Annotated in this window: 47 protein-coding genes (2 of these 47 running past the window's edge); 18 read left to right on the top strand and 29 right to left on the bottom strand. The window is 62.3% G+C overall.

Annotation, left to right across the window (positions count from 1 at the left end):
• Both O3300_RS26480 and O3300_RS26475 read right to left on the bottom strand, forming a co-directional pair.
• On the bottom strand, positions 1-333 hold the beginning of the coding sequence (locus tag O3300_RS26480; RefSeq protein WP_289900425.1) for a porin. Its footprint begins 717 nt before the window's first position; only the first 333 of its 1,050 coding nucleotides appear in the window; the start codon lies at positions 331-333; its stop codon lies off the left edge, out of view.
• Between the two features lie 488 nt (positions 334-821).
• A complete protein-coding gene (locus O3300_RS26475) occupies positions 822-4,637 on the bottom strand; it encodes an ankyrin repeat domain-containing protein (RefSeq protein WP_305054566.1) in 3,816 nt (1,271 codons plus the stop codon).
• A gap of 170 nt (positions 4,638-4,807) precedes the next feature.
• Between O3300_RS26475 and O3300_RS26470 the strand changes: the two genes are divergently transcribed.
• From O3300_RS26470 to O3300_RS26455, 4 genes are all read left to right on the top strand, one after another.
• Positions 4,808-7,615: a valine--tRNA ligase gene (locus tag O3300_RS26470; RefSeq protein ID WP_251351007.1), complete on the top strand. Its 2,808-nt coding sequence runs from the start codon at positions 4,808-4,810 to the stop codon at positions 7,613-7,615.
• Positions 7,616-7,729: 114 nt separating this feature from the next.
• Positions 7,730-8,197, top strand: a complete 468-nt coding sequence (locus O3300_RS26465; protein WP_099665508.1) for a DUF2147 domain-containing protein — start codon at positions 7,730-7,732, stop codon at positions 8,195-8,197.
• Positions 8,198-8,474: 277 nt separating this feature from the next.
• Positions 8,475-9,992 carry an ice-binding family protein gene (locus tag O3300_RS26460; protein WP_305054565.1) on the top strand — a complete coding sequence of 506 codons (1,518 nt, stop codon included), beginning with the start codon at positions 8,475-8,477 and terminating at the stop codon, positions 9,990-9,992.
• A 13-nt stretch (positions 9,993-10,005) separates the two neighbouring features.
• Entirely contained in the window at positions 10,006-11,145 is a 1,140-nt protein-coding gene (locus O3300_RS26455) for an OmpA family protein (protein WP_305054564.1), read from the top strand.
• Positions 11,146-11,200: 55 nt separating this feature from the next.
• Here O3300_RS26455 and O3300_RS26450 read toward each other — a convergent pair whose 3' ends face one another.
• The 11 genes from O3300_RS26450 to tyrS form a co-directional block, all read right to left on the bottom strand.
• Entirely contained in the window at positions 11,201-11,659 is a 459-nt protein-coding gene (locus O3300_RS26450; RefSeq protein WP_099668247.1) for a YaiI/YqxD family protein, read from the bottom strand.
• A 32-nt stretch (positions 11,660-11,691) separates the two neighbouring features.
• Positions 11,692-12,747 carry a Holliday junction branch migration DNA helicase RuvB gene (ruvB, locus tag O3300_RS26445; protein ID WP_034749202.1) on the bottom strand — a complete coding sequence of 352 codons (1,056 nt, stop codon included), beginning with the start codon at positions 12,745-12,747 and terminating at the stop codon, positions 11,692-11,694.
• 6 nt (positions 12,748-12,753) lie between these two features.
• A complete protein-coding gene (gene ruvA / locus O3300_RS26440) occupies positions 12,754-13,332 on the bottom strand; it encodes a Holliday junction branch migration protein RuvA (RefSeq protein WP_034784779.1) in 579 nt (192 codons plus the stop codon).
• 42 nt (positions 13,333-13,374) lie between these two features.
• Positions 13,375-13,914 (bottom strand): crossover junction endodeoxyribonuclease RuvC, encoded by a 540-nt coding sequence (ruvC, locus tag O3300_RS26435; protein WP_070253819.1) that lies wholly within the window; start codon positions 13,912-13,914, stop codon positions 13,375-13,377.
• Positions 13,915-14,013: 99 nt separating this feature from the next.
• Positions 14,014-15,600, bottom strand: a complete 1,587-nt coding sequence (purH, locus tag O3300_RS26430) for a bifunctional phosphoribosylaminoimidazolecarboxamide formyltransferase/IMP cyclohydrolase (RefSeq protein ID WP_289913591.1) — start codon at positions 15,598-15,600, stop codon at positions 14,014-14,016.
• A 102-nt stretch (positions 15,601-15,702) separates the two neighbouring features.
• Positions 15,703-15,936 carry a helix-turn-helix domain-containing protein gene (locus O3300_RS26425; RefSeq protein WP_008445162.1) on the bottom strand — a complete coding sequence of 78 codons (234 nt, stop codon included), beginning with the start codon at positions 15,934-15,936 and terminating at the stop codon, positions 15,703-15,705.
• 170 nt (positions 15,937-16,106) lie between these two features.
• Complete coding sequence (dusB, locus tag O3300_RS26420) at positions 16,107-17,159, bottom strand: tRNA dihydrouridine synthase DusB (protein ID WP_251351002.1); 1,053 nt, start codon at positions 17,157-17,159, stop codon at positions 16,107-16,109.
• Positions 17,160-17,264: 105 nt separating this feature from the next.
• Positions 17,265-17,909 carry a histidine phosphatase family protein gene (locus O3300_RS26415; RefSeq protein ID WP_099665513.1) on the bottom strand — a complete coding sequence of 215 codons (645 nt, stop codon included), beginning with the start codon at positions 17,907-17,909 and terminating at the stop codon, positions 17,265-17,267.
• A gap of 3 nt (positions 17,910-17,912) precedes the next feature.
• The gene (locus tag O3300_RS26410) at positions 17,913-18,551 is read right to left on the bottom strand and encodes a YbhB/YbcL family Raf kinase inhibitor-like protein (RefSeq protein ID WP_305054563.1); all 639 of its coding nucleotides are present in this window, start codon (positions 18,549-18,551) and stop codon (positions 17,913-17,915) included.
• An 18-nt stretch (positions 18,552-18,569) separates the two neighbouring features.
• Complete coding sequence (dtd, locus tag O3300_RS26405) at positions 18,570-19,019, bottom strand: D-aminoacyl-tRNA deacylase (RefSeq protein WP_099665515.1); 450 nt, start codon at positions 19,017-19,019, stop codon at positions 18,570-18,572.
• The gene (gene tyrS / locus O3300_RS26400) at positions 19,016-20,281 is read right to left on the bottom strand and encodes a tyrosine--tRNA ligase (protein WP_305054562.1); all 1,266 of its coding nucleotides are present in this window, start codon (positions 20,279-20,281) and stop codon (positions 19,016-19,018) included. Before tyrS ends, dtd begins: the two co-directional genes overlap by 4 nt.
• A gap of 154 nt (positions 20,282-20,435) precedes the next feature.
• Between tyrS and O3300_RS26395 the strand changes: the two genes are divergently transcribed.
• Both O3300_RS26395 and O3300_RS26390 read left to right on the top strand, forming a co-directional pair.
• Positions 20,436-21,803 (top strand): M23 family metallopeptidase, encoded by a 1,368-nt coding sequence (locus tag O3300_RS26395; RefSeq protein WP_099403330.1) that lies wholly within the window; start codon positions 20,436-20,438, stop codon positions 21,801-21,803.
• A gap of 120 nt (positions 21,804-21,923) precedes the next feature.
• Complete coding sequence (locus O3300_RS26390; RefSeq protein WP_305054561.1) at positions 21,924-23,051, top strand: anhydro-N-acetylmuramic acid kinase; 1,128 nt, start codon at positions 21,924-21,926, stop codon at positions 23,049-23,051.
• Between the two features lie 184 nt (positions 23,052-23,235).
• Here O3300_RS26390 and erpA read toward each other — a convergent pair whose 3' ends face one another.
• The 5 genes from erpA to rplM all read right to left on the bottom strand — a co-directional run bounded on the left by erpA (position 23,236) and on the right by rplM (position 26,210).
• Positions 23,236-23,598, bottom strand: coding sequence for an iron-sulfur cluster insertion protein ErpA (gene erpA / locus O3300_RS26385; RefSeq protein ID WP_029496047.1), 363 nt, complete (start codon positions 23,596-23,598; stop codon positions 23,236-23,238).
• Positions 23,599-23,692: 94 nt separating this feature from the next.
• On the bottom strand, positions 23,693-24,082 hold the full coding sequence (locus tag O3300_RS26380) for a polymer-forming cytoskeletal protein (protein ID WP_077408960.1): 390 nt from the start codon (positions 24,080-24,082) through the stop codon (positions 23,693-23,695).
• Positions 24,083-24,172: 90 nt separating this feature from the next.
• Positions 24,173-25,210 (bottom strand): N-acetyl-gamma-glutamyl-phosphate reductase, encoded by a 1,038-nt coding sequence (argC, locus tag O3300_RS26375; protein ID WP_099665518.1) that lies wholly within the window; start codon positions 25,208-25,210, stop codon positions 24,173-24,175.
• A 169-nt stretch (positions 25,211-25,379) separates the two neighbouring features.
• Positions 25,380-25,772, bottom strand: a complete 393-nt coding sequence (gene rpsI / locus O3300_RS26370) for a 30S ribosomal protein S9 (RefSeq protein WP_010393285.1) — start codon at positions 25,770-25,772, stop codon at positions 25,380-25,382.
• Between the two features lie 9 nt (positions 25,773-25,781).
• Positions 25,782-26,210 (bottom strand): 50S ribosomal protein L13, encoded by a 429-nt coding sequence (gene rplM, locus O3300_RS26365; RefSeq protein WP_010393282.1) that lies wholly within the window; start codon positions 26,208-26,210, stop codon positions 25,782-25,784.
• 225 nt (positions 26,211-26,435) lie between these two features.
• On the opposite strand from rplM, the gene O3300_RS26360 reads away from it, so the two are divergent.
• Positions 26,436-26,864 (top strand): OsmC family protein, encoded by a 429-nt coding sequence (locus tag O3300_RS26360; RefSeq protein WP_070278278.1) that lies wholly within the window; start codon positions 26,436-26,438, stop codon positions 26,862-26,864.
• A 160-nt stretch (positions 26,865-27,024) separates the two neighbouring features.
• Here the strand turns inward: O3300_RS26360 and coq7 are convergent, their stop codons facing one another.
• Together coq7 and O3300_RS26350 are read right to left on the bottom strand one after the other, a co-directional pair.
• Positions 27,025-27,669, bottom strand: a complete 645-nt coding sequence (coq7, locus tag O3300_RS26355; protein ID WP_035824568.1) for a 2-polyprenyl-3-methyl-6-methoxy-1,4-benzoquinone monooxygenase — start codon at positions 27,667-27,669, stop codon at positions 27,025-27,027.
• Between the two features lie 85 nt (positions 27,670-27,754).
• On the bottom strand, positions 27,755-28,186 hold the full coding sequence (locus O3300_RS26350; RefSeq protein WP_077399521.1) for a hypothetical protein: 432 nt from the start codon (positions 28,184-28,186) through the stop codon (positions 27,755-27,757).
• A gap of 148 nt (positions 28,187-28,334) precedes the next feature.
• Between O3300_RS26350 and O3300_RS26345 the strand changes: the two genes are divergently transcribed.
• The 4 genes from O3300_RS26345 to O3300_RS26330 all read left to right on the top strand — a co-directional run bounded on the left by O3300_RS26345 (position 28,335) and on the right by O3300_RS26330 (position 35,000).
• Positions 28,335-29,114, top strand: a complete 780-nt coding sequence (locus O3300_RS26345; RefSeq protein ID WP_251350994.1) for an ATP-binding cassette domain-containing protein — start codon at positions 28,335-28,337, stop codon at positions 29,112-29,114.
• Between the two features lie 3 nt (positions 29,115-29,117).
• The gene (locus O3300_RS26340) at positions 29,118-30,314 is read left to right on the top strand and encodes an ABC transporter permease (protein WP_077399518.1); all 1,197 of its coding nucleotides are present in this window, start codon (positions 29,118-29,120) and stop codon (positions 30,312-30,314) included.
• Between the two features lie 203 nt (positions 30,315-30,517).
• Positions 30,518-31,411, top strand: a complete 894-nt coding sequence (locus tag O3300_RS26335) for an ABC transporter ATP-binding protein (protein ID WP_035824559.1) — start codon at positions 30,518-30,520, stop codon at positions 31,409-31,411.
• A gap of 10 nt (positions 31,412-31,421) precedes the next feature.
• The gene (locus O3300_RS26330; protein WP_251350993.1) at positions 31,422-35,000 is read left to right on the top strand and encodes a M1 family aminopeptidase; all 3,579 of its coding nucleotides are present in this window, start codon (positions 31,422-31,424) and stop codon (positions 34,998-35,000) included.
• Between the two features lie 53 nt (positions 35,001-35,053).
• On the opposite strand, the gene O3300_RS26325 is transcribed toward O3300_RS26330, so the two are convergent.
• The 4 genes from O3300_RS26325 to O3300_RS26310 all read right to left on the bottom strand — a co-directional run bounded on the left by O3300_RS26325 (position 35,054) and on the right by O3300_RS26310 (position 38,711).
• Positions 35,054-35,437 carry a hypothetical protein gene (locus O3300_RS26325; RefSeq protein ID WP_251350992.1) on the bottom strand — a complete coding sequence of 128 codons (384 nt, stop codon included), beginning with the start codon at positions 35,435-35,437 and terminating at the stop codon, positions 35,054-35,056.
• Positions 35,438-35,607: 170 nt separating this feature from the next.
• A complete protein-coding gene (locus O3300_RS26320; RefSeq protein ID WP_305054560.1) occupies positions 35,608-37,071 on the bottom strand; it encodes a catalase in 1,464 nt (487 codons plus the stop codon).
• Positions 37,072-37,164: 93 nt separating this feature from the next.
• The gene (locus tag O3300_RS26315) at positions 37,165-37,821 is read right to left on the bottom strand and encodes a DsbA family protein (RefSeq protein ID WP_305054559.1); all 657 of its coding nucleotides are present in this window, start codon (positions 37,819-37,821) and stop codon (positions 37,165-37,167) included.
• Between the two features lie 20 nt (positions 37,822-37,841).
• Positions 37,842-38,711, bottom strand: coding sequence for an MBL fold metallo-hydrolase (locus O3300_RS26310; RefSeq protein WP_305054558.1), 870 nt, complete (start codon positions 38,709-38,711; stop codon positions 37,842-37,844).
• 269 nt (positions 38,712-38,980) lie between these two features.
• Between O3300_RS26310 and O3300_RS26305 the strand changes: the two genes are divergently transcribed.
• The 3 genes from O3300_RS26305 to O3300_RS26295 all read left to right on the top strand — a co-directional run bounded on the left by O3300_RS26305 (position 38,981) and on the right by O3300_RS26295 (position 42,698).
• Positions 38,981-40,432: an alkaline phosphatase gene (locus O3300_RS26305; protein WP_369812323.1), complete on the top strand. Its 1,452-nt coding sequence runs from the start codon at positions 38,981-38,983 to the stop codon at positions 40,430-40,432.
• 80 nt (positions 40,433-40,512) lie between these two features.
• Positions 40,513-41,886 (top strand): alkaline phosphatase, encoded by a 1,374-nt coding sequence (locus O3300_RS26300; RefSeq protein WP_305054644.1) that lies wholly within the window; start codon positions 40,513-40,515, stop codon positions 41,884-41,886.
• 74 nt (positions 41,887-41,960) lie between these two features.
• A complete protein-coding gene (locus O3300_RS26295; protein ID WP_305054557.1) occupies positions 41,961-42,698 on the top strand; it encodes a hypothetical protein in 738 nt (245 codons plus the stop codon).
• A gap of 231 nt (positions 42,699-42,929) precedes the next feature.
• Here the strand turns inward: O3300_RS26295 and O3300_RS26290 are convergent, their stop codons facing one another.
• The 3 genes from O3300_RS26290 to dprA all read right to left on the bottom strand — a co-directional run bounded on the left by O3300_RS26290 (position 42,930) and on the right by dprA (position 47,341).
• The gene (locus O3300_RS26290; protein WP_077399489.1) at positions 42,930-45,596 is read right to left on the bottom strand and encodes a DNA topoisomerase III; all 2,667 of its coding nucleotides are present in this window, start codon (positions 45,594-45,596) and stop codon (positions 42,930-42,932) included.
• 292 nt (positions 45,597-45,888) lie between these two features.
• Positions 45,889-46,353 carry a DUF494 family protein gene (locus O3300_RS26285; RefSeq protein WP_099665525.1) on the bottom strand — a complete coding sequence of 155 codons (465 nt, stop codon included), beginning with the start codon at positions 46,351-46,353 and terminating at the stop codon, positions 45,889-45,891.
• Positions 46,354-46,447: 94 nt separating this feature from the next.
• A complete protein-coding gene (gene dprA, locus O3300_RS26280) occupies positions 46,448-47,341 on the bottom strand; it encodes a DNA-processing protein DprA (RefSeq protein WP_369812326.1) in 894 nt (297 codons plus the stop codon).
• 515 nt (positions 47,342-47,856) lie between these two features.
• Here dprA and def point away from each other — a divergent pair.
• Together def and fmt are read left to right on the top strand one after the other, a co-directional pair.
• On the top strand, positions 47,857-48,399 hold the full coding sequence (gene def, locus O3300_RS26275; RefSeq protein WP_305054555.1) for a peptide deformylase: 543 nt from the start codon (positions 47,857-47,859) through the stop codon (positions 48,397-48,399).
• A gap of 107 nt (positions 48,400-48,506) precedes the next feature.
• Positions 48,507-49,463 (top strand): methionyl-tRNA formyltransferase, encoded by a 957-nt coding sequence (gene fmt / locus O3300_RS26270; RefSeq protein WP_305054554.1) that lies wholly within the window; start codon positions 48,507-48,509, stop codon positions 49,461-49,463.
• An 87-nt stretch (positions 49,464-49,550) separates the two neighbouring features.
• On the opposite strand, the gene O3300_RS26265 is transcribed toward fmt, so the two are convergent.
• Entirely contained in the window at positions 49,551-52,028 is a 2,478-nt protein-coding gene (locus O3300_RS26265) for an IPT/TIG domain-containing protein (RefSeq protein WP_305054553.1), read from the bottom strand.
• Positions 52,029-52,669: 641 nt separating this feature from the next.
• Here O3300_RS26265 and metH point away from each other — a divergent pair.
• A complete protein-coding gene (metH, locus tag O3300_RS26260) occupies positions 52,670-56,464 on the top strand; it encodes a methionine synthase (protein ID WP_305054552.1) in 3,795 nt (1,264 codons plus the stop codon).
• Positions 56,465-56,584: 120 nt separating this feature from the next.
• Positions 56,585-56,956, top strand: coding sequence for an SPW repeat protein (locus O3300_RS26255; protein ID WP_305054551.1), 372 nt, complete (start codon positions 56,585-56,587; stop codon positions 56,954-56,956).
• A gap of 72 nt (positions 56,957-57,028) precedes the next feature.
• Here O3300_RS26255 and O3300_RS26250 read toward each other — a convergent pair whose 3' ends face one another.
• A protein-coding gene (locus O3300_RS26250) for an EAL and HDOD domain-containing protein (RefSeq protein WP_077399474.1) crosses the window boundary here: on the bottom strand, positions 57,029-57,671 show its 3' portion. The gene runs 638 nt beyond the window's last position; 643 of the gene's 1,281 nt are visible here — the last part of the coding sequence; its start codon lies beyond the right edge, outside the window — the gene reads right to left on this strand; it ends in the stop codon at positions 57,029-57,031.

The following is a 57,671-nucleotide window of genomic DNA, read 5'->3' as shown; positions in this document are numbered from 1 at the left end:
CACGGTCAGCATGCCCAGCGGGCTGTCGATGCCGACAAACGCCTGGCGGCCGAACAATTGCCCCGCCTGGTCGGAGCGGCCCGAGTCGCTCAGGACGCCCGCTTCCAGCGTGAACACGGCGTGCAAGCCATTGCCCAGGGATTCCGTGCCGCGCACGCCCAGGCGCGAGCCGGCCGATACGCCGCTGGTGAGCTTGCTGACGCCGCCTTCCTGCACCAGGCCCGCATCCATCAAGCCATATAGGGTGACTGACGACTGGGCGTGGGCGGCAGGCAAGGCGCCCAGGGTGGCGATGGTCGAAACGAGGCCGACACTGATCGAGAGTTTTTTCATGCTGGTTTCCTTGTAAAGGCAAAACCGGGAAAGCGCGCGGCCATGGCGCGGCCACAGGCGTCAAGGCGCGCCGTAGTTACATGCCGTATCGAAAGACGACGGGCCAGATAACAACATTCCTGGCTAAGCTGTGGCGGCGCGGCCGATAAAGACGATGGCGCGCGGTATTCCGCCGTGAATGGTGCACCGCTGGCGGTGCGCGTGGCTCAGGCGCCCGGCCCGAAGGGGACGCGCTGAAGGTGGCTGGCATCGCGGATGCGCTGGCCTTGAGACGCGGGCGCGTGTTGGATATGAAACGTTGATACAACCGCGTCTGCAGGCGCCGTCCGCAAGGATGAGGCAGGAGGCGCCGAGGCCGGCATTATAGCATCGGCAGCGCCTTGATCCCCGTTCTGTTGCAGTAAAACGACTCGCCAGGCCGCCAAAATACGGGCTTACGACCCCCTCCCGATGCCGGGACGGTCGCCCTGCCCAGGCGACGGCCGCGCTTACTTCACCTTGTCGTACGACAGCATTTGCCCATCGCGATTCCAGGCCAGCTGGCCCTCCTCGATGCCGATGACGGCGTGGAAATCGCGCATGCCCGAGCGCGGCGGATACAGCGCAAAACGCAACAGACCTTGCCGGGCCGGCAGCGCCACCGTGGCGATGCCCGCTTCCGGATGGGACAGCACCAGATGCCGTAGCTGCCCGGCAAACGGCACCTGCCACGGCTGCTTGCCGCTGACGCCTTTGGCAAACGCGGGCGCGTCGCCCAGCGCCGCCAGGCCGATATCGGCTACGGCCTCGTCGCGATACTCGACGATGATGCGGGCCGGGCCGGTGGTGGCGTCGCCCGGGCGCGGCGGCAACAACGCAAATGGCGCATCGGGCGATGCCCCATCGCCCTGCAGCAGCAACTCGCCGTCCAGCACCGACCAGCGTCCCTGCGCCGCTTGCTCATCGACGCCATACACCATCCCGTAGCTGAAACGCCCGTCGGCGCGCAGGACGATCTGCGACGCGACCTCGGTCTTGCGCCCCAGCGCATAGCGCCCCGGCAAACGCCGTTGCAGCGCCAGGTCGGCAGCCTTGTCCTTGTGTACGGGCGCGGCCGCAACCGCGGCCGGCGGTACCCGCCAGCCACCGGCCGCCAGGATGGCCAGCATGTCGTTGCGCCCCGCGGTGCGCAGCGCGCTCCAGTCCTGCGGCGCGAGTTGCCGCAGGCCGCCAGCCAGGCGCGGCAGGCGCGCGGCAAAGCGCTGGCCCAGCCAGCCGGCAAGTATGCCCCCCGGTTCGTCGGCAAAGGCGGTGATCAGGCGCGGCGCCATGGCGTGCTCGCACTGCTGCGGCGCGGCGGCAAAACCCTGCTGGAGCAGCAAGTTCCAGTACGCGTCGGATGCGTTCATGACGATATTGACCAGGTTCGACGTGTCCGGCAGGCACACCTTGTCCAGCGGCAGCGTCGAGCCGCGCGTGACGAGGGCCAGCATATCGGCGTCGAGGCTGGCGGCAGCCAGGTCCAGCGCGCCGCCCCATGCGTGCCCCGTGCTGTCATCGATCCGCGCGCCGCGCGCGATGAACAGGCGCACGGCCTCGGTCTTGCCGCTGACGATGGCTTGCTCCAGCGCACTCTTCTGATTGGCGCCGCGCCAGTTCGGGTCCAGTCCCAGGTCCAGCAGACGCGGCAGCAGATCGCCGCGCCGCGCCCGCAGCGCCTGGCGCAGCACCGCCGCATCGCCCGGCGCGCGCCGCACGCCGTCGGCGCGCCGCAACATGCCGTGCTCCAGCAACAGTGGCGCCAGTGCGCGCTGCGGCGAGGCCACGGCGAGCATGGCGGCGTTATTGCTCAACTGGCTGGCCGGCAAGCCTGCCGCCAGCATCAGGCGTACCCGTTCGACGCCGGCCGCATCGCGCACGGAACGCAGCGCCTCGTCCAGCGGCGACCACTTGAGGTCTGCTGGCGGCTGGCGCGCCGCGACAGCGGCCAGCAGCAAGGTCAGCACCGAATTGCTTTCCGGCGTCGGCTTCAGTTTCAGCGCCGTCCTCAAGACGGGGAATTCCCCGCCCAGCGGATCGGCGCCCAAGTCCAGCAGCAGCTTGACCATTGCCGCATCGCCATTTTCGACGGCCGCGAGCAAGGGGGGACGATAGCCGTCGCTGACGACGGGCGCGCCCATCGCGGCCAGGCGGGCGACCCAGTCGGGCCGCCGGCTGCGCACGGCATGCCACAGCAGCGTCTCCGTTTCCAGGTGCAGCGTATCGAGCGTCGTCAGTTTTCTCATGTGCAACCCTTCGGCTGCGGGGCCGACTTGCGCCCACGGCATGCCGGGCATCACCAACTGGCGCAGCACGTCCTCGGACGCCGGCTGGTGCTGGTACATGGCGCGCATCGCGGCATCGAGCCAGCGGTCATTGCCTTTTGCATCATGCCGGGGCACGCGCTGCTTGAGCCAGTCCAGCGCGCCGGCGTTGCCCGCTTCGGCGGCGTAGGCGTACAGCGACTTGCCCTTGTCGTCGATCTCGGGCGTGGTGCCGGTGGCCAGCATTTTATCGAGCACTTCGGTGCCGCGCGTCAGGCCCAGCAAGCGGCTCCACAGCACGTCATCGGCCTGCGGCCGTTCGGCCGGCCGCGCCGCGCCGTCTTTCGTCTTCTGTGCCTGGCGCAGCTCTGCCATGCGCTGGTCGCCCACCAGATACGGCAGGCCGGAACCCGCGTCCAGCAAGGCGACCATGTTCGCCGTACGCTCATCCGCGTCGAGCAATTCCGGCAGAGTGTCCGCAGCTTCCTGCTGCAGCGCGTATTCCAGCGGCGCCAAGGTGTCGTTTCCGGCGCCATAGTGCCGGACGTCGGCGCCATGGGCCAGCAACAGCCGCACCATCGCGGCGTTGCCATACATGGCCGCCAGGTGCAGGGGCGCGACGCTCCTGCCCCCGGTGCCTTCATCGACCGGCACGCCGCGCTGCAACAGCAGCGTCATCATGCGCAGCCTGGCCGGCAGCAGCGCGGCGTGCCGCTCGCGTTGCGCCTCGCGGTGCGCCCGCCGCTGCATCTGTTGCAGCAACTCATCGTCCAGACGCGGTTGCGCCTTCTGCCACGCCTGTTCCGCTTCGACCAGGCTGTACGCGGGCAAGATCAAGACGTGCAGCAAGGTATTCTCGCCGCTCCGGTAGGCGCCCGGCGAGGCGACGCCGGCCAGCAGCTTGCCGAAAGCGGCTTCATCGCCCTCGCTGGCGGCGTCGAACAGCGCTCGCACCTCGGGCGTCGGCGGCAGCTTGTCGCGCGCCTCGCGCACATAATGGATCACCCGTTCCATGCCGTGCACGGTAAGCTGCGGCAGCGGCATGCCCACCTTCCACGCCCGCGCCAGCCGGTCCGCCTCGGCGTTTTGCGCCGCGTTCATCGCCTTTCCCCAGCCGGCCACGGCGGCGGCGGCCCCCGCTTCCCCGCCCGCCGCCGCCAGCTGGCTCAGCATGGAAGCGAGCACATAGTCCTGCGGCACGCCCCGATCCAGGCCGTACACCGTGGCCAGCTGCAGTTGGGCCTTGGCGTTGCCGCTTTCGGCCGCCTTGCGCAGCCAGCGGGCGGCCTCCTTTTCATCCAGGCCATCTGCCCCGTTGCAGCACAGCATGCCCAGCTGGTAGGCGGCGTCCATGTCGCCGCCCTCGGCGGCGCGGCGGTACCAGTCCTGCGGCGAGCGCCGTCCCGTCTGCGACGTCGCCGGCAGGGACGCGCCGCGCTTCCAGCGGCCGGCCAGGCGCACGGCCTCGTCGACCTGGTCCGGCGACATCGCGCGGCGGCGCGCCGGCAGATACGTCTCCAGCTCGGCCGCGCCCTTCCATTTCTTGTCTTGCAGCGCCAGCAGTCTGAGCGCATACGACACCACCTTGTCGGCCGGCACGCCTTCGCCCCGTTCATACATTTGCGCCAGTTGCGCCATCGGTTCGCCGGCGCCCTGCGATGCCAGACTGCGCAGCCAGGGCAGCGCGCGCGCCGGATTGCGCAGGCTGCCCGACCAGCTCGTATACAGGGAAACCAGTGCCTCCTGCGCAACGCGATCGCCGCCCTTCGCAGCCAGCAGATACCAGCGCCCGGCTTCGGCATCGCTGCGCGCCACGTCCGCACATCGCTCCTCGCCCAGGTAGATATCGCCGAGAACCTTTTGCGCCTTGATATTGCCGCCCAGTGCCGGTCCCCGCAATTGCGCCACGGCATCGATGCAACGCCCGCGCTGGAAAGCCGCCATTCCCTCAGGTACGCCGGCGCATGCTTCCCCGGCAGCCAACCCGGCGCCGAGCACGGCCAATTGCCACAATTTCTTCATGATCTTCTGGACTTTCAAATAATGTTGCAAAGATGATAGCTTAGAAAAAATACAATGAAGCAATATTGCTCAATCGTGCGCGGCTTTTCGGGTCATCCAAGGCCGCTATTTGCTGCGCATGCTTTATGCACCCCTTATAATGGTTCCTTTTGCCAATCACACGCCAAATCATGGAATTAGCCAAGTCTTTCGAGCCCGCCGACATTGAACAATTCTGGCGCACCGAGTGGGAACAGCGCGGTTACTTCACCGCCACCCTCGATGCCGGAAAACCTTCCTTCAGCATCCAGTTGCCGCCGCCGAACGTCACCGGCACCCTGCACATGGGCCATGCGTTCAACCAGACCATCATGGATGGCCTGACCCGCTACCACCGCATGCTGGGCCACAACACGGCCTGGATTCCCGGCACCGACCACGCGGGCATCGCCACGCAAATCGTCGTGCAACGCCAGCTGGACGCGCAAAAGATTTCGCGCCATGACCTGGGCCGCGAGAAATTTGTGGAAAAAGTGTGGGAATGGAAAGAAAAATCCGGTTCCATCATCACCGGCCAGATGCGCCGCCTGGGCGCCTCGGCCGACTGGCAGCGCGAATACTTCACGATGGATGAACCGCGCTCGAAAGTCGTCACCGACGTCTTCGTGCGCCTGTTCGAGCAAGGCTTGATCTACCGCGGCAAGCGCCTCGTCAACTGGGACCCCGTGCTGGGCACGGCTGTCTCGGATCTGGAAGTGGTGTCCGAGGAAGAAGACGGTTCCATGTGGTACATCAAATACCCGCTGGCCGACGGCAGCGGCTTCCTGACGGTGGCCACGACCCGTCCTGAAACCATGCTGGGCGACGTGGCCGTGGCCGTCGATCCGACAGACGAGCGCTACACGGCGCTGGTGGGCAAGATGCTGAAACTGCCGCTGACGGACCGCGAAATCCCCATCATCGCCGACGAATACGTCGACAAGGAATTCGGCACGGGCTGCGTGAAGATTACGCCTGCACACGACATGAACGATTACGCCGTGGGCCAACGCCACAAGCTGGCGCAGATCGTCATCCTGACCCTGGACGCGAAGATCACGGACGATGCGCCCGAGGCCTACCGCGGCATGGACCGCTTCGCCGCGCGCAAGCAGATCGTCGCCGACCTCGATGCGCAAGGCTTGCTGGAGCAAGTCAAGCCCCATAAACTGATGGTGCCGCGCGGCGACCGCACGGGCGTCGTCATCGAGCCGATGCTGACGGACCAGTGGTTTGTCGCCATGAGCAAGCCGGCCCCGGAAGGTACTTTCTTCCCAGGCAAGTCGATCGCGGAAACGGCGCTGGACAAGGTCGCCAACGGCGAAATCAAGTTCGTGCCGGAAAACTGGAGCACCACCTACAACCAGTGGCTCAACAACATCCAGGACTGGTGCATCTCGCGCCAACTGTGGTGGGGCCATCAAATCCCGGCGTGGTACGACGACGCCGGCAATATCTTTGTTGCGAAAACGCAAGCCGAAGCGGAAGCCAAGGCACTGGCCGCCGGCAGCACGGGTCCCTTGAAGCGCGACGACGACGTGCTCGACACGTGGTTCTCGTCGGCCCTGGTGCCGTTCTCGACCATGGGTTGGCCTGAAGAAACCCCGGACATGAAGGCCTTCCTGCCGTCGTCCGTGCTGGTGACGGGTTTCGACATCATCTTCTTCTGGGTCGCGCGCATGGTCATGATGACGGCACACTTCACGGGCAAGGTGCCGTTTGAAACCGTCTACGTGCACGGCCTCGTGCGCGATTCGACAGGGCAAAAGATGTCCAAGTCGAAGGGCAACACGCTGGACCCGATCGACTTGATCGACGGCATCGACCTGGAAGGCTTGATCGTCAAGCGCACCACGGGCCTGATGAACCCGCGCGACGCGGAAAAGATCACCAAGGCCACGCGCAAGGAATTCCCGGAAGGCATTTCGGCCTACGGCACGGACGCCGTGCGCTTCACCATGGCCAGCTATGCATCGCTGGGCCGCAACATCAATTTCGACCTGGGCCGCTGCGAAGGCTACCGCAACTTCTGCAACAAGATGTGGAACGCCACCCGTTTCGTCATGATGAACACGGAAGGCAAGGATTGCACGGCAAATGACGTTGATCTGTCGCAAGCCGACAAGTGGATTATTTCCCTGCTGCAAAAAGCGGAACTGGACGTGGCCAAGGGCTTCGAAGACTTCCGTTTCGACAATATCGCCGCATCGATCTACAAATTCGTGTGGGACGAGTATTGCGACTGGTACCTGGAAGTCGCCAAGGTGCAAGTACAGCAAGGCACGGAAGGCCAGCAGCGCGCCACCCGCCACACCCTGCTGCGCGTGCTGGAAGTGGTGCTGCGCCTGGCCCATCCGATCATCCCCTTCGTCACGGAAGCGTTGTGGCAAACGGTGGCGCCGCTGGCCGGCAAGACGCTCAAGCCAGAGGGCGATTCGATCATGATGCAGCCGTATCCGATCGCCAACACCGACAAGATCGATGAATCGGCCGAAGCGTGGATGCAGCAGCTGAAAGCCTTGACGGACGCGACGCGCAACCTGCGCGGCGAAATGCAGATCTCGCCATCCGTGCGCGTGCCGCTGATCGTCGAGGCAGGCAATGCCAGCGAGAAAGAAGCGCTGGCGTCGTACGCACCGTACATCCAGTCGCTGGGCAAGCTGGCCGAAGTGCAGATCGTCGATGCGTTGCCGGACTCGCCAGCGGCCGTCGCCATCGTCGGCACCACCAAGCTGATGCTGAAAGTGGAAATCGACGTGGCCGCCGAACGCGAGCGCCTGGGCAAGGAAATCGCCCGCATCGAAGCGGAAATTGCCAAGGTCAACAGCAAATTGGGCAATGAAAGTTTCGTCGCGCGCGCCCCTGCCGCCATCGTTGCGCAAGAAAACGAGCGTTTGCTCAGTTTTTCGGCGACAATTGAAAAACTGCGCGAACAGTTTGCTAAACTAGCCAGCGCATAAGGCAAGTTTGGAAAGATTGCGCGGCGTCATCCGTGACGCCGCGCAGGATGGCTGGTCTTGCCTTGGTATATACACTGTTCGTGACCCGATCAAAAAAACCATTGGAGACTAGCAATGCATAAAATTTTCAAAGCAAGCGTCACAGCAAGCATCATGATGGCCGCCCTGGCCATCGCCGGCAGCGCCGCCGCGCGCGACGGCAACTACACCCCTGTCGGCACGTGGAAAACCATCGACGATGCCAGCGGCAAGCCGAAATCCCTCGTCGTCATCACGGAAAGCAATGGCGTCTTGCAAGGCAAGATCGAAAAGCTGTTCCGTGGCCCGAATGAAGAGCAAAATCCCAAGTGCGACAAGTGCACGGGCGCCAACAAGGACCAGCCCATCATCGGCCTGGTGATCCTGTCCGGCCTGAAATATGACGGCAAGGAATGGACGGGCGGCGAAATCACGGACCCGGCCAGCGGCAAGGTCTACAAGAGCAAGGCCGAGCTGATCGAAGGCGGCACCAAGCTGCAAGTGCGCGGCTATGTCGGCGTGCCGATGTTTGGCCGCTCGCAAACGTGGGTGCGCGAAGAGTAATCAACGCCCGCCCTGCCCTGATGAAGCCGGCCCTGCGCCGGCTTTTTTGTGCCCTCCCCCTGCGGCAAACCTGTTGTTTTCCAGTCCGAATTCCTCGCATTCCCGCGTATTTCCACGTGCGGGCAAGCTATGCGCGCCACCGAACATACTTGAAGTTTCCTAAATGAAATAGTGCATGCCTGTGACGCCATCGCCCTGTAGCGAAAGGCGGCATGGCTCTGCCGGATGACCCCATCCGCGGATGCCCGGCAATGACTGCCATGCACAAAGGAACTATATGAATCTCTTCAAGCGATATCTGACCCCGCTGCTCGTCTCGGCAGGTTTGTTGGCCATGACCGCCCTCGCCGGTTGCGGCGGCGGTGACCAGGGACGCGATCCCATCCTCGGCTTGCCGGGCGCCACCCTGTCCAGCCTGGCAGTCACGCCCGCCACGGCCACCATCGCCATCGGCGCGGGCCAGCAATTCACGGCCATCGCCACGTACAGCGACGGCTCGGCGCAAGACGTCAGCGCCAAGGCGGCCTGGACGTCGGCCACGCCGGCCAATGCCACCGTCAATGGCGCCACGGGCTTGAGCACCGGCATTGCTGCCGGCACTTCGGCCATCGCTGCCGCATTTGGCGGCAAGAGCGCCAGCAGCATGCTGACCGTTACGCCAGCGACCTTGCTGGCTATTGCCGTCACGCCGCAAAACCCCATCATCCCCGTCGCCGCGACGCGCCAGCTGGCCGTCCTCGCCACGTATTCGGATGGCAGCACCGCCGACGTCACGGCCGGCAGCAGCTTCGTTGCCGTCACACCCGCTTTCGCCAGCGTCGCCAGCAATGGCCTCGTCACCGGCGTTGTCTTTGGTAGCAGCGTCATGAATGCCAGCTTCAACGGCAAGACGGCCAGCACCACCGTCACCGTCCCTGCCCTCACCCTGGCCAGCATCGCCGTCACGCCGGCCACCGCCAGCATCGCTGTCGGCGCCACGCAGCAATTCGTTGCCACGGCAACGTATTCGGACAGCTCGAACGCCATCATCACCAATAGCGCCGTCTGGACGTCGGCTACGGTCGCCAATGCCACGGTATTGAACACGGGCGTCGCCACGGGCATCGCCGCCGGCACCAGCAACATCACGGCCACGGCCGGCGGCCAATCGGGCAGCGCGCTGCTGACCGTCACCGCCGTCGCCATCCCGCCCGTCCTGAACCCGATCATCCTGGGCCGCGCGGCGCCATTCGGCGTGCTGGCCGGTACTTCGATCACGAACAATTCGGGCGGCACCACCCTGATCACGGGCGACGTCGGTGCGCCTTCGCAAACGGTCGACCCAACCCAGGCGGCAGGTTTTACCAACTACAAGTCGGGCGCCATCCTGGCCGGCGCCATGACGGATTTGCAAGCGGCGATCACGGACGGCAACAGCCGCACTTGCGACGTCAGCTTTGCCGGCGGCATCGACCTGGGCGGCCAGACCTTCGGCCCCGGCGTGTATTGCTATGCGGGCGCCATCAGCATTACGGGTACCTTGACCCTGAACGGTCCCGGCGTGTACATCTTCCGCACGACGCTGACCTTGAATTCGACCGTCAACTCGGTGGTTGCCCTGAACAATGGCGCCACGGCCGACAACGTCAGCTGGCTGCCCGTCGGCCCCACCACCCTGGCCGCGAACAGCGTCTTCAAGGGCAATATCCTGGGCCAGTCGGCCGCCATCACGGTGGGCGACAACACGACCCTGCTCAATGGCCGCGTGCTGACGGCTGCCGCCGTTACCCTGCGCAACAACCAGATCACCAAATAACCGGGACATGACCATGACTATCGCACACACACTGGGCGCCCTGAGCGTGATGGCCGGCGCCTTGCTGGCGGCGCAATCGGCGCAGGCGCAGGACAACACTTTCATCAACCCGGACTGGGCCAACAGCGCCTGGTACCTCGGCGCGGGCGTGGGCCAGTCGCGCGCCACCATCGACGAACCGCGTCTGCGCGCCAGCCTGGCCGCCAACAGCGAAACCGTCACCGGTTTTGCCAAGGACCAGCGCGACACGGGCTATAAATTGTTTGTCGGCCGGCAACTGAACCAGTATGTCGCCGTGGAAGCGGGCTACTTTGACCTGGGCAAGTTCGATTTCCAGTCGACCACCAGCGGCAACGGCGTGCTGAATGGACAAGTGGGCTTTCGCGGCGTGAACCTGGACTTGCTGGGCCAGCTGCCGCTGTCGCAGCGCGTATCGTTACTGGGCCGGGTCGGCATGCACTACACCAAGACGAATACGGAGTTCAGCGGCAACCGCCTGCTGGGTTCGACCAATACGCATGCCAGCGAGCGCAAGCTCAATGCCAAGCTGGGACTGGGCCTGGAATACAAGTTCAGCGAAGCGCTGGCCCTGCGCGGCGAAGTCGAGCGCTATCGCTTGAACGACGCCGTGGGCAACCGCGGCGATGCGGACCTGTATTCCGTCAGCCTCGTGTATAAACTGGGCCGCCCGGCCAGCGCCACGCCCGCCTACCAGCCGGCGCCCGACGTCGCCCCTGTCGTCGCCATGCCGGCGCCTGTCATCGTGGCCGCGCCGGCGCCAACACCAGTAGCGGAAAAAGTGTCGTTTGCTTCGGAGGCATTGTTTGATTTCGATCAATCGACGCTCAAGCCGCAAGGCAAGGCGGCGCTGGACCAGTTGCTGGGCCAGTTGAATGGCATGGACCTGGAAGTCATCGTCACGGTGGGCCATACGGATGCCGTCGGTCCGGATGCCTACAACCAGAAACTGTCGCAGCGCCGCGCCGAAGCCGTCAAGGCTTACCTGGTGGCGCAAGGCGTGGAAACGAACCGCGTCTACACGGAAGGCAAGGGAGAAACGCAGCCCGTGGCCGACAACACGAGCGCCGCCGGGCGCGCCAAGAACCGCCGCGTGACGGTGGAAGTGGTGGGTACGAGAAAAGTTGTGCGCTAGATCAAATTGGCTTTAAAAAAACCGGCTTGCGCCGGTTTTTTTAAAGCCTGCCGCTTTACGCCGGCTTGCGGTGATGCTTGCTCAGATGCCGGTCCAGGCTATTGGCGAACTGTTGCCGGTCCGACTGGCTGAAGGCGGCCGGGCCGCCCGTGTCGACGCCGCCGCTGCGCAATTCTTCCATGAAGGCGCGCATCGTCAGTTGCTGGGCGATATTGTCCTTCGTGTAAAACTCGCCACGGGGGTTCAGCGCAAAACCGCCCTTGGTCAGCACGTCGGCGGCCAGCGGGATGTCGCCCGTGATGACGAGGTCGCCCGGATTGAGCAGGCGCACGATTTCCTGGTCGGCCACGTCGGCGCCGGACGGCACTTGCACGGTACGGATGAAACGCGAAGGTGGCACGCGCAAGCCCTGGTTGGCCACCAGGGTGAGCGGCAGCTCCAGGCGGTCGGCCACGCGGTACAGGATTTCCTTGATGACGACGGGACAGGCGTCGGCGTCGATCCAGATCTGCATGCCCGGCGCAGTCTGTTGGCTGCCTTCCGCCATCACAGTTCCCACGCTTCGCCGCCGGGACCCATGCGCGGCGCGCTGACGCCGAAGTGCAGGTACGCGGCCGGCGTGGCGACACGGCCACGGGGCGTGCGCTGCAGGAAACCTTGCTGTATCAGGTACGGTTCCAGCACGTCTTCGATGGTATCGGCCGCTTCGCCGATGGCCGCCGCCAGGTTGCCGATGCCGACGGGGCCGCCGCCGAACTTGAACAGCACGGCTTCGAGCAGCTTGCGGTCCATCACATCAAAGCCGGCGGAATCGACGTCGAGCATGGCCAGCGCGCGGTCGGCCACCACCTTGGTGATCTCGCCATTGCTTTTGACTTCCGCGAAATCGCGCACGCGGCGCAGCAGGCGGTTGGCGATGCGGGGCGTGCCGCGCGCGCGCTGGGCGATTTCATGCGCGCCTTCCGGATCGATGGGCGCCTTCAGCAAGGCGGCGCTGCGCGTGACGATCTTCGTCAATTCGCCCGTGTTATAGAACTCCAGCCGCGCCACGATGCCGAAGCGGTCGCGCAGCGGATTGGTCAGCATGCCGGCGCGCGTGGTGGCGCCCACTAATGTAAACGGTTGCAGATCGAGTTTTACGGAACGGGCGGCCGGGCCTTCGCCGATCATGATATCGATTTGATAATCCTCAAGCGCTGGATACAAAATCTCTTCCACGACGGGCGACAGCCGATGGATTTCATCGATGAACAGGACATCGTTCGCTTCCAGGTTCGTCAGGATCGCCGCCAGGTCGCCCGGACGCTCCAGCACGGGGCCGGAGGTCTGGCGCAGGTTGACGCCCATTTCGCGCGCGATGATGTGCGCCAGGGTCGTCTTGCCCAAGCCAGGCGGGCCGAACAATAAAGTGTGGTCGAGCGCTTCCTTGCGCTGGCGCGCGGCCGTGATGAAAATTTCCAGCTGGTCGCGGATCTTTTCCTGCCCCACATACTCGTCGAGCTGCTTCGGGCGCAAGGCCCGTTCGATGGCCTCTTCGTTGTGCGAAATGGGCGCCGCGTCGATGATGCGCTGTTCCGTGAAGCTGTCGGTCTGGATGCTCATGCCCTATCAGCCTTTCGACAGCGCTTTCAGCGCCAGTTTGATGCCATCCGACACACCGCTGCCAGCCGGCACGTTTTTCACGGCCGCCAGCGCTTCCTTGTCCGAATAGCCGAGCGCCACCAGTGCGTTCAAAATGTCCGATTGGGCGTCCGGCGCCGCATGCGCGCCCAGCGGGCCAAGATCGGCACCGATCTTGCCCTTTAATTCCAGCAGCAGGCGCTCGGCCGTCTTCTTGCCGATGCCCGGCACTTTCACGAGGCGGCCGGAATCCTGCAGGGTAATCGCCTGCGCCAGGTCGGCAATCGTCATGCCGGACAAAATCGACAGGGCCATGCGCGCGCCCACGCCCGTGATCTTGATCAACTGGCGGAATACGGCACGCTCGGCCGCATTGCCAAAGCCAAACAGCAAATGCGCATCTTCGCGGATGGCCTGGTGCGTGAACAGCACGACTTTTTCGCCCACGTGGGGCAAGTTGTAAAAAGTGCTCATCGGCACGTCGACTTCATAGCCGACGCCCTGGCAATCGACCAGCAATTGTGGCGGATTCTTTTCAAGCAAAATACCGGAGAGACGGCCTATCATCGCGTGTTCCTAATGTTGTGTATATATATGAGGGCCATGCAGCTATCCCACTAAACGGCCGCGCTTCATGCGCAGCCCCTGCAGCTGGGGCGCCAGCGCGCCGATCATGGCCAGCGCATCGATGCTGTTGGCATGGCAAATGGCCACGCCCAGGGCATCGGCCGCATCCGTGCCGGGCAAGCCGGGCAAGGACAGCAGGCGCGACACCATTTCCTGCACCTGTTCCTTGGCCGCCTTGCCGTGGCCCGTGACGGCCTGTTTCACTTGCAGCGCCGTGTATTCGGCCACCGACAGGTCGGCGTTGACCAGCGCGCAGATGGCCGCGCCACGCGCCTGGCCCAGCAGCAGGGTCGATTGGGGATTGACGTTGACAAACACTTTTTCGATGGCCGCGCAATCGGGCTGGTAGGTGCCGACGATTTCGCTCACGCCTTGCAGGATGACCTTCAGGCGCGGCGGCAATTCCCCTTCGGAACCCGTCTTGACAGTACCCGAAGCGATATAGCGCAGCTTGTTGCCGTGTTTTTCAATGACCCCAAAGCCGGTCGTGCGCAGGCCAGGATCGATGCCAAGAATAATCATCGCCAGATTCTATAATGAATACGGCAGGCACCGGTGAATAACCGGTGCCTGCCGCTGAGTTACTGCCAGCCGGGGTATTGAATCCCGGCCTGTTCCAGATCAATGACGGAAGTGACGGGTTCCGGTATACAACATGACAACGCCGCGCTCGTCCGCCGCGTCGATCACTTCCTGGTCGCGCATGGAGCCGCCCGGGTGGATGACGCAGGTCGCGCCCGCGTCGACGACGACGTCGAGGCCGTCGCGGAACGGGAAGAAGGCGTCCGACGCCACCACGGAGCCGGTCAGGCTCAGGCCGGCGTTTTGCGCCTTGATGGACGCGATGCGGGCCGAGTCGATACGGCTCATCTGGCCTGCGCCCACGCCCAGGGTCATGTTATTGCCGCAGAAGACGATGGCGTTCGACTTGACGAATTTCGCCACTTTCCAGGCGAACATCAGGTCGGCCAATTGCTGCGGCGTTGGCTGCAGCTTGCTGACCACGCGCAAGTCGGCGATACCGACGTTTTTCGCATCCGGCGATTGCACCAGCAAGCCGCCACCGACGCGCTTGAAGTCCATGGCGTGCACGCCGCCACCCAGCGGAATTTCCAGCATGCGCACGTTTTGCTTGCTCGACAGAATCTGTTTCGCTTCGGCGGAGAACGATGGAGCGATCAGCACTTCGACGAACAGCTTGGCGATTTCGCCGGCGGTGGCGCCGTCCAGTTCCGTGTTGAAGGCGATGATGCCGCCGAATGCCGAGGTCGGGTCCGTCTGCAGGGCGCGCGCATACGCTTCCGCCGCATTCTTGCCCAGCGCTACGCCGCATGGGTTCGCATGCTTGACGATGACGCAAGCGGCGCTTTGCTCGAAGCCGCCCATGCTCTTCACGCATTCCCAGGCCGCATCCGCATCGGCGATGTTGTTGTACGACAATTCCTTGCCTTGCAGCTGGCGGTAGTTGGCCAGCGCGCCATCGGTGGCGACCAGGTCGCGGTAGAAGGCGGCGCTCTGGTGCGGGTTTTCACCGTAGCGCATGTCTTGCACTTTCTCAAATGCAACGTTGAGGATTTGCGGGTAGGCGCCGCGCTCGGCGTGCACTTTCGTCGGGCCCAGGCTGGTCAGGTAATTGGTGATGGCGCCATCGTATTGCGCCGTGTGCGCAAAGACTTTTTTCGCCAGCATGAATTTGGTGTCGTAGCTGACGTCGCCGGCCTTGCCGTCGGCCGAGCGCATTTCCGCCAGCACGGCGTCGTAGTCGCTCGGGTCGCAGATGACGACCACGTCCTTGTGGTTCTTGGCCGCCGAACGCAGCATGGTCGGGCCGCCGATATCGATATTTTCGATCGCGTCTTCCAGGGTGCAATCGGCCTTGGCGACCGTGCCCTGGAACGGGTACAGGTTGACCACCACCATGTCGATGGTCGGCATGTCGTGCTCGACCAGTTTCGACATGTGCTCAGGGAAATCGCGGCGCGCCAGGATACCGCCGTGCACTTTCGGGTGCAGGGTCTTCACACGGCCATCGAGCATCTCCGGGAAACCCGTGTAATCGGCAACTTCCGTGACGGGAACACCGTTGTCTGCCAGCAATTTTGCGGTCCCGCCTGTGGACAGGAGGTTGACGCCAAGGGCGGACAGGGCGCGGGCGAATTCGAGAACGCCGGTCTTGTCGGAAACGGAGAGGAGAGCTTGTTTGATCATGGCTGTGGCTAGGTGGTTAAGTGTTCTTGGCGAATGGCGCCGCTCAGTCGTCTGGCTGAGGCGGCGGCGGATTCAAATCTTGGCGTCACTTGCATGCCGGCATTACAGCAAACCGTGCTCCTGCAATTTCTTGCGCAGGGTATTGCGGTTGATGCCCAGCATCTGCGCGGCGTGCGACTGGTTGCCATCGGCGCGTGTCATCACGACTTCCAGGATGGGCTTTTCCACGGTCAGCACGACCATGTCATAGATATTCGATGCTTGCTGTTCGCCCAGGTCATTGAAGTAATCTTCTAGACTTTTCTGTACGACTTCCTGAATGCTTTCTTTGCTCATTTGTATGCTTCAACCGGCTGAACACCTGGCTATCCGGTGCCGCGTCGCTCATGCGGTCCGCGTGCTGCCCTCTTGCCTCGGTGTTGTAATTAATATTGCATGACGCTCTGTATATAGGCGCTCGCCCTTGTACTGCTGGTCACTGATTTATGCTGCTTGTTGCTATCTGCTCATGCTGCCGTGGCTGCAGGTTCGATCACATCGATCAGGCCACTTTCACTGGATTCGGAGAGGCGGTATTGTAACCGTTCGCCAAATTTCCATTGCGACTCAAAAAATTGATCGACGGCCAGCAACTGCGCTTCCGTCGACTCCAGCAAGTTCATTTGCTGTCGGAACGCTTCGCCGCCTTCCAGATCCTTGACATACCAGCCGATGTGCTTGCGCGCCGTGCGCACGCCGAGAAATTCCCCATAAAACGCGTAATGGGCGCGCAAATGCTCATCCATCAGGGTGCGGACTTCATCCACGTAAGGCGCCGGCAACAAGGTGCCGGTGCGCAAAAAGTGGTCGATCTCGCGGCAAATCCACGGCCGGCCCTGCGCCGCGCGGCCGATCATGACGGCATCGGCGCCCGTTTGATCCAGCACAAAGCGGGCCTTCTCAGGACTGGTAATGTCGCCGTTGGCCACCACGGGAATGCCCACCGATGCTTTCACGGCGGCAATAGTTTCATATTCGGCATCGCCCTTGTAGCCATCGGCGCGCGTGCGGCCGTGCAGGGTCAGCATCTGGATGCCGGCTTGCTCGGCGATGCGGGCGATTTTCAGGGCATTCTTGTTTTCGCGGTTCCAGCCCGTGCGAAATTTCAAGGTGACTGGCACGTCGACGGCGTTGACGACGGCGTGCAATATCTTTTCGACCAGGCTTTCGTTTTGCAACAAGGCCGAACCGCACCAGCTGTTGCACACCTTTTTGACGGGGCAACCCATGTTGATGTCGATGATCTGCGCGCCCCGGTCCACGTTGAACTTGGCGCAGTCGGCCAGGTCTTGCGGATCGGCGCCGGCGATCTGCACGGCCTTCGGCTCCATTTCGCCTGCATGGTCCGTGCGGCGCGAGCTTTTTTCCGTCGCCCACAGGCGCGGATTCGACGCCGCCATCTCCGACACGGCGTAACCGGCGCCCAACTGCTTGCACAACTGGCGGAAAGGCCGATCCGTCACGCCCGCCATGGGAGCGACGAAAACGTTGTTGCGCAGAATGTGAGGGCCGATTTGCACTGAAGAACCTGGAATGGACGGAGGAACCTGCTATTTTAACCGATTCCCTGCCTAATTAATAAGCACTATTTTTTTGCTCAGTGCGTCAGAGTGAGGAGGGGCCGCTTAGCCCAGCTCGTCCATCGCGGGCGCGCTCAAGTGTTCGATATTTCCCCAGTGCACCAAATGCAGCTTGCCGTCGGCGTAAGAAAAACGGTTGACGCTGGCATTTTTGACCTGGAAGTCGCGCGGACTGTCGAGCGTCATGCCGACCGCCTCGCGGTAAGCGCACTCGAGCACGCCGCCGTGGGCCACGATGGCGATCGTCTGCCCGTCATATTGCCGGGCCCAGCGGGCGATGGCGCCATTTGCGCGCGCATAGAACTGGCGGAAGCTTTCGGCCTGGCGCTCGCCCGACGGCATCACGGCGTCGATCTGGCGCGATTGCCACTGCGCATACTCGTGCGGATAGCGCGCGGCAATATCGGCATACAGCAAGCCTTCGAAGGCGCCATAGCAGCGCTCGCGCAGCAAGGAATCCGTTTGCACGGGTAAATCTTTCACGTCGGCCACGGCTTGCGCCGTCTGCTGCGCGCGTTGCAAATCGCTGGCGATGATGGCGGCCAGCGGTTCGTCCGCCAGCGCCTGCCCCAGCGCCCCCGCTTGCGCGAGGCCCGCCTCGTTCAGGGCGATGTCGATATGGCCCTGCAGGCGGCGGCCCGCATTCCAGGCCGTTTCGCCATGGCGTATCAGTAAAATCGTGGTGCTCATGCGTTATTTCTTCAGGGTAAGTGCCAATTCGGGGTTGAGCGAATAGGCAACGACGAGCTGGGCTTCGTCGAGGATGTGGCCGTACAGGGCGGCGTAGGCTTGCTGCCCAGTAAAACGCTCGGGCAAGGTCAGCTGCGGCACGTCGAGGGCATACAGGCGGAAAATGTAGTGGTGGATGCGCTCGTCATTCCACGGCGGGCACGGGCCATCGTAGCCGTAATAGTCGCCGGCCATGTCCGGGTCGGCGGCAAACCAGCCCGTGTAGTCGTTCAAGCCCTGGCGCAACCCAGTAGCAGTCCCGGCAGCCTTGCCGCGCGGCGTGATGCCGCTGGAAAATTCTCCGGCGGCAATAACCCGCATGGCAGGCGGCAAGTCGAGCAAGCTCCAGTGATAAAAGTCGCCGCGCGGCGCCGTCAGCGGCAGGGCCTGGCCTTCAACATTGACCAGGCTGGCGTCTTGCGGCGCATCGGGGTCGATGCAGAACAGGGCCAGCGACTCGGTGCCGTTCGGCACCTCGTCCCAGGCCAGATGGGGATTGCGGTTGCCGGCGAGGCGCACGCGGCTGGCCGGATCGATCTCGGCAAAGGCATGATCGGCCGGCATCAGGCCGCCATCACGAAACGTCTCGCTCCACAATTTCATCGCTTGCTCCTCTTGTAGTTATTGTTTGGCGTTCACTTGCAGCCAGAAGGTCACCGGGCCGTCATTCGTCAGCGACACCTGCATGTCGGCGCCAAACTGCCCCGTCTGCACGGTCGCATGGCGGCTGCGCGCCTGGTCCACGAAATGCGTGAACAGGCGCAAGCCGTCCTGCGGCGCGGCCGCCGGCGTAAACGACGGGCGCGTGCCGGACTTGGTGTCGGCCGCCAGGGTGAACTGCGGCACCAGCAGCAAGCCGCCGGCCACGTCCGTCACGCTGCGGTTCATCTTGCCCGCGTCGTCGGCAAACACGCGATAGCCGAGCAACTTGGCCAGCAGGGCGTCCGCTTCCTTCTCCGTATCGCCCCGCTCCGCGCACACGAGCACCATCAGGCCGGCGTCGATGGCGCCGATGGTGGCGCCGGCCACGTCGACCTTCGCCTGCGTGACGCGCTGCAGCAGCGCGATCATGCCGTCAAGGTGACGCGCGCAAAGCTGCGCTTGCCAACTTGCAACACGAACTGACCGGCTGCCACTTGCAAGCCCTTGTCGCTGATGACGGTGCCGTCGATGCGCACGCCGCCCTGGTCGATCTTGCGCATGGCTTCCGACGCCGATGGGCACAGGCCCGCCTGTTTCAGCAGTTGCGAAATGCCCAGCGGCGCGCCGGCCAAGGTCACTTCCGGGATATCGTCGGGGATGCCGCCCTTCGAGCGGTTGACGAAGTCGGCCAGCGCATCTTCCGCCGCCTGCTGCGAGTGGAAGCGGGCGACGATCTCTTGCGCCAGCGCAACCTTGGCATCGCGCGGATTGCGGCCTTCCTCGACTTCGCGCTTCAGCTGCGCCAGTTCGGCGATCGAGCGCCACGACAGCAGCTCGTAGTAGCGCCACATCATGACGTCGGAAATGCTCATCAGCTTGGCGAACATGGTATTGCCCGGTTCCGTGATGCCGATATAGTTATTCTTCGACTTGGACATTTTTTCCACGCCGTCCAAACCTTCCAGCAGAGGCATGGTCAAAATACACTGCTGCTCCTGTCCGTACTGCTTTTGCAGTTCGCGGCCCACCAGCAGGTTGAATTTCTGGTCCGTGCCGCCCAGTTCCAGGTCCGATTTCAGGGCCACCGAGTCGTAGCCCTGCATCAGCGGGTACAGGAATTCATGTACGGAAATAGGAATGCCGTCCTGGAAGCGCTTGGTGAAGTCGTCGCGCTCGATCATGCGCGCCACCGTGTAGTGGGAAGCGAGCTGGATGATGCCGCGCGCCCCCAGCGGATCGCACCACTCGGAGTTATAGCGGATTTCGGTCTTGCTGGCGTCCAACACTAAAGATGCTTGCGCGAAATACGTCATCGCGTTAATCTCGATCTGTTCCTTGGTCAGGGGCGGACGTGTGACGTTGCGGCCCGACGGGTCGCCGATCATGGACGTGAAGTCGCCAATGAGGAAAATGACTTGATGGCCGAGGTTTTGCAGCTGGCGCATCTTGTTCAGCACGACGGTATGGCCCAGATGCAAGTCGGGTGCGGTCGGGTCCAGGCCCAGTTTGATGCGCAGTGGAACACCGGTTTTCTCGGAGCGTGCTAATTTTTGCGCAAATTCGCTTTCGATCAAGAGTTCGTCGACGCCACGCTTGGTAATCGCGAGGGCTTCTTGTACTCTGTCCGACAGCGGAAGCGCGGTCTGAGCGGCGTTAGCCTTTGTAGGCGATGCGGTGGTGTTGATTTCCATAAAATTTGACTGTAGATCTCAAAATGGTAGTAGGTTTGCGGAGTTTGCTATAATGCTCGATCCCATCAATCTTGCCGTATGAAAACGAACCAAAATAACAATAACAAAGAGCACTAGTTCACGAATCGTTCAAGGGCAAATTTTAACTGATTGCATGAACCCTATACATAAAATCACAGGCTCACGCTTGTACACACAGCTGACGACGACACGCAAGGCACGCATTATCGGTGCCTCCGCAGTGCTGCTCGCCGTGGCCGCCTTCGGCGCGGTCGCTGTGTCGCCCATGGCGCCCGACGCATCCGATTTGCCGGTGACGTCCATCGCCCAAAACCTGGAAATGCCTGATCTCGCCTCGCAAATTTCCGCGATGGAACAGGTAGACCAGAATTTCACCCACGAAGAAAAAGTCCGCGCCGGCGATACCCTCGCCACCCTGCTGACCCGTCTCGGCGTGGATGATCCGGTGGCCGCCAATTTCATCAAAACCGACAAGATCGCGCGCGGCGTGATGTTGCTGAAATCGGGCAAGCGCGTACAAGCGCAAACGTCCGAAAACGGTGACCTCAACTGGATGCGCGCCACCCTCGTCGACGGCACGGACAAATCGGTCAAGAATATCCTGATCACCCGCAAGGGCGACAAGTTCGTGGCCACGGAAGTGGCAGCCCAGCTGGAACGCCGCGTTGAAATGCACGCGCGCAAGATTACCTCCACCCTGTTCGCCGCCACCGACTCCAGCCTGGACGGCACCCGCCTGCCAGACTCGATTTCCGCGCAAATCGTGGAAATGTTCTCCACCAATATCGACTTCCGCTCCGACCTGAAACGCGGCGACTCGTTCAATGTTGTCTACGAAACATTCTGGCAAGATGGCGAATTTGTCCGAGCGGGCCGCATCCTGGCCGGTGAATTCACCAACCGCGGCACGACTTACCAGTCCGTTTGGTTCGAAGACCCAGCCAGCAAGCAAGGCGGCGGTTACTACAGTTTCGACGGCAAGTCCCTCAAAAAAGCCTTCCTGAAATCCCCCCTCGAATTCTCCCGCATCTCGTCCGGCTTCTCCATGCGCGTGCACCCGATTTCCGGCAACTGGAAAGCGCACAAGGGCATCGATTTCGCTGCAGCAACGGGCACGCCTATCCGCGCTTCGGGCGACGGCGTGGTCGATTCCGTCGGCAGCCAAAACGGCTACGGCAATGTTGTTGTCCTGAAACATTGGGCCAACTACACGACCGCCTATGCGCACATGAGCCGTTTCGCTTCGGGCCTGAAAAAAGGTCAAAAAGTGAGCCAGGGCGATGTGATCGGCTACGTCGGCACCACCGGCTGGTCCACGGGCGCCCATTTGCACTATGAATTCCGCGTTGGCGGCGTGGCGCAAGACCCAAGCAAGCTGAATGTGCAAGCCCAGGCGCCATTGACGGCCGCCGAGCTGAGCCGCTTCCGCATGGTGTCGGCCGACATGATGCACCGCTTCACCCTGCTGCGTCCGAACGACACGGCCCTGGCGTCGCGTTAAGCAACACTGCCTTCGGGCAACAATAAAGGCACCGCCCATGCAAATGGCCGGTGCCTTTGTTTTTTCCCGCGCGCTTTTGTTTTTCCTGCGCGCTTTTGCGTGCGGCACAAATGCGGCACAATGCACCTCACCACTTACGTATTCAAGGAAAACCCCATGCTGTATATCGGTTTAATGTCGGGCACCAGCCTCGATGGCGTCGACGGCGCGCTGGTCGACTTTTCCGACGAGGGCACGCGCAGCCTGGGCGATGCGTACATTCCCTTCCCCGCCAGCCTGCGCGCCGACCTGATGGCCTTGCAAAGTGCCGGCCAGAATGAAATCGAACGCGAAGCGCTGGCGGCCAATCAACTCGTGCGCCATTACGCCGATTGCGTCGCCATGCTTTTAAGCAACGCGGGCATCGTCGCGGACGCCATCGCCGCCATCGGCGCGCATGGCCAGACCATCCGCCACCGCCCGGAACTGGGCTTTACGCGCCAGCTGAACAACCCGGCCCTGCTGGCCGAATTGACGGGCATCGACGTCATCGCGGACTTGCGCAGCCGCGACGTGGCGGCCGGCGGCCAGGGTGCGCCGCTGGTGCCGGCCTTTCACCAGGCCATCTTCAATTTGCCGGGCCACGCGCGCGTACTGGCCAATATCGGCGGCATCAGCAATATCAGCGTGCTGCATGCGGATGGCACGGTGACGGGCTACGACACGGGTCCCGGCAATGCGCTGATGGATGGCTGGGTCTTGCGGCACCTGGGCCAGCCCTACGACGCCAACGGCGCCTGGGCCGCCACGGGCCAGGTCATCCCCGCCCTGCTGGCGGATTTGCTCGACGAGCCCTATTTTGACTTGCCGGCGCCGAAAAGCACGGGCCGCGACCTGTTCCATGCCGACTGGCTCAGCGCCAAGCTGGCCGATTACCCCACCGCCCTGCCCGCCGACGTGCAGGCAACGCTGACCCAGCTGACGGCTGCCAGCCTGGCGCGCGCCATCCTGCGCGACGGGGCGCAGGCGGAAACCGTGTATGTGTGCGGCGGCGGGGCGCAGAACGCCAGCCTGATGGCGGCGCTGGCCGTCGAATTGCCGGGCATGACGGTGGAGTCCACGCAAGCATTGGGCGTGGCGCCCAGCCAGGTCGAGGCGCTGGCCTTTGCGTGGCTGGCCTGGCGCTTTACGCAGCGCAAGCCGGGCAACTTGCCTGCGGTAACGGGCGCGCAGGGCTTGCGGGTACTGGGCGCGCTATACCCGCGTTGATACCGCGTTGATCAAGAACAAGTGTTCCAGAAACACAAATAGCGGATCATCGATCCGCTATTTTACGCTGCGCCTGTAAACCGGCGCGCCTGAAAAACGTTCAGGGCAAGGCGCATTACCGAAGACAGTACGAATAGTACGGCGAGGCAAGGCAACGCCGCCATGGGCGTTTTCTCGGGTGTGCTTATACCGAGAAAGACGAACCGCAACCGCAGGTGGACGTCGCGGTAGGGTTTTTAATCACGAACTGCGCGCCTTCCAGGTCATCCTTGTAGTCGATTTCCGCGCCGACCAGGTACTGGTAGCTCATGGAGTCGATCAACAGCTGGACGCCGTTCTTGACCATGGTGGTGTCATCTTCGTTGACGATTTCGTCGAAGGTGAAGCCGTACTGGAAGCCGGAACAGCCGCCACCCTGCACGAACACGCGCAATTTCAGGTCGGGATTGCCTTCTTCCTCGATCAGCTGCGCGACTTTTTCGGCGGCGCTATCGGTAAAGATGATAGGCGAAGGGATCACATCTTGCATTTCAGCGACTGCATTCATTTCAGACTCCTCAGAAAACATAGCCTCATTATAGACTGTTGGCGCAAGTCACGCTGCGGCCGCCGCTGGCGCGGCTGGCGGGTGTTGTTCCTGCTCACATTTCCGACACGGCCAGGTGCAGCACGGGGTCGGCGCTGTCGTGGCGGCTGAGCTTGCCCTGGACTTGCGCGCCGCTGTGCATTTCCAGCACCTTGTAATAGACCTCTCCTACAATGCGGGCTTTTGGCTGGATTTCAAGCATTTCGGACACATACACGGGGCCGTTGATCTCGCCGCTGACGACCAGGCTCGAGCAGCGCACCTCGCCATCGATGCGGCCCGCCTCGCCCAGCACCACATAGGTGGGGTCGCCCGGCTCGCCCGTGACGTTGCCGCGCACATGGCCGTCGATGCGCAAACCGCCGCAAAACAGCAAGTCGCCCTCGATCCGCGTGGAAGCGCCGATCAGGGTATCGATGGGGTTTTTCGCGTTGCGCTCGAACATGAACGTCATCCTGTCGGGGTACGTGGCAGTCCAATTTATCACAGGTCCGGCAAAAAGGCGCCGGACCTGCGCAAACGCCTGTGCCTATATTTAAGGCATCACGGCGATGTGTTGCAAACCGGCCGTTTCTTTCAGGCCAAACATCAAGTTCATGCATTGCACGGCCTGGCCCGCTGCACCCTTGACCAGGTTGTCCTGCACCACCAGCACGACGACGGTATTGCCGCCTTCGGGACGGTGCAAGGCCAGGCGCAACATGTTCGAGCCGCGCGTGGAGCGGGTTTCCGGGTGCGAGCCGAACGGCATCACGTCGACGAAAGGCTCATCCTTGTATTGCTCTTCGAACAAGGATTGCAATTCTTCATTGCTGACTTCCTTGTTCAGCTGCGCGTACAGGGTCGAATGCATGCCGCGGATCATCGGCACCAGGTGCGGCGTGAAGGTCAGCGCCACTTTCTCGTCCGTGAAACGCTGCAATTGCGCCGTCGTTTCCGGCAAGTGGCGGTGGCCGGCCACGCCGTAGGCCTTGAAGCTGTCGCTTGCCTCCGAGAACAGGATGCCGATTTCCGCCTTGCGGCCGGCGCCGGACACGCCCGACTTGCAGTCGGCGATCAAGCCGCCCGCGTTGACCAGGCCTGCCTTGAGCAGCGGGTAAAAGCCCAGCTGCATGGTGGTCGGGTAGCAACCGGGGTTGGCGATCAGCTTCGCTTGCTTGATGTCTTCGCGGTTCAGTTCCGGCAAGCCGTACACGGCCTGGGCTATCAGTTCAGGCGCCGTGTGGGGAATCTTGTACCACTGCTCGAACTTGGCCTGGTCTTTCAGGCGGAAGTCGGCGGCCAGGTCGATGACTTTCACGCCGGCGGCCAGCAACGCTGGAGCTTGCGCCATCGCAACACCGTGCGGGGTGGCAAAGAAGACCACGTCGCACTGCTCCAGATTGGCTTTGTCGGGCGAGGAAAACGCCAGTTTCACGTGGCCACGCAGGGAAGGATACATGTCAGCAACGGGCAAGCCATCTTCCTTGCGCGAAGTAATCGCCGTCAACTCGACATCTGGATGGGTAGCGAGCAAGCGCAGCAATTCCACGCCCGTGTATCCAGTGCCGCCGACGATGCCAACTTTGATCATGTTCTTTCCTTGTGTATATATTGCATAGAGATGGAGGGGAGACAGTCCCCGCGGGATTTCCGCGTATTTTACAGCGCAACGCCGAGTCACGCTGAAATGCAAAAAAGCCGCGAGACCGAAGTCCAGCGGCTTTTCGACCAGCACCCCGGAAGGTGCTGTAGCGTAGAAATTAACGCTTCGAGAATTGCTTTGCGCGACGTGCTTTGCGCAGACCAACTTTTTTACGCTCGACTTCACGTGCATCGCGGGTCACGAAGCCGGCTTTCGCCAGTTCCGGTTTCAACGCTGCATCGTAGTCGATCAGAGCGCGGGTGATGCCGTGACGAACTGCACCAGCCTGGCCCGACTCACCGCCGCCATGGACGTTGACTTTGATGTCGAAACGCTCGACATTGCCGGTCAGTTCCAGTGGTTGACGGATGACCATCAGACCCGTTTCGCGCGAAAAGTATTCGTTTGCTGGTTTGCCGTTAACAACGATCAAGCCTGTGCCAACTTTGATAAAAACCCGAGCCACTGCACTTTTGCGACGGCCGGTTCCATAATTGTAATTACCGATCATGTCAGTTCCTTAGAGAACAAGTGCTTTAGGTTGCTGAGCAGCGTGCGGATGGGAACCTTCCGCGTACACTTTCAGCTTCTTGATCATTGCGTAGCCGAGTGGGCCTTTAGGCAGCATGCCTTTGACCGCTTTCTCAAGCGCGCGACCTGGAAAACGCTGTTGCATTTTCTGGAAGTTGGTTTCGTAGATGCCGCCTGGATAGCCAGAGTGACGGTAGTAAATTTTCTCAGTAGCTTTGGTACCGGTCACACGCAGTTTGCCTGCGTTGATGACGACGATGAAGTCGCCGGTATCGACGTGAGGAGTAAATTCTGGTTTGTGTTTGCCGCGCAGTCGGAGTGCCACTTCGCTGGCAACACGTCCGAGGACTTTGTCCGTCGCGTCAACCACGAACCAATCGCGCTGGACTTCATGTCCTTTAGCGGAAAATGTTTTCATGTTGACTTCCTAATAGATTACACGCTCAAATGGTGGTTCCGCCGATGCTGCTATGCGGACTCTGCCTTATTTACTTTTCCTGAGCGAACGGAAAGCCGACAAGTATAAGCGGCTTTGCCTTGCCGCGTCAAGCTGCAATCGAGGCCGGCTGCGGCCCGGCGGGCGGCACATGGATGAGCATTCCTCTATTACAATACAAAACGCTTACAATTTTCGGAGAGTACGATGGAATGCAAAGTCAGCTGGAATGGCCCGTCGGGCATGAGTTTTCGGGCAGAAACGGGTTCCGGCCACCTGGTAACCATGGATGGCGCGCCCGACGGCGGCGGCCACAACCTGGCGCCGCGCCCCATGGAAATGGTCTTGCTTGGCACGGGCGGCTGCACCGCCTATGACGTGGTGCTGATCCTGAAACGCGGGCGCGAAGCCGTCAGCGGCTGCGAAGTGACCCTGAAGGCCGACCGCGCCGACACCGACCCGAAAGTGTTTACCAAGATCCACTTCCACTTCACCGTGCGCGGCAAGGCCCTGAAACCCACGGCAGTCGAACGGGCCGTGGCCTTGTCGCATGACAAATATTGCTCGGCATCGATCATGCTGGCCAAGACGGCGGAAATCACCCATTCCTTCGAGATCATCGAAGAAAGCGCCTGACCAAACCTACTGCGCGTCGGTATAGGCGGCCTGCGATGCTCACCGTGCTCCAGCACGGTTGCGCTTCTCGACCACCTCTCCCTTCCGCTCGCTACGGTTTTGTCTGGCGTTTCACGGCTCAGGCATGCATAAAAAAGGCGCTCTTCAGAGCGCCTTTGTTTTAAATGTAATACGCGGTTTTCGTCATCACTTTCCCCATGATGCCCATCAACGCCTTCACGGGCGCCGGGGTGTCGATGGCGCCCAATCGCTGGGCGGCGGCGCCGTGTTCCACTTCATCGATGGCCATCTGTTTCACAATGGCGCGCGACTTGGCGTCCTGCGGCGGCAATTCCTGCAAGTGGCTGGCCAGGTGCGCTTCCACCTGGCGTTCCGTTTCCACCACGAAACCCAGGCTGCGGCCGTCGCCCATGCGCGCGGCGATGGTGCCCAGCGCAAACGAACCCGCATACCACAGGGGATTGAGCAGGCTCAGACGCGAGCCCAGCTCCGTCAGGCGCTGCGCCGTCCAGGCCAGGTGGTCTTCCTCTTCGCGTCCCGCTTCGTCGAACTGGGCGCGGATGGCCGGGCTGTGCGCATAGCGCGCCTGCGAGTTGTACAAGGCTTGCGCGCACACTTCGCCCACATGGTTGACGCGCATCAAGCCGGCGCTGTGGCGCTGTTCGGCCGGGCTCAGTTCCGCATCGGGCGCATGCGCGGCCGGCGTGGGGCGCGAGGCCGAAGCCACGCCCGCCATGACGCGCAGGGCCTTGTCGGCGCCAACAATCAAACGATCCAGGGGGTCAAAGTGGCGGTTCGCGGTCATCGTGGCTATTCATGTAAGGGAAAACATGGATTATAGGACGATCAGGGCCAGCCGTACCCACGCCGCGCGCAGGGTGAACGGGGCTTTATTGACTTGTGCGCGCTTTTTCCCGCTCGATCCAGTCCACCACGGGGCCGACGGCGTCCAGGCCGGACAGGCTTTTCGCCACGCCCAGGTTCAGTGAAATCAGGAAAGAAATACTGTCGACGGGGATGTCCGGGCAATGTTCGGCAAACGCGGCGCGAAAACGCTCCGCTTGCAGCACGCGCAAGACTTTCTCGCCGCTCATGAATTGCAGCACGCTGGCGATGCTATGACCGCCACCGATCGAGTGGTAGATAAAACGGTTGTACTTCGCGTCGATCTGCTTGAAATCGAGGGTTTCTTCCGTCATCAGGCCCGCCAGGTAGTACAGCCCGAGGCTGACGCGGAAGAAACCGATGGCTTCGGCACTGGTCATGCCGGCGCGCGCCACGGCCAGTACCTTGTCCTGCATCGCCTGATCGATCGTTTGCATTGCGCTCTCCCGCGCCGTCCGCCGGCGCCCACCGGGCCAGCTTGCATGAAGATGCTGTTTTTTTCAATAGACCAAACGATATTTCCACCTTGCAAGTTACATTTTTTGCATGCTACTCTCGTTCTTCACCGTTAAATGGATGAAGCACATGATTGAGGTCAAGCACCTGGCAAAACGTTTCCGCATGCCGCCCCACAAGGGCAAGGCCGCGCACGTCAGCGATCCGCGCGAACACGAGGGCTGGTTTCACGCCGTGCGCGACGTCAGTTTCAGCTGCGCCCCCGGCGAAGTGCTGGGCCTGCTGGGCCCGAATGGCGCCGGCAAGACCACCACCCTGCGCCTGCTGTCGACGGCCTTGCAAGCGGACGCGGGCAGCGCCCTCGTCAACGGCGTCGACGTGCTGCGCCAGCCGCTGGTGGCGCGCCAGAGCATCGGCTTCCTTTCCGGCTCGACAGGCTTGTATGGCCGCCTGACGGCGCGCGAGAACGTGGAATATTTCGGCCGCCTGCATGGCATGCCGGCCGACAAGCTGAAACGCCGCTGCGACGAACTGTTTTCCCTGCTGCAAATGGAGGAATACGGCAGTAAGCGGGCCGATCAATTGTCGACGGGCATGAAACAGAAGTGCGCGATCGCCCGCACCGTCGTGCACGAGCCGCAGGTGGTGATCCTCGACGAGCCGACGACGGGCCTGGACGTGATGTCGGCGAAGATCTTGCTCGACTTCATCGCCAGCTACAAGGCGCTGCGCGTGCCGCTGATCTTTTCCACGCACCACCTGCACGAGGTGGAAAAGCTGTGCGACCGCGTCTGCATCATCAACCGCGGCACCACCGCCTTCAATGGCACGGTCAGCGAACTGCGCCACCTGGGCGGCAGTGCCGATCTGTACGACGCCTTTGTCAGCGTCATCAACCAGGGAGCCTGAGCCATGTGGACCATTTATGTGAAAGAGTTGCTGGAACTCACGCGCGACCGCAAGACGCTGATCTTCACCATCCTCATCCCCATCTTTGCCATGCCGCTGATCTTTGGCGGCTTCGCTTATGTTTCAAGCAATATGTTCAAGAACGCGAAAACGGCGGAAATGCGCTACGCCCTGTTCGGCAAGGACCATTCGCCCGGCTTGAGCGGGCGTTTTGCCCAACAGCACAACCTGCGCGAAGTGCCGCTGGCCAGCGAGGGCGACATCCGCCGCGCCATCGGCGACGACACCATCAAGTTCGCCGTCGTCATTCCGCCGCATTTTGAAGCATCGCTGCAGCAACAGCAGCAAACGAAGGTAGTGCTGCACTACAACAGCGCCAGCACGGTCGACGTGACCCAGCAGCGGGTGCGCGAGATCGTCGAGGCGTACAACGCCAGCCTGCGCGAAAGCGCGCTGTCGGCCCTGAACCTGAGTCCGGCCCAGCTGGCCTTTGCCCTGCACCCCATCGTGCTCGACAAACAGTCGACGGCCAACGAGCGCGAGCAGATGGGCGCCATCGTCGGCGGCATGCTGCCCTATCTGCTGCTGATGGTATGCCTGACGGCGGCCATGTATCCGGCCATCGACCTGGGCGCCGGCGAAAAGGAGCGTGGCACGCTGGAAACCCTGCTACTGGCGCCCGTGCCGCGCAGCGCCATCGTGCTGGCCAAGTTCCTCGTGCTGTTTACGGTGGGTATGACCTCGGCCGTGCTGATGGTGGGCAGCATGGGCGCCCTGCTGGCCATCTTCGGCAGTTCGCTGGAAGGCAACATGGCCGTCATGGTGCGCAGCATCGGCTTGCCCGACCTGGCCATGGTGACCCTGATGCTGGTGCCCACGGCCGCCATCTTCGCCTCGCTGCTGCTGTCGATCTCGATCTACGCGAAAAGCTACAAGGAAGCGGCCGGCATGATCACGCCATTGATGCTGTTCGTCATCCTGCCCACGGTAGCGGCCATGCTGCCCGGCGTCGAGCTGAACTGGATGTGGGCCATGGTGCCGCTGACCAACGTGTCGCTGGCCATGAAGGAATTGGTCAAGGGCACCATGGATTACCGCATGTTCGGCGTGATCCTCGCCTCGACCACGGTAATCGCGGGCGCCCTGCTGATGCTGTGCCGCTGGTGGTTTAACCGCGAATCGGTGCTATTCCGTAATTGATAGTCACGCGGCGCGCCAGCGGGGCGAAACAGGCCCCCACGGAAGACCCACACGGGCGCGCCGTCCACCCCGCCCAATTGCACTCTGGTCACGCGAAAATGCCGTGTATCGCACGCAACTGCCCAGTACGTCTTAAATTCAATACAATGCCAGCATACAGAAGCCCTGCACCATCGGGCTGCAACGCATGAGTTAGGAGTTGTATGGAATTGCAGATTCGCAAATTGTCGAAGACCTACGCGAATGGCGTGGTGGCGCTGGATAACGTGTCGCTGACGATACCGCCCGGGATGTTTGGCTTGCTGGGCCCGAATGGCGCCGGCAAGTCGACCCTGATGCGCACCCTGGCCACCTTGCAGGAATGCGATTCCGGCTCCATTTTCTTCGGCGACTACGACGTGCTCGACGACAAGGACGAGATCCGCCGCATGCTGGGCTACCTGCCGCAAGACTTCGGCCTGTACCCGAAAGTGACGGCCTACGAGCTGCTCGACCACTTCGCCACCTTGAAAGGCCTGTCGCAGCGGGCGCGCCGGCGCGAGGTCGTCGATGGCCTGTTGCAGCAAACCAACCTGTTCGACGTGCGCCACCAGCGCCTGGGCAGCTTTTCCGGCGGCATGCGCCAGCGCTTCGGCATCGCGCAAGCCCTGCTGGGCGACCCGAAACTGATCATCGTCGACGAGCCGACGGCGGGCCTCGACCCGCAGGAAAGAGTCCGCTTCCATAACTTGCTGTCCGACATCGGCGAAGACAAGACGGTGATCCTGTCGACCCACATCGTGTCCGACGTGGCCGACCTGTGCGCCAACATGGCCATCATCAACAAGGGCCATTTGCTGCTGTGCGGCAAGACCCAGGAACTGATCGACGAAGTCAGCTGCAAGATCTGGGCGCGCTTCGTCGAGAAGAAAGAGCTGGCCAGCTTCCAGCAGCGCCACGCCGTCATTTCCACGCGCTTGCTGTCGGGCCGCACCTTGATCCACGTCTACAGCGACGACGACCCGGGCGACGGCTTCGAGGAAGCCATCGGCGACCTGGAAGACCTGTATTTCGCCACCATTGCCGGGCGCCACCGCGTCGCCCCGCAGTGCGACTGAGGGGCGCGCCATGTTTGCCATCGCCCGCTTTGAAGCGCGACAGCGGCTCAAGCTGCTTTCCACCTGGGTGTATTTCGCCATGTTCCTGGCGCTGGCCATGCTGTGGATGGCCGCCGCCGGCGGCGTCTTCAAGGAAGCGAGCATCAGTTTCGGCGGCAAGTTCCTGATCAACGCGCCCCGCTCGCTGGCATTCACGTGCAGCCTGCTGGGCTGTTTCGGCGCCGTCGTGGTGGCCGCCATGATGGGCCGCTCGGTGCAGCAGGATTTCGAATATGGCATGCAGCATTTCTTCTTCAGCGCGCCGATCCGGAAATACCAGTACGTGTTCGGCCGCTTCCTCGGCGCCTGGCTGGTGCTGGCCGTCGTGTTTTCCAGCATCGTCATCGGTGCCTGGCTGGGCGCCTGGCTGCCCGGCATCGACCCGGAACGGCTAGGGCCGCAACGGGCGCTGGCCTACCTGATGCCGTATGTGTTTACCCTGCTGCCGAACCTGTTCATCTTTGGCGCCATCTTCTTCGTCATCGCGGCCCTGACGCGGCGCATGCTGCCCGTGTACATCAGCTCGGTAGTCATGCTGATCGGCTACCTGGTGGCCCCGTCCCTGGCGCGCGACCTCGACTACAAGACCCTGGCCGCCCTGATCGACCCCTTCGGCACCACGGCGCTGATACGCCTGACGGAATACTGGCCGAACGCGGAGCGCAACACGCGCCTGGTGACCCTGGAAGGCGTGTATTTGCTGAACCGCGCCATCTGGTCCGGCTTCGCCCTGGTGGCATTGCTGCTCGGCTACTGGCGCTTCCAGTTCCACGCCACGACGGACGCGGGCGCCGGCAAGCGCCGCAGCGAGGGCGACGTCCCGCTGCGCCTGTCGAACGCTTCGCTGTCCACGCAGGAAACACCGGACTTCGCGCAGCGCAACCTGGCCGCCCTGCTCCTCAAGATGAGCTGGCTGAACTTGCGCGAAACCATCAAGAACATCTATTTTGTCGTCATCGTGCTGGCCGGCGTGCTGACCATGTATGGCGGCGCGCTCGACATGGGCTCCATCTATGGCACGAATACGTATCCCGTGACGGAAAGGGTGCTGGACATGGTCAGCGCCTCGTTCGCCCTGTTCATGCTGATCATTACCACCTTCTATGCGGGCGAGCTGGTGTGGCGCGAACGCGAGGCGGGCACGCACTTGATGCTCGACGCCCTGCCCGTGCCGAACTGGCTGCCCCTGCTGTCGAAGCTGTTTGCGCTGATCGGCCTGCAGGCCTTGCTGAGCCTGGTAATCATGCTGTGCGGCATGTCGATCCAGGTTTTCAAGGGTTATTACCGCCTCGACCCCGGCCTGTACCTGGAATCGCTGTTCCTGTCGCACCTGCCGTCCTACGCGCTGATCGCCGTGCTGGCCATCTTTTTGCAGGTATTGATCAATCACAAGTATTTGGCGTATTTCGCCATGATCCTGTACCACATCGCCAGCATCAGCTTTTCCTCGCTGGGCCTGGGCGATCCGCTGCTGCTGTACGGCAACACGCCGGACTTCGTGTATTCGGCCATGAACGGCGCCGGCCACTATCTGTTGCGCGAACGCTGGTACTTGCTGTACTGGAGCGGCGCGGCCGTCATGCTGACGGTGCTGTCGCTGCTGTTCTGGCCCCGCGGCGCGCAGGACAGCTGGCGCATCCGCCTGCGCCTGGCGCGCCACGGCCTGACGCAGGGCGTGCTGGCCAGCTTTGCCGGCGGCGCCCTGATCTTCGTCGGCGCCGGCGCGGTGCTGTTCTACGTCTACCACGTGGCCAACGATTACAAGTCCGAATTCGCGCGCGATGCGGACCGCGCCACAGTCGAGCGCCAGTACCGCAAGTTTGCCGCCACGCCGCAGCCGAGAATCACCGACGTGAAACTCGACGTGGCCATCTACCCGGCGCAGCGCACCCTGGCCGTCACGGGCCGCTATGTGCTGCAAAACAAGACCAGCCTGCCGATCAGCCATATTTTTGTGCAGCAAGATCCGAGCTCCACCATGCGCCTGCGTTTTGACGCGCGCGTGCATCCCGGCCTCGATGACGGCAAGCTGGGCTTTTACAGCTACCGCCTGGCCGCGCCGCTGGCGCCGGGCGCCACCCTGGGCCTCGATTTCGACGTCCGCTTTGCGCCGCGCGGCATCTTCGGCCTGGGCCAGGACACGCCCGTGGTGGCCAACGGCACCTTCTTCACGAATGCCGTGCTGCCCCACATCGGCTACCAGCCGCAGCAGGAATTGACGGACCCGCGCGACCGCAAGAAACACGGCTTGCCGGCGCGCGAACGGGCCTTGCCGCGCGACGATGCACGGGGGCTGGCCGACAATTACATCAGCAACGACGCCGACCGCATCAACTTCGACGCCACCGTCAGTACCGTCGACGGCCAGACGGCCATCGCGCCGGGCATGCTGGACAACGACTGGATCGCCAAGGGCCGCCATTACTTCCATTACACGATGGAACAGCCGATCCTGAATTTTTACGCGTTCCAGTCGGCCCGCTACGCCGTCAAGCACGAGCGCTGGCAAGACGTGGCCATCGACGTGTATTACCACCCTGGCCATGAATACAACCTCGATCGCTTCGTGCGCGGCAGCAAGGAAGCGCTCGAGTACTACACGAAGAACTTCGGCCCCTACCAGCACAAGGTCCTGCGCATCGTCGAATTCCCCCGCTACGCCACGTTTGCGCAATCGTTCCCGAACACGATACCGTACTCGGAAGGGCTGGGCTTCATCGCCAGGGTCGATGACAAGAATCCCAAGGATATCGATTATCCGTTCTACGTGACGGCGCATGAAGTGGCGCACCAGTGGTGGGCGCATCAATTGGTGGGCGGCAATACACGGGGCGCTACCGTGCTCAGCGAAACCCTGGCCGAATATTCAGCCCTGATGGTGATGAAGAAAACCGTGGGGCCGGCCAAGATGCGCCGCTTCCTGCGCTATGACCTGAATCAATACCTGATGGGGCGCAGCGAGGAACGCAAGAAGGAATTGCCGCTGGCCGAGAATGAAAACCAGCCCTACATCCACTACAACAAGGGCAGCCTGGCCATGTACTTGCTGCAAGACATCATCGGCGAAGACAAGGTCAACGGCGTGCTGCGCGAATTGCTGAAGACGCATGGCCAGAAAGGCCCGCCGTATGCCAGCGTGACGGCACTGATTGCCGGCTTGCGCCAGGTCACGCCGCCCGAGCAGGCTTACCTGATCGACGACCTGTTCGAGAAAATCGTGCTGTTCGACAACCGTGCCCTGTCGGCCACGGCCACGAAACGCAGCGACGGCAAGTACGCCGTCACCGTGAAAGTGCAGGCGAGCAAGTTGACGGCCGGCGAACAGGGCGAGGAGCACGACGCGCCCCTGCACGACTGGATCGAGATCGGCGTCGACGACGCGAACGGCCATCCGCTGCTGCGCGAACGCCTGCGCATGACGGCGCGCGAAGCGAGCTATACCGTCATCGTGGGCAGCCGTCCCGGCAAGGCGGGCATCGATCCCGACAACAAGCTGATCGACCGCAAGCCCGATGACAATATGGTCACCGTCGACATCGCCGAACCATGACAAAAAATGGCCACCCTGGATAGGTGGCCATTTTTTTTATTCTCAGGCGCTCATCAAGCCTCGGCGCAACGCGTCACCAGGCTCAGGCTGATGCCCATTTCCGTCAGGTGCTGCATGTCGGCCAGGGTCAGATCCAGCGGAGAGTCGACCGTGTCGTCGCCATTCAGCTCCAGTTGCAGCTCGGCGACGATACGCGGCATGGTGAAGCTGACGCCGCGCGAGCGGCATTCGGCCAGGTAGCTGCGTATGCGCGAGGGCAATACTTGCGATTTGGATGCCTGCGCGATCAGCACCTCGAAGCCGGAATCGAGATGTACGCGGCCCGCGCCCTTCGCCTCGCCCTTGCGCCATTGCCGTTCGGGATCCGTGGGCAAGACTTCGAGGATGGATTTGAGCGTGGGGTCGTCCCCATGCACCGACAGCTTCGCCATATTCATATTACAAGACTTTCTAGTCAGGACGCTGCCAGGAAGGCGGCGCGATCATCAGACCGACAAGTCTACGCATGGGCGGCAAATATGTCCATACGGCAATATTTGGTATCTCCCTCTAATTTGTGCTGTATCAACAACAGGCGGAACAAGCTTGTTCCGCCTGCAACACATAATTACAGCACCACGCCACGCGCCTGCAAGGCGGCCCGCACGCCGGCGCCATACGCGGCATCGGCACGGTCGAAGTGGCCCAGCTGACGCTGCAGGGTTTCCGGCCGCACCTGGCTCAAGGGACCGGCCAGGTTGTCGAACAGGTTTTGCTTCGCCTGCACCGACATCAAGCGGAACAGATTGCCGGCTTGCGTGTAATCATCTTCCACGCCGCGGCCATCGTAGCGCGCCGCGCCGCCGGCCAGGTCCAACGCCGGTTCGCCGTGGCCCAGCCCTTGCGGCTGCGTGCCTGCCGCCGCCACGTTCGCATAGTTGCGCGCCGCGCCGCCATTGTTGATCGCCATGCCGCCATCGCGCTGCTGGTTGTGGAAGGAGCAGCGGGCCGCATTCACGGGCAAGTGCTGGTGGTTCGTGCCGACCCGGTACAACTGGGCGTCGTGGTAGGCGAACAAGCGGCCTTGCAGCATCTTGTCCGGTGAATATCCCATGCCGGGCACGGCGTTGGCCGGCGAAAAGGCCGCTTGCTCGACTTCCGCGTGGTAATTGTCAGGGTTGCGGTTCAGCTCGAAAATACCGACTGGCAACAGCGGGAAGTCCGCATGCGGCCACACTTTCGTCAAATCGAACGGGTTCCAGCCCGTGCGCTGCTCCCATGCATCGAGTTGCTCCTGCGTCGCCACCTGCAGCTTGACTTCCCACTGGGGGAAATCGCCGCGCTCGATGGCGCCGAACAGGTCGCGCTGGGCGTAGTCGGGGTCGGCACCGGCCAGGCGGCCCGCTTCCGCGGCAGGCAGGTTCTTGATGCCCTGGCGCGTCTTGAAGTGCCATTTCACGTACACGCGCTGGCCGTCGGCATTGATCAGGCTATACGTGTGGCTGCCGAAACCATCCATGTGGCGGTAGCCGTCCGGCGTGCCCCGGTCCGAGAACAGCATGGTGACCTGATGCAAGCTTTCCGGCGCATGGCTCCAGAAATCGAACATCATTTCCGCCGATTTCAAGTTGCTTTGCGGATCGCGCTTTTGCGTGTGGACAAAGTCGGGGAACTTGATCGGGTCCTTGATGAAGAACATGGGCGTGTTGTTGCCAACCAAGTCCCAGTTGCCCTCTTCCGTATAGAAGCGCACGGCGAAGCCGCGCGGGTCGCGTTCCGTGTCGGCGCTGCCGCGTTCGCCACCGACGGTGGAAAAACGCGCGAAGGTGGCCGTCTGCTTGCCCACTTCACTGAACAGCTTGGCCTTGGTATGGCGTGAAATGTCGTGCGTGACGGTAAAGGTGCCATAGGCGCCCGAACCTTTCGCGTGCACCACGCGCTCGGGGATGCGCTCGCGGTTGAAATGCTGGAGTTTTTCGATCAGGTGGAAGTCTTGCAGCAGCAAGGGGCCACGGGGGCCGGCGCTGAGGGAATTCTGGTTGTCGGCGACGGGGATGCCCGAGGCGGTACTGAATGGCGGCTGTTGGCTCATGGCTGCTTTTCCTTCGTTGTTGACTAATAGAACTAGTGTAACGAGGTCAACAACAAAGGAAAAGCTAATTGATTTTATCGAACCGATAGATATTTACAATGCACAACCTTGCGCATCGCACACGCCGCCCAGTTGCGCCTGCAGTTTCACCGGCTGGCCCAGGAAGCCGCCGATATCGATCACGGACAGCTTGCCGCTGCCATCGTCGAGTACGAACGTGGGAAAGCCCTGGCCGCCCACCTGCGCCAGCAAGGCGCGGCTGGCGTCGATATGCCGCTGCGTGGCGGCGCCCGCCTGTTGCGCATACGCGGCCTCGAAGGCGGCGCCGTCCATGCCCAGTTCTTGCGCCAGCGCCACCAGCACGGGCAGGTCGACGATGCGCAAGCCGTCCACGTAATGGGCCCGTTGCACGCGTTGCAGCATGTCCAGGCCCTTGCCAGCCAGCGATTCGGCCGCCAGGATGGCCGTGATCGGCGGTTCGGAATCCATCATGGCCGTCGTGTCGTTCAGCAAGCCGTTGACATAGGCATCGCCAAACGGCTGGCCAGACAATTGCTCGATGCGCCGGTCGTGCGGCAGCACATAGCCGCGCCAGGCGGGCGTGATCTGGCGGCGATTGCTGCCCGTCATCATGCCGCCGGCGTGGAAGGCCAGCGTCAGTCCGGGCACGGCGCGCGCCGCCTCGACCAGCGGCGCGGCGCCGTAGCACCAGCCACACAGGGGGTCGAAAATATAGTGCAGTGTGGGCATGCTTGACTCCTTGTTGCCGCTTACCATTTCATTTCGCCTTTGGCGACCTTCGCGCTGGTCTCCAGGGCGCCATCGAGGCCCAGCTTCGGGTAATGCTGTTTCATCGCTTCGATCAGGGCGGCCGAATTGGCGGCCTTGGCCGTTTCCGCTTCGAACGTCACCAGGTAGTCACGCGTAAAACCGATGCTGTCCGGCGTCAGGAGCGAACCGACCTTGAAGTGGCCCGGCACGACGGTGACGGGTTTCAGCGCGGCGATGCCGTCCAGCGTCTTGAGCCAGTCCTGGCGCGATTGCAGGCTTTGCGTATCGGCCGTCCACACGTGCAAGTTGCCAAACAGCACCACGCCGCCGACGACGGCCTTGATCGATGGAATCCACACATAGGTGCGCGCTGGCGTCGGGCCGGCGATGTCCAGCGACTGGCCTTCCAGGCTGATGCGCTTGCCCTTCAGCGCGTCGGGGATGACGATGCCGTGCGGCGCATTGTCTTTCAGGATCGGGCCCCAGTAGGCGACCTTGGCGTCAGCCTTGCGGCGGATTTCCGCGACGGTTTCTGGCGTGGCAACGATTTTCGCCTGCGGGAACGCTGCCTTGATCACGTCGAGGCCAAAGTAAAAATCGGGATCGCTGTGGCTGATGTACACGGTCGTCAGTTTCTTGCCGCTGGCGCGGATCTTTTCCACCAGTTTTTGCGCTTCGGCGCGCGAGAATTGCGCATCGATCAGCACGGCGTCATGCTTGCCCGCGACCAGCACGGAAGCGACGGGAAAGATGGCCGCTTCGCCCGGATTGAAGACTTCCAGGGTCAGGGGTGCGCTGGCGGCGGCCGAGGCGGCGCCGGCGGCAAACAGGGTGGAGACAAGAACGCTGCTGATGGATTTGGAGAACATGATGCGCCTTCACAAGATGATTGGGATGACTGCATCTTACGTTGCTCAAAGCGGTAGAAAAACTAGGTAAAGCGCAATAGTTTGTTGCTTATATCGATGCAATCACGCGATGACGAACACGCTACGGCGTATTTTTCCAACGACGGCGCGTGCCAAAGTCACGCCACTGCGGCGGCGTAGTGCCGTCGCAAAATGTGTCACAGCGTCATGAGGGTGTCACATTGGATTGTTATCTTGCTAGCTCTTTCAAACCTAGCCGGATGAACCACATGACACGCAGAAAAATTTCCGTCGCTGGCTGCAGCGTCGCCATCACCCTGATGCTGGCCGCCTGCGGCAGCGACGCAAAAAAAGAAGAGGCAGTGGCTGAAGCGCCGCCGAAAAACGTCATCTTCTTCCTTGGCGATGGCATGGGCCTGACCACCATGACGGCCGCGCGCATCTATTCCGTGGGTGAAGAGGGTGCGCTGACCATGGACACCCTGCCGGAAACGGCCTTCGTGAAAACGTACTCGAACGACGCGCAAGTGACGGACAGCGCGCCATCGATGGCCGCCTACATGACCGGCGTCAAGATGAACAATGAAGTCATCTCCATGTCGGCCAACACGGTCGCCATCGATCCGGGCACGGATGCGAATAACAACAAGCTGGTCAACAAATGCGGCACCGGCAACGGCACGCCCGCCACCACCTTGCTGGAACTGGCCAAGGCCAAGGGCTTCGCCGCCGGCGTCGTCAGCACGGCGCGCGTGACGCACGCCACGCCGGCCGCAACCTACTCGCACATCTGCCACCGCGACCTGGAAAACGATATCGCCGCGGCCCTGGTGCCGGGCGGCACGGGCTACAACAGCGCCCTGGGCACCACCGGCCTGGAAGTGGTCCTCGGTGGCGGCGCGCAATTCTTCACGCAATTCAAGGATGGCGGCAAGCGTTCCGACGGCCGCGACCTGATCGCCGAATTGAAAGCCAAAAGCTACACGGTCGCCAACAACGCCACCGACTTCAAGGCCGTCGATGCGGCCAAGACGGAGCGTTTGTTCGGCGTATTCACGTCCAGCCACATGAGCTACGACCTGGACCGCGACGCAGCGAAGGAACCTAGCCTGGCGGAAATGACCACCAAGGCCATGGACGTGCTGGCGAAGAACAAGAAGGGTTACTTCCTGATGGTCGAAGGCGGCCGCATCGACCATGCGCTGCACGAAACGACCGCCAAGAAAGCGCTGCAAGACACCGTCGCGTTCGACAACGCCATCAAGGCCGCCATCGAAAAAGCCAAGCTGACCGATCCGACCCTGGCCAATACCCTGATCGTCGTCACGGCTGACCATGACCACACGCTGGTGCTGAACGGCTACGCCAAGCGCACGGGCAAGACGGCTGCCGGCAACCCTGGCGTGCTGGGCGTGGTGAAGAACTACGTGACCGGCGCGGTCGAGAAAGACCTGGATGGCGCACCGTATTCGATCATCGGCTTCGGCAATGGCGAAAACCGCACGCAATCGAGCCGCGCCGCCATGGCCAGCCTCGATGAAACCGTCACCAGCGCCAATAATTACCACCAGGAAGCAGTGATCCGCACTGCCGTCGGCAATGAAACCCACGGCGGCACCGACGTCTTCCTGGGCGCCATCGGCAAGGGTTCGGAAACCTTCCTTGGCACCATCGAAAACACCAAAGTATTCGGCCTGGTCAAGACCGCCGGCGGTCTGTAATCCCCAAGAGACAAGAATTGGACAAGCACATGAAACTTGCATCGACACCCGCCGCACTGAAATCGGCCCTGAAACTCTCCATGCTGACCACGCTCGTGGCCGCCAGCGTCGCCAGCGCCTACGCCGCCGACGCCAAGAACGTCATCTTCTTCCTCGGCGACGGCATGGGCCCGTCCGTCGTGACGGCAGCGCGCATCTACCAGTACCAGGAAGACGGCAACCTGACGATGGACACGCTGGAGCGCACGGCGCGCATCAAGACGTTCTCGAACGATGCGCAAACGACGGACAGCGCGCCATCGATGGCCGCCTACATGACCGGCGTCAAGATGAACAATGAAGTCATCTCGATGGCGCAGGACACCATCGCCAAGGAACCGAGCCGCGACGTCAACGGCAACCTGGGCGTGGATAACTGCCCGGCCGGCGGCAAGAGCGCGCCGACCATCCTGGAACTGGCGAAAGCCAAGGGCAAGGCCGTGGGCGCCATCACCACCACGGAACTGACGCACGCCACGCCGGCGACGACTTTCTCGCACATCTGCAACCGCAATGCGCAATACGCGATCGCTGCACAAACGGTGCCGGGCGGCACGGGCTACAACGCGGCCCTGGGCGACGGCGTCGACGTGCTGATGGGTGGCGGCCGCAACCACTTTACGCCTTGGTCGGCCAGCAACAAGTATGGCCGCGCCGATGGCCGCAACCTGTTGACGGAATTTGCCGCCAAGGGCTACACCGTGGCCGCCAACAAGGCGGAAATGGCCGCGGCGCAGAGCGGCAAGAAATTCATCGGCCTGTACAGCACCCGCAGCCACCTGGAATATGAACTGGACCGCACCGCCACGCCGCCGCTGGGCGAAGGCGCGACCCAGCCTAGCCTGTCGGAAATGACGCTGAAAGCCATCGACTTGCTGTCGAAAAACGCGAACGGCTACTTCCTGATGGTCGAAGGCGGCCGCATCGACCACGCCTTGCACGGCATCAACGCCAAGCGCGCGCTGACGGACACCATCGCCTTCGACGACGCCATCAAGGCGGCCATCGCCAAGATCAAGGAAACCGATCCGACGCTGGCCAACACCCTGATCGTCGTCACGGCCGACCATGACCACACCCTGGCCTTCAACGGCTACGGCAAGCGCGGCAACCACATCCTCGACATCAACCGCGGCTACAAGGATAACCAGCCGAGCAAGGATGCCGATGGCAATACCTACACCACCCTGGTGTTCGGCAACGGCCCGAACCGCCCTGCCCTGCGCAGCAACGTCGACAGCGCCACGGCCCTGAAAGACAACTACCTGCAAGAAACAGGCGTGCGCCTGGCCAGCGAAACCCACGGCGGCGGCGACGTCAAGCTGCTGGCCACGGGCGCCGGCGCGAAGGCCTTCAAGGGCACCCTGGACAACACCAAGGTGTTTGACCTGCTGAAGGCGGCCTTCGGCTTCTGATCCACATCAACACGGTAACCCCACCGGGGCGGATGGCGTATGCCCTCCGCCCCTCTGCACGTAAAGGCAACACCATGAAATCGTCCCTGATCGCCGTCCTCCTGGCCGCCGGCTTTGCCGCCAGCGCGCAAGCCGCTCCTGCCACGCCTGCCGCTCCTGCCGACCTGGACCTGGGCATCACCTATTACAGCCGCGTCCTGACGCCGGAAGGCGTGACGCGCGAAAGCCGCTACGAAGAAAAGATGCTGCGCCGCCCCGGCCACGTGTGGGTCGAGCGCGTGCTGGCGCCGTCGACCGATGCGCATGCGGGCCACAGCCACGGTGAAAACAAGAAAGTGGCATTGAAAACGTCGACCGCGGCCACGCAGCATGAGCACAAGCACTTCAATCCCGTGCTGATACCGCGCCACGTGACGCTGGAAAAGAACACCGTACGCGTGGAATACATCGATGCGCATGACAAGATCGTCGTCGCCATCCCCAAGGCCGAGTACGAAAACGTCAATTTCGACGGTTCCTGGGAAAACAGTTTTTATCTGCTGGACCCGAAACTGGTGGCCGCCATGCCGCTGTCGAAACACGCGTCGAACGTGACGGGCGCGCGCTGGCGCGAAGTGGAAAAGAATGGCGTGTTCCAGCGCATCCTGTGGGATGAGCAAAAACAGATTCCGCTGATCATCGAGAGCGGCGACCGCGCGAATACCTTCTATCGCCGGGTCGACGTCAAGCTGCAGCCCACCGTCAGCAAGGCGCAGCCGTGGGCCAACTTGCAGTACTACGCGCAGCGCGAGTATTCGGACTACCTGGACTAAGAGCCTATCCCAGTAGGGAGCGTCTTCTGCTGGCAGCACATCAGGAGCGCGGACAAGGCGTGAGGAGGACGCGTGGCGAGCCACGCGACGACGATCAACGCAGTCCCCGCTTCTGAGGCGCGCCAGCGGGGGATGTATTCATCTACTGGGACAGGCTCTTAGCCAGCCTCGGGACGTAAAAAAAGCCAGGGAAATCCCTGGCTTTTGTTTGCCTGGCTGGCGGGCGCCGGATTACTCCGCCGCTGCCGCCTTCTTCGCCGGCGCCTTCTTGGCAGCCGGCTTTTTCACGGCCGCAGCTTTCTTGGCCGGCGCTTTTTTGACGGCTGCCGCTTTCTTGACGGCCGTTTTCTTTGCTGGCGCCGCGCCTTCTTCGCCTTCGGCCTCGGCCGCTGCCGCCTTCGTCTTGGCGCCCGGCTTGGCCTTGCGCTCTTCAAACTCGAAGCTCACCTTGCCATCCTTGCCGCGCACGAGGAATGCCTTGAACGGGCGACGGGTACGCTGCGAAACAAAGCCCGGCAGCAAGTCCGTCTTGCCGTCGTTGAGCAGTTTTGCCATTTGTTCCGGCAAGATTTCCTGCTGCAAGATGATACGGCCGCTGCGGAAGTCGCACGTCTTCGGTTTCGCCACGCTGTGTTCGCACACATAGGCCAGGCCCATTTCGTACACGCCGGCGTTGCACTTGGGGCACGGTCCCACGGGCGTCTGGCCCGTGAAATCGACGCCTTCGCCATCTTCGCTCTCGTCGTTCTGGCCGAAATCGAATTCCAGCTTGAAATTCTTGATCTCTTCATCGCGCACGATGCGCAGGATGGCGGCGAACGGACGGCCCATCTTCGAGCGGAAGCCTTGCAGCGGGCCGATGGTGCGGTCCTTCAGCAATTGTTCCACTTCGGCAATTTCGAACTGGCGCGAACCCGGTGTCTTGCTCATCGAGAATTCACACTTGGTGCAGGCGAAACGACGGTAGTTTTCCTTCACCACGCCGCTGCAATTCGGGCATGGCGTTTCCAGGGTCGCATAGTCGCCGGGAATGGTGTCATTATCGTATTCCTTGGCGCGCTTGACGATGATCTGCGTCATCTGCGCGATTTCGCGCATGAATTCTTCGCGCGAAATCTTGCCTTTTTCCATCTGCGACAGCTTGTATTCCCACTCGCCCGTCAGCTCCGGCGCCGTCAATTCGTTGACGCCCAGTCCTTTGAGCAAAGTCATCAGCTGCGATGCCTTGGCCGTCGGAATCAATTCGCGGCCTTCGCGGATCAGGTAGCGTTCCGTCAGCAAGCCCTCGATGGTGGCCGCGCGCGTCGCCGGGGTGCCGAGACCCTTGCCGGCCATCGCATCGCGCAGCTCGTCGTCGTCGATCAGCTTGCCGGCGCCTTCCATGGCCGACAGCAAGGTCGCCTCCGTGAAGCGCGCAGGCGGCTTCGTCACCAGGCCGTTGGCGTTGACGCTTTCCGTCTGCACTTTTTCGCCCTTGGCCACTGGCACCAGGTTGCCGTTGCCATTGCTTTCCTTGTCGGCGTCCGTCGACGCTTCCTTGCCGTAGATGGCCAGCCAGCCCGGATTGGTCATGACCTTGCCTTCAGTCTTGAACTGATGGCCGGACACTTCCGTGTAGCGCGTGGTGACCTGGAATTCCGCAGGCGGGAAGAACACGGCCATGAAGCGGCGCGTGACGAGGTCATACAGCTTCTGTTCCGGCTCGGACAGGTTCTTCGGCGCGATCGTCGTCGGGATGATCGCGAAGTGATCCGAGATCTTGGTGTTGTCGAAAATGCGCTTGTTCGGCTTGACCCAGCCCTTGTCGATGATCTGCTTGGCGAACTGGTGGTAGTTGCTGTTGTCCTTGACCGTTTCCAGCGCCTGCAGCACGGTCGGCATGTAGTCTTCCGGCAGGTGGCGCGAATCGGTACGCGGATACGTCAGTACCTTGTGCTTTTCATACAGCGCCTGGGCCAGACCCAGGGTGTTCTTGGCCGAGAAGCCGAAACGCGAGTTCGCTTCGCGCTGCAGGCTGGTCAGGTCGAACAGGCCCGGTGCCATCGAGGTGGTCGGTTTCGATTCTTCCGTGACATTGCCTTGGCGGCCGCGGCAGGCGGTGGCGATCGAGTCGGCAGCCGTCTTGCTCCACAGGCGCTCGGCGCGCTTCTCGGGGTCGTTCTCGTCCTTCTTGAACTTCGTGTCGAGCCAGCGGCCTTCATAGATGCCGGCCGCGCAAACGAATTCGGCGCGCACTTCCCAGAAGTCGCGCGGCACGAATTTCTTGATCTTGTCTTCGCGTTCGACCACGATGGACAGGGTCGGCGTTTGCACGCGGCCCACGGTGGTCAGATAAAAACCGCCTTCTTTCGAATTAAACGCCGTCATGGCGCGCGTGCCATTGATACCGATCAACCAATCGGCTTCCGAACGGCAGCGGGCCGCATCGGCCAGCGGCAGCATTTCTTCATCGCTGCGCAGGTGCGAGAAACCGTCGCGGATGGCGCCCGGCGTCATCGACTGCAGCCACAGGCGCTTGACCGGTTGCTTGGCTTTCGCGTTTTGCGCGATCAGGCGGAAAATCAGCTCGCCTTCGCGCCCCGCATCGCATGCGTTGATGAGGGTGGTGACGTCTTTGCGTTTGATCAGCTTGTTTAATACTTTGAGGCGCGCTTCCGTCTTGGCGATCGGGTTCAGCGCGAAATACGGTGGAATCATCGGCAAGTGCGCGAAACTCCATTTGCCGCGCTTCACGTCGAATTCTTCCGGCACGGCGATCTCCAGCAAGTGGCCGACCGCCGACGACAGGACGTATTCATCCGATTCAAAGTACTCATCGTGCTTGGTAAAGCCGCCAAGCGTCTTCGCGATATCGTTCGCGACAGAAGGCTTCTCGGCGATGATGAGGGTTTTTGTCATATTTTTTAGTCTCGAAAAATGCTCTAGGATAGTTTCAGCATGCGCATCATACAGTGCATTGCCAGGCGCCGACGCTTTTGTCTGCGCAAGGCCTTGTGACTTGTGGTCTTGTCAAGCGGCCAATGATAAGCGCCTATTGAAGAATTCGGCAAGTTATCTGCAAGCAAGAATGCGCAAGCGCAAACACAACAGGCTGGCGGGCGCGCTGGTGCAGCACATGGTAAAGGGGATGGCGCGGCAGCGGCGCCAGGGTCGGCAGGCAGCGACAGCGGCCGCCAGCGACGTCTATATATTAGTGCAATAAGCGCGGCGGGAGGTCTTCGTCGTCGACAAACAGATCGTCGAACATCAGGGCGTCCGGTTCCTTGCCCTGGCTCCACAGCAGCATCAGCACGATGACTTTCAGCTTGCCCAGCGAAACGGGTGCCTCGTCGAGCGCCAGCGCCCGTTCGATGACGATTTCGCGCTGCAGCGGCGACAGCACCTTGGCGCTTTCCAGGAACTGGATGAAACCGACGGCGGCCGTGCCCAGCACGTCGCTTTCCTGCTGCACATAGAAGCGCGTGCCCGTGGAGCTGGCCGTCAGGGTTTGTTCGACGCCGGCCATGGCGTTCAAGTCCGTCAGCCAGACGAGCGCTTCGGAAATCTCCACGTCGTCGAAACCGACGGCCGACAGTTTGCGCGCCAGGACTGCCGGCTCGGGGCAGGCATCGGGGCGATAGTAAGTCTCGTAGAGGTACACCAGGATATCGAACATGGCTCTACTCTATCAGCTAAGTTCGCTGCGACACAAGGGTGTGCGCCGACAAAGCGCCCCCGTGCGGCAAGGCCGCCACACAAGTGACAAGCTGTCATTTACAGCGTTGAAACAGTCCTCCCGGCAAGCGTTCCACCCGGCCCGCCAGCTCCAGCGCCAGCAATTCGCCCATCAGCGCGCCCATGGCCAGGCCGCTGCGCGCGGCCAGGGTGTCGGCATCGAGGGGATCGTGGCCCAGCGCGGCCAGCAGCGGCGGCTCGTCCTCCACCGCTGGCGGCACCTGGGGCACGCCGCCCAGCCATTGCAACTCTTGCAGCACGTCATCAGCCGACTCGACCAGCTTGGCGCCCTGCTTGATCAATGCATGACAGCCCTTGGCCAGGGTCGCATGGATGGAACCGGGCAAGGCATACACATCGCGCCCCTGCTCGCCGGCCAGGCGCGCCGTGATCAATGAACCCGATTGCGCGGCCGCCTCGATCACCAGCACGCCGCGCGCCAGGCCGCTGATCAGGCGGTTGCGGCGCGGAAAGTTAGCTGGCATGGCGGGCAAGCCCAGCGCGTACTCGCTGACGATGCAACCCTGTTCGGCAATTCTTTGCGCTAGATCAAGGTTACGTCGCGGATACACCAGGTCGGCGCCCGTGCCGATCACGGCGACGGTAGCGCCCGCGCCGCGCAAGCCGCCCTCGTGCGCGTGCGTATCGATGCCCAGCGCCAGCCCGGAAATGATGGTCAGGCCCGCCATGCTCAGCGCTTGCGCGAAAGCGGCCGCATTCTGCATGCCTTGCGCGCTGGCATTGCGGCTGCCGATGATGGCCACGCCGGGACGCGACAGCAGTTCCGCCCGCCCCCGTACATATAACAACAGCGGCGGATCGGCGATTTCCAGCAGCAGGGGCGGATACGCGGCATCGGCCAGGGTCAGCAAGGCGTTGCCGGGCCGCTGCAGCCACTGCAGGGTGAGTTCCAGCTGGCTGTTGGTCACGGGCTTGGGCGGCTGCACGATGGCGCGCGCCACGCTGGCCGGCACCGCTTCGCGCAAGGTCTCGAACGGTGTGGCGAAAATCTCCGGCGGCAAGCCGAAGCGGGCCAGCAAGGCGCGCGCCGCCACCGGCCCCACGCCGGGCAGATGCTGCAGGCGCAGCCAGCCCGCCAATTCCGTGGCCGTGTCTGCCATCGTTGCAAGTGCATGCATGACCACCTCGCTGTGTACTGTGCCCTCCCATGCTAGCGCGATGGCGCGCACGCGATACCGACGCGCGCAAGGATGCGTGCAATGCGCGTGCAAAACGGCCCCCCATCCACAGGAGCATGGGCGTCTGTGATAAAATTTCCCTTTGCAGCAAACGATTAGCGCACTGGCAAACGCATCTGCCGCGCCGTTGTGCCATACGCGCCCAAGCATGGCGTACCCAACAGAAAATAGCCCTGCCATCGTTCGCATGGCCCAGGCATGAATAATCCGGCGCACCGGCGCCCACCTTAACCAGTCGAATCCGTATGTCCATATTAAATATCCTGCGTTACCCCGATCCTCGCCTGCACACGGTCGCCAAGCCCGTCACCGAATTTGACGCGCGCCTGCAAACCCTGATCGACGACATGGCTGAAACCATGTACGACGCCCCGGGCGTCGGCCTGGCCGCGTCGCAAGTGGACGCGCATATCCAGATGATGGTGATCGACATCACCGAAGAAAAAAACCAGCTGCAAGTGTTCATCAACCCGGAAATCACCTGGGCCAGCGAGGAAAAGCAGGTCTACGACGAAGGCTGTTTGTCCGTGCCTGGCGTCTACGACGGCGTCGAGCGCCCGGCCCGCATCAGGGTGCGCGCCCTGGACCGCCACGGCAAGCAGTTCGAACTGGAAGCCGATGGCTTGCTGGCCGTCTGCATCCAGCATGAGATGGATCACTTGCTGGGCAAGGTATTCGTCGAATACCTGTCGCCGCTCAAGCGCAACCGCATCAAGACCAAGATGATCAAGGAAATCCGTGGTCTCGAGCGCGAAGCGAGCCTGCGCGCACAGAACCGCCGCTTCTAAGCCGCTTTTGCAGCTGTGCTGATAGACTGACCGCAAAGACTGACCGTAACACCACGCCAGCCTGGCGCCTCCGGCGCGGGCCTGCGCACCTCACGTCAAGGAACCATATGAAAGTGATCTTCGCAGGCACGCCTGAATTTGCCGCCACGGCCCTGAAAGACTTGCACGAAGCGGGATTCGAGATTCCGCTGGTGCTGACCCAGCCCGACCGCCCTGCCGGACGCGGCATGCAATTGCACGCCTCGGCCGTCAAGCAATATGCACAGCAGCACGGCATCGACGTGCTGCAGCCCTTGTCGCTGCGCATGGACAGCAAGGACCCGCAGCGCGCCGCCGAGGCAAAAGCAGCGCACGAGCGCCTGCTGGCCACCGACTACGATGTGATGGTGGTGGCGGCCTACGGCTTGATCTTGCCGCGCAGCACCCTCGACATCAAACCCTGCATCAATATCCACGGTTCCCTGCTGCCGCGCTGGCGCGGCGCCGCGCCCATCCACCGCGCCATCGAAGCCGGCGACGATGAAACGGGCGTGACCATCATGCAGATGGAAGAAGGCCTCGATACGGGCCCCATGCTGGCCATCGAGCGCACGCCCATCGAAGCGGGCGATTCCACGGCAAGCCTGCACGACAAGCTTGCCACCCTGGGCGGCAAGATGATCGTCGAGACCCTGCGCAAGATGCAGCAGCAAGCGCTGGAAGCCGTGCCCCAGCCTGAAGCGGGCGTCACCTATGCGGCAAAGATCGCCAAGGAAGAAGCGGCGCTCGATTTCAGCCTGCCGGCGCTGGAACTGGGCCTGAAGATCCGCGCCTTCAATCCGTTTCCCGGCGCCTGCGGCCAGGTCGATGGCACCACCATCAAGATCTGGGCCGCCGATGTGCTCGAAGCGGACAGCAAGGAAGCGCCGGGCCAGGTACTGGCAGCCGACGCCCAGCACGGCATCGTCGTGGCCTGCGGCAATGGCTCGCTGCGCCTGACGGAACTGCAAAAACCGGGCGGCAAGCGCCTGCCTGCGGCCGAATTCATCAAGGGCTTCCCCCTCGAAGGCAAGCGCTTCGCCTGACTTCACCGGATTGCACCGCGCCATCATCCCGATGGCCATAAAAAAAGGCTTGCCGCGGCAAGCCTTTTTTGCATCCGCCCCGCTAGCTTAGCGGCGCTGCACCTTCATCAGGCGTGCGCCCAGAGACGACGACAGGCTGACCTCGAAACGGCCGCCGGCCGGCAAGGCGCTCACGTCGACATTGGCTTTGCCACCCGTCAAGTCACTGGCGACCACCGTCTTGCGGCCATCGGCAGCCACGTGCATGACGGCGGCATACGGTTCCGCCTCGGCATTCCAGACCAGCGCCAGCTGGCCGCCGCTTTGCGTCGCATCAAACGTGGCATCGTTGGCGGCGGCCTTGCTGCGGCGCGCCGGACGTTCCAGCTTGGCCAAAGCCTTGCCATTTGCCAACACTTGCACATCGCTGATTTCGCCCGGATTGGCGAAGCTGACGCGGAAGTGGCTCATGGCGTTGCCGCCATGGTCGGCCACGGAGACGCCATCGAAGGGCAAGTCGATAGTCTGTCCGGACGCCGTCAACACGCGCAAGGTATAAGCATGGCCGCTGCCGCTGGCAGCGGTGCCGATGCGCGCCGACGAGGCAACGGCCGGGCGCAGGGCCACGCCGCCAGGCGTAATGCGGCCGGAAATGGTCAGGTAGCCGTTCTCGGCCACGGCCATGCTGGCGGCCAGCACATTGCTGCCCGTAATCTGCGTGCTGCGTTTTTCCAGGAATTGCTGCACCCGCGCATAGCTGTAGTCGGAGAACCAGGCGCCGCTGCAATAGCTCATCACGTCCTTCATCGGCGTGTTGCCATAGACTGCCTTGCTCAGCTGGCCGATGCTGCCTGCATAGTTGCTGTTGTACAGCGGTTGCGGGCCCAGATTGCCATTCGCATATGGGTAGTCGACAGCAGCGCCAGCCGGACCGCCGCAGGGAACGTGCTGCAGCGAGTGATTATGGCCCAGCTCATGCACGAGCGTAGTCAGCCACAGAGGCCATTGATTGGAGAATGGGTCGACCGCCGCGATGCTATTGGACTGGGCATCGAGGCCGATGGCCGACGTAAAGTCGTTGCCGCTGCTGCGCTGGTTGATGTAGGCCAGGCCGGCGGCGTTGGTGACGGACATCTTCGGCACGAAACCATAATAGTAGGCGCCGCTGTCTTCCAGCGCGCGCCGGTTTTCCAGCTTGCCCAGGGCATCGCTCCACCAGCTGTCGGCCGTGCTGCTGCCCGGCATGCTCAGTGCGGCGCGCGTCGTGATGCTGATATTTTCCGTCGCATACGGATACACGCGCAGCAGCGCGGCGCGGATCACCTCAGCGTCAGGCAGTTGCGCCACGCCATCATCGGTGCTCAAGGGCACGAGCACCAGACGAATTTTGGCCAGGCTGGCCACCACGGGCGTCGCTTCCTGGCTCACTTGCACGCCGTCATTGCCGACGGCCGTCACGCGCACGCGCACGCCGGGCAAGATCCAGCCTGCAGGCAGGACGGCACTGAAATTGCCGTTGAAACTGTCATCGTTCTTCGTCGTCGGCAAGAGCGCCGGCCCCGTCATCGCGATACTGCCCAGGTTGCTGCCATTGGCGGCGGTCGCATTCAAGGTGACCGCCGGGCTGGACTGGCCCGCCTGACCGGCCAGCACGGACACGCGCACGGCGGCCGACTTGCCGCGCGTCAAGCGCAAGGCCGTATTGCTGGCATTCAAATTCAGTACTTGCGCGAAATCAATGCTGCCCAGGGTAAAGGCCGACACCGTGCCCGCATTCACGGCGATGCGCGACGCCGCCGCCAGCATCACGTTGCCCGTTGCCGAGTCTGGTGCAGACAATACCAGCTGACTGGCACTGGCACTGACGATGACGGCCGGCGTATTGCCCACCGACGCCGAAGTGACCTGGTCGAGATTGCTGCCCTGCACCGTCACGGACAAGCTTCCGTTATTGACGGCCGAGGTGATCGACGTCACCGTCACGCTGGCCAGCACCGTGTACGTGTCGCCGCTGAGCACATCGTTGTAGGGACCGCGCACCGTCAGCGCGCCTGTCGCCGCGCCCGCAGGCACCAGCACCGTCACGCTGCCGGCCGTCTGGCTTTGCGGCGTTGCCGCCGCGCCATTGCCAAACTGCACCGCCGTCACGGCGCCCATGCCGCCGCCCGTGATCGTCACGCTGGAACCGACGCCGCCCGTCGCCGGTGCGACGCTGCCCACGCTCAATGGCAGGTACACATTGACGTTATAGCTGGTGGCCGCCGTGCCGCTGGCGCTGACGAGGCTCAAGGCGCCCGATACGGGCACGCCCGGCATGGTCAGGGTGATGCTGGTATCGCTGGCGGCGCTGGTGGCAACGGTCACGCCGCCAACCTGGAAAGCCGTCACGCGGCTCAGATTCGTGCCTGTAAGCACCAGGCTGCCACCGACGGCGACATTCGCCGCCGAAACGGCCGTCACGGCAGGCAGCAGCACGGGCGTGCCCGACGTGGTCGCCACCACCGTGTCGCCGCCCCCACCGCCACCACCGCCGCAGGCGGACAGGCCCAGCATGACAAACAATGCGACAAGCAGATGGTTTTTCATGGCTGGCAACCATGTTGATGCAGCGCGATGCCGGGGAGGACACGAGATAAATGTGACATATTGGTGACTTTTGGTGAGAATTTAATTTCGAAGAACCAATATTATGGTTTAGTTCGATTCCCAAAGACAACTATTAATGCTTTTGATTCAATTGGTTTTGATAATAATTAAAATATCTGCTTGGCAAACTTTACTCTGAGCATTATTCCCCTCACTCTGTATTGGCTAAAATCAAAATTACTTTCCTTTGCAGCTATTGCCATTCAACTCATTAAAAATATGCTGATGCGGCGCAAATAATGTGGAAATTTTTCCACAGCCTAGACGCCATATTGTTCTGCCAACTTTGCTGGAAGAATTAACGTTTTGAGTAAGATTTTCAGGAATGTAATTTTCAGAAGCAGGCGTGGCGGCAGGCGATGTGTTGCAAGAAGGCCTGCCGTGGGGCGAACGGCCGCTTTTGCTTAAAACCAAAGCAGCCTGATGCCGTATAATTTTAGACCCGGTGAAATCAGGCGATTGCCACCTTCTGCCTGCCCTACCCGGCCGGCAACTCTCCGTCAGCTGATCCTGCTGACCCGCATCCGCCTCGTAACGTCTTGTCGCCGCGCCGCCGCCCGTTTGCCTATTGAAAGCATGAAATGAACGATACCGTGATCCCCGCCATGTCCCCGACCGAAGCCACCTTGCGCGCCATTCTGGCGCAGCGGATCATGATTCTCGACGGCGCCATGGGCACGATCATCCAGCAATACAAGCTCGACGAAGAAGCGTACCGCGGCGGCCCCGCCGGCCGCTTCATCGATTTCGCCGCGCCGGCCGACAGTGGCGCGCGCGAACTGTTCGTCAAGGGCAATAATGAGTTGCTGACCCTGACGCAGCCGCACATCATCCAGGAAATCCACGAGCGCTACCTGGCGGCCGGCGCCGACCTGATCGAAACGAATACCTTCGGCGCCACGACGATCGCGCAAGACGATTACCACATGGCCCACCTGGCCTATGAAATGAACGTCCAGGCGGCCAAGCTGGCGCGCGCCGCCTGCGATAAATATTCCACGCCGGACAAGCCGCGCTTCGTCGCCGGCGCCCTCGGGCCCACGCCGAAGACGGCGTCGATCTCGCCCGACGTGAACGACCCTGCCGCGCGCAACGTTACCTTCGACCAACTGGTGGCCGCCTACCTGCAGCAGACGCAGGGCCTGGTGGAAGGCGGCGCCGACGTGTTGCTGGTGGAAACCATCTTCGATACCTTGAACTGCAAGGCGGCCCTGTTCGCCATCGACCTGTTCTACGAGCAAAACCCGGATGTCGTGCGCCTGCCGCTGATGATTTCCGGCACCGTCACGGACGCATCGGGCCGCATCTTGTCGGGCCAGACCGTGCCCGCCTTCTGGAATTCCGTGCGCCACGCGAAACCGCTGACCATCGGCCTGAACTGCGCGCTGGGCGCCGCCCTGATGCGCCCGTACGCGGAAGAGCTGGCCAAGATCGCAGACACCTTCGTGTGCATCTACCCGAACGCGGGCTTGCCCAACCCCATGAGCGACACGGGTTTCGACGAGTTGCCAGCCGACACGTCCGCCCTGCTGCGCGAATTTGCCGACGCGGGCTTCCTGAACATGGCGGGCGGCTGCTGCGGCACCACGCCCGAGCACATCGCCGCCATCGGCGAGTTGCTGTCAAAAAACACCCCGCGCACCGTGCCGGCCCCATCGCACGACCTGCGCCTGGCGGGCCTGGAACCGTTCGTCGTCAATGACGAGTCGCTGTTCGTCAACGTGGGCGAGCGCACCAACGTCACGGGCTCGAAGGCGTTCGCGCGCATGATTCTCAACGAGCAATATGACGAGGCGCTATCCGTGGCCCGCCAGCAAGTGGAAAACGGCGCGCAAGTGATCGATATCAATATGGATGAAGCGATGCTCGACTCGCTGGCCGCCATGACGCGCTTCCTGAACCTGATCGCCTCGGAACCCGACATTTCGCGCGTGCCCATCATGGTCGACTCGTCGAAATGGTCGGTCATCGAAGCGGGCCTGAAATGCGTGCAGGGCAAGGCCATCGTCAACTCGATTTCCATGAAGGAAGGCGAAGAGGAATTCCTGCGCCAGGCAAAGCTGTGCCGCCGCTACGGCGCGGCCGTCATCGTCATGGCCTTCGATGAGAAGGGCCAGGCCGACACCTTCGAGCGCAAGATCGAAATTTGCGCGCGCGCATACCATTTATTGATCGATGCGCTGGACTTCCCGCCGGAAGACATCATTTTCGATCCGAACATCTTTGCCGTCGCCACCGGCATCGAAGAGCACAATAATTACGCCGTCGACTTCATCAACGCCACGCGCTGGATCAAGGAAAACCTGCCGTACGCGAAGATTTCGGGCGGCGTGTCGAACGTGTCCTTCAGTTTCCGCGGCAACGATCCAGCCCGCGAAGCCATCCATACCGTCTTCCTGTACCACGCCATCAAGGCCGGCATGACCATGGGCATCGTCAACGCCGGCATGGTGGGCGTGTACGACAACCTGGACCCGGAATTGCGCGAGCGCGTGGAAGACGTGGTGCTGAACCGCCGCGAAGACTCGACCGAGCGCATGATCGAATTTGCCGGCACCCTGAAGGCGGGCGGCAAGGCGGAGGCGCAAACCCTGGCCTGGCGCGAAGGCACGGTGCAGGAGCGCCTGTCGCATGCGCTGGTGCACGGCATCACGCAATTCATCGTGGAAGACACGGAAGAAGCGCGCCAGGAACTGCTGCACAATGGCGGACGCCCCATCCACGTGATCGAGGGCCCGCTGATGGCCGGCATGGACGTGGTCGGCGACCTGTTTGGCCAAGGCAAGATGTTCCTGCCGCAAGTGGTGAAATCGGCGCGCGTGATGAAACAGGCCGTGGCCCATCTGATCCCGTTCATCGAGGAAGAAAAGCTGCTGGAAGAAAAGCGTACGGGCATCGTCGCCAAGCCGAAAGGCAAGATCATCATGGCGACCGTGAAAGGCGACGTGCATGACATCGGCAAGAACATCGTCACCGTCGTTCTGCAATGCAATAACTTCGAAGTGGTGAACATGGGCGTGATGGTGCCGTGCTCGGAAATCCTGGCCCGCGCCAAGGTGGAAAACGCCGACATCATCGGCCTGTCGGGCCTGATCACGCCATCGCTGGAAGAAATGGCGTATGTCGCCAAGGAAATGCAGCGCGACGAACACTTCCGCATGCTGAAGATTCCCCTCTTGATCGGCGGCGCCACCACCAGCCGCGCCCACACGGCCGTGAAGATCGCGCACAACTACGAAGGCCCCGTGATCTACGTGCCGGACGCCTCGCGTTCCGTGTCCGTGGCGCAATCCTTGCTGACGCCGGAACAGCGCGACAAATACGTGGAAGACATCGAACTCGACTACGCGCGCATCCGCGAGCAGCACGCCAACAAGAAGGCGCTGCCGATTTTGCCGCTGGCGCAGGCGCGCGCCAACAAGATGCTCGTGCCCTTCGACGGCGCCTGCACGCCCGTGAAACCGAAGTTCATCGGCCGCCGCGTGTTTAAAAATGTCGACCTGGCCACGCTGGCCAACTACATCGACTGGGGCCCGTTCTTCCAGACCTGGGACCTGGCCGGCCCCTTCCCCGCCATCCTGACGGATGAAGTGGTGGGCGACGCGGCCACCAAGGTCTACGCGGAAGGCCAGGCCTTGCTGAAAAAACTCATCGACGGACGCTGGCTGACGGCCAACGGCGTGGTGTCCTTGCTGCCGGCCAACAGCGTCAATGACGACGATATCGAGGTGTACACCGACGATACGCGCAGTAGCGTGGCGTTCACGTATTACGGCATGCGTCAGCAGGGCGTGAAACCCATGGTCGACGGCGTGCAGCGTCCGAACCAGTGCCTGGCCGACTTCATCGCGCCGAAGGCATCGGGCGTAAAGGATTACATCGGCATGTTCGCCGTGACGTCCGGCCTGGGCATCGAGAAATACGAAAAACGCTTCGAGGATGCGCACGACGATTACTCGTCCATCATGCTCAAATCCCTGGCCGACCGCCTGGCCGAAGCGTTCGCCGAATACCTGCACGAGCGCGTGCGCAAGGATTTGTGGGGCTATGTGCCGGACGAACACCTGGGCAACGACGACATGATCGCCGAAAAATATGTCGGCATCCGTCCGGCGCCAGGCTACCCGGCCTGCCCCGAGCATACCGTCAAGAAAGAGATGTTTGAGGTCATGCAAGCCGAGGAAATCGGCATGCAGTTGACGGAATCGTATGCCATGTTCCCCGGCGCGGCCGTGTCCGGGTTCTATTTTGCCCACCCGGAGTCAAAATACTTCGTCGTCGGCAAGATCGGCATGGACCAGGTGGAAGACATGGCCAAGCGCCGTGGCGTCAGCATCGAGGACGTGGAACGCTGGCTGGCGCCGAACCTGTCGTAATGCCATAATATAAGCACAAGGCGCGCGGAACTTATCGCGCGCCGAAGCGCACTAACGCAGTATGCCGGCCGGCATGCTGCATGCCCGCTCCGGCCCGTTCCCAACCGGCAAGGAGGATATATGGCAACCAATTTCAAACTGAAACGCTGGCAGGATCAGGTGATCCTGTTGCTGGGCCTGTGGCTCGTCGTCTCGCCCTGGGCGTTTTCCTACCCCGAAGGCTCGCCGCAGATGATCAACGCCTTTGTCTCGGGCCTCGTGATCGCCATCCTGGCCGCCTTCGACCTGTACAAGACGTATTTCTGGGCCGTCGTCGTCAACCTGCTGCTGGGCGTCTGGGTCGCCGCCTCGCCGTGGATACTGCGGCTGGCCGAACAGCGCGTCGTCCTGTGGAACGAGCTCGTCGTCGGTATCGCCGTCGTCGTCCTGGCCCTGTGGGAGCTGCGCACCGACCCCGAACTGCACAAGCACTGGCCCGGCGCCGCGGCGTAGTGCAGCTACCGGCGTAAAAAAACCCCGCCGGGCACTGCCGGGCGGGGTTCTTGATATGGCTAGCTATGCCAATTACAGGGCGTATCTGACAACGTTATCGCTCCATTCGTAGGCGGCCATTTCCAGCTCCACCAGGTCGTCCGGCGACATGGCCAGGTCGCGCAAGGTTGGCACGATCTCGCCTTCCATGTCTTCGATGCGCTCGATGCACTCGGCCAGGCGCAGCAGGTCGCCGTAGAAGCCTTCGCGCGACAGCAGCGCTTCGGCCACTTCGTCGATCACTTCGATCTGGCCGAGGATTTCCGACATCGGCACGCCGAACAAGGTATCCATCAGCGACATGATGCCGACCGTAAAGGCGATATCGGCCGAATGGGCGTGGTTCGGGCGCAGTTTATGCGCGAGCAATTCCAGCAAACGGCCGCGCGTGGTGGCCAGCATCAGCAGCGGCGTCATGCTATGGCCGCGCTTGCTTGGTTCCGCATACAGCATGATTTGCAGCCAGCGCTGCAATTGGCGGCGGCCCAGCACGGTCACGGCCTGGCTCAGCGAATCGATGCGCTGGCGCGCGCCCACGGCCGGCGTATTGACCAGGCGCAGCAAGTTCAGGGCCAGCGACACGTCGCGCTTGATGGCGCGCTCGATGTCCATATTGTCGGCATCCGACGTCACCAGTGTCATCAGTTCCATGACGGCCAGTTGCGACGGCGACAGT

It is taken from the genome of Janthinobacterium sp. SUN206, from assembly GCF_030587305.1.
Lineage (GTDB): Bacteria > Pseudomonadota > Gammaproteobacteria > Burkholderiales > Burkholderiaceae_D > Janthinobacterium > Janthinobacterium kumbetense.
The sequence above is the reverse complement of the archived record's forward strand: the minus strand, read 5'-3'. Positions and strand labels throughout refer to the sequence as shown.

What these genes read in the sequence shown, in the direction of transcription:
- O3300_RS26325 (WP_251350992.1), bottom strand. Translation starts at nt 35,437, where the DNA reads ATGAATATGGCGAAGCTGTCGGTGCATGGGGACGACCCCACGCTCAAA.
- O3300_RS26425 (WP_008445162.1), bottom strand. Translation starts at nt 15,936, where the DNA reads ATGAGCAAAGAAAGCATTCAGGAAGTCGTACAGAAAAGTCTAGAAGAT.
- O3300_RS26465 (WP_099665508.1), top strand. Translation starts at nt 7,730, where the DNA reads ATGCATAAAATTTTCAAAGCAAGCGTCACAGCAAGCATCATGATGGCC.
- O3300_RS26315 (WP_305054559.1), bottom strand. Translation starts at nt 37,821, where the DNA reads ATGCCCACACTGCACTATATTTTCGACCCCCTGTGTGGCTGGTGCTAC.
- rpsI (WP_010393285.1), bottom strand. Translation starts at nt 25,772, where the DNA reads ATGATCGGTAATTACAATTATGGAACCGGCCGTCGCAAAAGTGCAGTG.
- O3300_RS26415 (WP_099665513.1), bottom strand. Translation starts at nt 17,909, where the DNA reads ATGAGCACCACGATTTTACTGATACGCCATGGCGAAACGGCCTGGAAT.
- O3300_RS26390 (WP_305054561.1), top strand. Translation starts at nt 21,924, where the DNA reads ATGCACCTCACCACTTACGTATTCAAGGAAAACCCCATGCTGTATATC.
- O3300_RS26295 (WP_305054557.1), top strand. Translation starts at nt 41,961, where the DNA reads ATGAAATCGTCCCTGATCGCCGTCCTCCTGGCCGCCGGCTTTGCCGCC.
- def (WP_305054555.1), top strand. Translation starts at nt 47,857, where the DNA reads ATGTCCATATTAAATATCCTGCGTTACCCCGATCCTCGCCTGCACACG.
- ruvC (WP_070253819.1), bottom strand. Translation starts at nt 13,914, where the DNA reads ATGATTATTCTTGGCATCGATCCTGGCCTGCGCACGACCGGCTTTGGG.
- O3300_RS26360 (WP_070278278.1), top strand. Translation starts at nt 26,436, where the DNA reads ATGGAATGCAAAGTCAGCTGGAATGGCCCGTCGGGCATGAGTTTTCGG.
- dtd (WP_099665515.1), bottom strand. Translation starts at nt 19,019, where the DNA reads ATGATCGCGCTGCTGCAGCGCGTCACGCAGGCGAAGGTCGACGTGGCC.
- O3300_RS26320 (WP_305054560.1), bottom strand. Translation starts at nt 37,071, where the DNA reads ATGAGCCAACAGCCGCCATTCAGTACCGCCTCGGGCATCCCCGTCGCC.
- O3300_RS26285 (WP_099665525.1), bottom strand. Translation starts at nt 46,353, where the DNA reads ATGTTCGATATCCTGGTGTACCTCTACGAGACTTACTATCGCCCCGAT.
- O3300_RS26345 (WP_251350994.1), top strand. Translation starts at nt 28,335, where the DNA reads ATGATTGAGGTCAAGCACCTGGCAAAACGTTTCCGCATGCCGCCCCAC.
- O3300_RS26450 (WP_099668247.1), bottom strand. Translation starts at nt 11,659, where the DNA reads ATGCAGATCTGGATCGACGCCGACGCCTGTCCCGTCGTCATCAAGGAA.
- ruvA (WP_034784779.1), bottom strand. Translation starts at nt 13,332, where the DNA reads ATGATAGGCCGTCTCTCCGGTATTTTGCTTGAAAAGAATCCGCCACAA.
- O3300_RS26335 (WP_035824559.1), top strand. Translation starts at nt 30,518, where the DNA reads ATGGAATTGCAGATTCGCAAATTGTCGAAGACCTACGCGAATGGCGTG.
- O3300_RS26470 (WP_251351007.1), top strand. Translation starts at nt 4,808, where the DNA reads ATGGAATTAGCCAAGTCTTTCGAGCCCGCCGACATTGAACAATTCTGG.
- ruvB (WP_034749202.1), bottom strand. Translation starts at nt 12,747, where the DNA reads ATGAGCATCCAGACCGACAGCTTCACGGAACAGCGCATCATCGACGCG.
- O3300_RS26475 (WP_305054566.1), bottom strand. Translation starts at nt 4,637, where the DNA reads ATGAAGAAATTGTGGCAATTGGCCGTGCTCGGCGCCGGGTTGGCTGCC.
- purH (WP_289913591.1), bottom strand. Translation starts at nt 15,600, where the DNA reads ATGATCAAACAAGCTCTCCTCTCCGTTTCCGACAAGACCGGCGTTCTC.
- O3300_RS26410 (WP_305054563.1), bottom strand. Translation starts at nt 18,551, where the DNA reads ATGAAATTGTGGAGCGAGACGTTTCGTGATGGCGGCCTGATGCCGGCC.
- tyrS (WP_305054562.1), bottom strand. Translation starts at nt 20,281, where the DNA reads ATGGAAATCAACACCACCGCATCGCCTACAAAGGCTAACGCCGCTCAG.
- O3300_RS26380 (WP_077408960.1), bottom strand. Translation starts at nt 24,082, where the DNA reads ATGTTCGAGCGCAACGCGAAAAACCCCATCGATACCCTGATCGGCGCT.
- coq7 (WP_035824568.1), bottom strand. Translation starts at nt 27,669, where the DNA reads ATGACCGCGAACCGCCACTTTGACCCCCTGGATCGTTTGATTGTTGGC.
- O3300_RS26350 (WP_077399521.1), bottom strand. Translation starts at nt 28,186, where the DNA reads ATGCAAACGATCGATCAGGCGATGCAGGACAAGGTACTGGCCGTGGCG.
- O3300_RS26305 (WP_369812323.1), top strand. Translation starts at nt 38,981, where the DNA reads ATGACACGCAGAAAAATTTCCGTCGCTGGCTGCAGCGTCGCCATCACC.
- O3300_RS26255 (WP_305054551.1), top strand. Translation starts at nt 56,585, where the DNA reads ATGGCAACCAATTTCAAACTGAAACGCTGGCAGGATCAGGTGATCCTG.
- rplM (WP_010393282.1), bottom strand. Translation starts at nt 26,210, where the DNA reads ATGAAAACATTTTCCGCTAAAGGACATGAAGTCCAGCGCGATTGGTTC.
- O3300_RS26300 (WP_305054644.1), top strand. Translation starts at nt 40,513, where the DNA reads ATGCTGACCACGCTCGTGGCCGCCAGCGTCGCCAGCGCCTACGCCGCC.
- O3300_RS26340 (WP_077399518.1), top strand. Translation starts at nt 29,118, where the DNA reads ATGTGGACCATTTATGTGAAAGAGTTGCTGGAACTCACGCGCGACCGC.
- argC (WP_099665518.1), bottom strand. Translation starts at nt 25,210, where the DNA reads ATGATCAAAGTTGGCATCGTCGGCGGCACTGGATACACGGGCGTGGAA.
- O3300_RS26395 (WP_099403330.1), top strand. Translation starts at nt 20,436, where the DNA reads ATGAACCCTATACATAAAATCACAGGCTCACGCTTGTACACACAGCTG.
- fmt (WP_305054554.1), top strand. Translation starts at nt 48,507, where the DNA reads ATGAAAGTGATCTTCGCAGGCACGCCTGAATTTGCCGCCACGGCCCTG.
- O3300_RS26265 (WP_305054553.1), bottom strand. Translation starts at nt 52,028, where the DNA reads ATGAAAAACCATCTGCTTGTCGCATTGTTTGTCATGCTGGGCCTGTCC.
- O3300_RS26290 (WP_077399489.1), bottom strand. Translation starts at nt 45,596, where the DNA reads ATGACAAAAACCCTCATCATCGCCGAGAAGCCTTCTGTCGCGAACGAT.
- erpA (WP_029496047.1), bottom strand. Translation starts at nt 23,598, where the DNA reads ATGAATGCAGTCGCTGAAATGCAAGATGTGATCCCTTCGCCTATCATC.
- metH (WP_305054552.1), top strand. Translation starts at nt 52,670, where the DNA reads ATGAACGATACCGTGATCCCCGCCATGTCCCCGACCGAAGCCACCTTG.
- O3300_RS26455 (WP_305054564.1), top strand. Translation starts at nt 10,006, where the DNA reads ATGACTATCGCACACACACTGGGCGCCCTGAGCGTGATGGCCGGCGCC.
- O3300_RS26310 (WP_305054558.1), bottom strand. Translation starts at nt 38,711, where the DNA reads ATGTTCTCCAAATCCATCAGCAGCGTTCTTGTCTCCACCCTGTTTGCC.
- O3300_RS26460 (WP_305054565.1), top strand. Translation starts at nt 8,475, where the DNA reads ATGAATCTCTTCAAGCGATATCTGACCCCGCTGCTCGTCTCGGCAGGT.
- O3300_RS26330 (WP_251350993.1), top strand. Translation starts at nt 31,422, where the DNA reads ATGTTTGCCATCGCCCGCTTTGAAGCGCGACAGCGGCTCAAGCTGCTT.